40 protein-coding genes (1 of these 40 running past the window's edge) are annotated in these 43,609 nt (G+C 70.2%); 20 read left to right on the top strand and 20 right to left on the bottom strand.

What is annotated here, in order from left to right; all coding sequences use genetic code 11:
• Positions 1-27: 27 nt before the first annotated feature.
• Positions 28-1,626, bottom strand: a complete 1,599-nt coding sequence (locus QWY84_RS01200) for a GGDEF domain-containing protein (RefSeq protein WP_290200616.1) — start codon at positions 1,624-1,626, stop codon at positions 28-30.
• Positions 1,627-1,846: 220 nt separating this feature from the next.
• Between QWY84_RS01200 and QWY84_RS01195 the strand changes: the two genes are divergently transcribed.
• Positions 1,847-2,632: an FkbM family methyltransferase gene (locus QWY84_RS01195; protein ID WP_290200615.1), complete on the top strand. Its 786-nt coding sequence runs from the start codon at positions 1,847-1,849 to the stop codon at positions 2,630-2,632.
• A gap of 178 nt (positions 2,633-2,810) precedes the next feature.
• Here the strand turns inward: QWY84_RS01195 and ribA are convergent, their stop codons facing one another.
• Entirely contained in the window at positions 2,811-3,932 is a 1,122-nt protein-coding gene (gene ribA / locus QWY84_RS01190; RefSeq protein WP_290200614.1) for a GTP cyclohydrolase II RibA, read from the bottom strand.
• A gap of 109 nt (positions 3,933-4,041) precedes the next feature.
• Here ribA and QWY84_RS01185 point away from each other — a divergent pair, with 109 nt between their 5' ends.
• Complete coding sequence (locus QWY84_RS01185; protein ID WP_290200613.1) at positions 4,042-4,902, top strand: RibD family protein; 861 nt, start codon at positions 4,042-4,044, stop codon at positions 4,900-4,902.
• Here the strand turns inward: QWY84_RS01185 and QWY84_RS01180 are convergent.
• The 5 genes from QWY84_RS01180 to QWY84_RS01160 are packed head-to-tail and all read right to left on the bottom strand — an operon-like array spanning position 4,871 to position 9,025.
• A complete protein-coding gene (locus tag QWY84_RS01180) occupies positions 4,871-5,767 on the bottom strand; it encodes a lysylphosphatidylglycerol synthase transmembrane domain-containing protein (protein ID WP_290200611.1) in 897 nt (298 codons plus the stop codon). The genes QWY84_RS01185 and QWY84_RS01180 overlap by 32 nt on opposite strands.
• On the bottom strand, positions 5,764-6,564 hold the full coding sequence (locus QWY84_RS01175; protein WP_290200610.1) for a class I SAM-dependent methyltransferase: 801 nt from the start codon (positions 6,562-6,564) through the stop codon (positions 5,764-5,766). Before QWY84_RS01175 ends, QWY84_RS01180 begins: the two co-directional genes overlap by 4 nt.
• Complete coding sequence (locus QWY84_RS01170) at positions 6,561-7,613, bottom strand: glycosyltransferase family 4 protein (RefSeq protein ID WP_290200609.1); 1,053 nt, start codon at positions 7,611-7,613, stop codon at positions 6,561-6,563. Before QWY84_RS01170 ends, QWY84_RS01175 begins: the two co-directional genes overlap by 4 nt.
• A complete protein-coding gene (locus QWY84_RS01165) occupies positions 7,610-8,035 on the bottom strand; it encodes a 6-pyruvoyl trahydropterin synthase family protein (protein WP_290200607.1) in 426 nt (141 codons plus the stop codon). Before QWY84_RS01165 ends, QWY84_RS01170 begins: the two co-directional genes overlap by 4 nt.
• A 12-nt stretch (positions 8,036-8,047) precedes the next feature.
• Positions 8,048-9,025: a zinc-dependent alcohol dehydrogenase gene (locus tag QWY84_RS01160; protein ID WP_435372970.1), complete on the bottom strand. Its 978-nt coding sequence runs from the start codon at positions 9,023-9,025 to the stop codon at positions 8,048-8,050.
• A 71-nt stretch (positions 9,026-9,096) separates the two neighbouring features.
• Here QWY84_RS01160 and QWY84_RS01155 point away from each other — a divergent pair, with 71 nt between their 5' ends.
• The 4 genes from QWY84_RS01155 to QWY84_RS01140 all read left to right on the top strand — a co-directional run bounded on the left by QWY84_RS01155 (position 9,097) and on the right by QWY84_RS01140 (position 15,150).
• On the top strand, positions 9,097-9,924 hold the full coding sequence (locus QWY84_RS01155) for a CDP-alcohol phosphatidyltransferase family protein (protein WP_290200605.1): 828 nt from the start codon (positions 9,097-9,099) through the stop codon (positions 9,922-9,924).
• Entirely contained in the window at positions 9,921-10,319 is a 399-nt protein-coding gene (locus QWY84_RS01150) for a DUF4870 family protein (RefSeq protein ID WP_290200604.1), read from the top strand. The genes QWY84_RS01155 and QWY84_RS01150 overlap by 4 nt, the downstream gene beginning before the upstream one ends.
• A gap of 160 nt (positions 10,320-10,479) precedes the next feature.
• On the top strand, positions 10,480-12,780 hold the full coding sequence (locus QWY84_RS01145) for an NADP-dependent malic enzyme (RefSeq protein WP_290200603.1): 2,301 nt from the start codon (positions 10,480-10,482) through the stop codon (positions 12,778-12,780).
• Positions 12,781-12,834: 54 nt separating this feature from the next.
• Complete coding sequence (locus tag QWY84_RS01140) at positions 12,835-15,150, top strand: mechanosensitive ion channel domain-containing protein (protein ID WP_290200602.1); 2,316 nt, start codon at positions 12,835-12,837, stop codon at positions 15,148-15,150.
• Positions 15,151-15,203: 53 nt separating this feature from the next.
• On the opposite strand, the gene QWY84_RS01135 is transcribed toward QWY84_RS01140, so the two are convergent.
• The gene (locus QWY84_RS01135; protein WP_290200600.1) at positions 15,204-15,560 is read right to left on the bottom strand and encodes a DUF3634 family protein; all 357 of its coding nucleotides are present in this window, start codon (positions 15,558-15,560) and stop codon (positions 15,204-15,206) included.
• A gap of 11 nt (positions 15,561-15,571) precedes the next feature.
• Positions 15,572-16,279, bottom strand: a complete 708-nt coding sequence (locus QWY84_RS01130; protein WP_290200598.1) for a ComF family protein — start codon at positions 16,277-16,279, stop codon at positions 15,572-15,574.
• Between the two features lie 241 nt (positions 16,280-16,520).
• On the opposite strand from QWY84_RS01130, the gene bioC reads away from it, so the two are divergent.
• The 5 genes from bioC (at position 16,521) to QWY84_RS01105 (ending at position 22,118) form a co-directional block, all read left to right on the top strand.
• The gene (gene bioC, locus QWY84_RS01125) at positions 16,521-17,417 is read left to right on the top strand and encodes a malonyl-ACP O-methyltransferase BioC (RefSeq protein ID WP_290200596.1); all 897 of its coding nucleotides are present in this window, start codon (positions 16,521-16,523) and stop codon (positions 17,415-17,417) included.
• A gap of 199 nt (positions 17,418-17,616) precedes the next feature.
• A complete protein-coding gene (locus QWY84_RS01120) occupies positions 17,617-18,144 on the top strand; it encodes a DUF2244 domain-containing protein (RefSeq protein WP_290200595.1) in 528 nt (175 codons plus the stop codon).
• A gap of 46 nt (positions 18,145-18,190) precedes the next feature.
• Positions 18,191-19,414: a cytochrome c oxidase subunit II gene (gene coxB, locus QWY84_RS01115; RefSeq protein WP_290200594.1), complete on the top strand. Its 1,224-nt coding sequence runs from the start codon at positions 18,191-18,193 to the stop codon at positions 19,412-19,414.
• Between the two features lie 35 nt (positions 19,415-19,449).
• Positions 19,450-21,036 (top strand): cytochrome c oxidase subunit I, encoded by a 1,587-nt coding sequence (gene ctaD / locus QWY84_RS01110; protein ID WP_290200592.1) that lies wholly within the window; start codon positions 19,450-19,452, stop codon positions 21,034-21,036.
• A 221-nt stretch (positions 21,037-21,257) separates the two neighbouring features.
• A complete protein-coding gene (locus QWY84_RS01105) occupies positions 21,258-22,118 on the top strand; it encodes a cytochrome c oxidase subunit 3 (protein ID WP_290200590.1) in 861 nt (286 codons plus the stop codon).
• Positions 22,119-22,201: 83 nt separating this feature from the next.
• On the opposite strand, the gene QWY84_RS01100 is transcribed toward QWY84_RS01105, so the two are convergent.
• On the bottom strand, positions 22,202-22,420 hold the full coding sequence (locus tag QWY84_RS01100) for a twin transmembrane helix small protein (protein ID WP_290200589.1): 219 nt from the start codon (positions 22,418-22,420) through the stop codon (positions 22,202-22,204).
• A 106-nt stretch (positions 22,421-22,526) separates the two neighbouring features.
• Between QWY84_RS01100 and QWY84_RS01095 the strand changes: the two genes are divergently transcribed.
• The 4 genes from QWY84_RS01095 to cyoE are packed head-to-tail and all read left to right on the top strand — an operon-like array spanning position 22,527 to position 25,860.
• On the top strand, positions 22,527-23,273 hold the full coding sequence (locus QWY84_RS01095) for an SURF1 family protein (protein ID WP_290200588.1): 747 nt from the start codon (positions 22,527-22,529) through the stop codon (positions 23,271-23,273).
• The gene (locus tag QWY84_RS01090; protein WP_290200587.1) at positions 23,260-23,877 is read left to right on the top strand and encodes a redox-active disulfide-containing membrane protein; all 618 of its coding nucleotides are present in this window, start codon (positions 23,260-23,262) and stop codon (positions 23,875-23,877) included. The genes QWY84_RS01095 and QWY84_RS01090 overlap by 14 nt, the downstream gene beginning before the upstream one ends.
• A 4-nt stretch (positions 23,878-23,881) precedes the next feature.
• A complete protein-coding gene (locus QWY84_RS01085; RefSeq protein ID WP_290200585.1) occupies positions 23,882-24,931 on the top strand; it encodes a COX15/CtaA family protein in 1,050 nt (349 codons plus the stop codon).
• A gap of 29 nt (positions 24,932-24,960) precedes the next feature.
• On the top strand, positions 24,961-25,860 hold the full coding sequence (gene cyoE / locus QWY84_RS01080; RefSeq protein WP_435372978.1) for a heme o synthase: 900 nt from the start codon (positions 24,961-24,963) through the stop codon (positions 25,858-25,860).
• A 35-nt stretch (positions 25,861-25,895) separates the two neighbouring features.
• Here cyoE and QWY84_RS01075 read toward each other — a convergent pair whose 3' ends face one another.
• From QWY84_RS01075 to QWY84_RS01060, 4 genes are all read right to left on the bottom strand, one after another.
• Positions 25,896-26,576: a YiaD family glycine zipper/OmpA-like lipoprotein gene (locus QWY84_RS01075; protein WP_290200582.1), complete on the bottom strand. Its 681-nt coding sequence runs from the start codon at positions 26,574-26,576 to the stop codon at positions 25,896-25,898.
• Positions 26,577-26,623: 47 nt separating this feature from the next.
• Positions 26,624-27,844, bottom strand: coding sequence for a beta-ketoacyl-ACP synthase I (gene fabB / locus QWY84_RS01070; protein ID WP_290200581.1), 1,221 nt, complete (start codon positions 27,842-27,844; stop codon positions 26,624-26,626).
• A gap of 107 nt (positions 27,845-27,951) precedes the next feature.
• Positions 27,952-28,500: a bifunctional 3-hydroxydecanoyl-ACP dehydratase/trans-2-decenoyl-ACP isomerase gene (gene fabA / locus QWY84_RS01065; protein WP_290200580.1), complete on the bottom strand. Its 549-nt coding sequence runs from the start codon at positions 28,498-28,500 to the stop codon at positions 27,952-27,954.
• 237 nt (positions 28,501-28,737) lie between these two features.
• Positions 28,738-29,142 carry a DUF4168 domain-containing protein gene (locus QWY84_RS01060; protein ID WP_290200579.1) on the bottom strand — a complete coding sequence of 135 codons (405 nt, stop codon included), beginning with the start codon at positions 29,140-29,142 and terminating at the stop codon, positions 28,738-28,740.
• A 179-nt stretch (positions 29,143-29,321) separates the two neighbouring features.
• On the opposite strand from QWY84_RS01060, the gene QWY84_RS01055 reads away from it, so the two are divergent.
• Together QWY84_RS01055 and QWY84_RS01050 are read left to right on the top strand one after the other, a co-directional pair.
• The gene (locus QWY84_RS01055) at positions 29,322-30,899 is read left to right on the top strand and encodes a sensor histidine kinase (RefSeq protein WP_290200578.1); all 1,578 of its coding nucleotides are present in this window, start codon (positions 29,322-29,324) and stop codon (positions 30,897-30,899) included.
• Entirely contained in the window at positions 30,847-32,256 is a 1,410-nt protein-coding gene (locus QWY84_RS01050) for a sigma-54-dependent transcriptional regulator (protein WP_290200577.1), read from the top strand. Before QWY84_RS01055 ends, QWY84_RS01050 begins: the two co-directional genes overlap by 53 nt.
• On the opposite strand, the gene QWY84_RS01045 is transcribed toward QWY84_RS01050, so the two are convergent.
• On the bottom strand, positions 32,249-32,734 hold the full coding sequence (locus tag QWY84_RS01045; protein WP_290200575.1) for a YcgN family cysteine cluster protein: 486 nt from the start codon (positions 32,732-32,734) through the stop codon (positions 32,249-32,251). The two genes, QWY84_RS01050 and QWY84_RS01045, sit on opposite strands and share 8 nt — an antisense overlap.
• 21 nt (positions 32,735-32,755) lie before the next feature.
• Positions 32,756-33,229, bottom strand: a complete 474-nt coding sequence (locus QWY84_RS01040; protein ID WP_290200573.1) for a TspO/MBR family protein — start codon at positions 33,227-33,229, stop codon at positions 32,756-32,758.
• Between the two features lie 175 nt (positions 33,230-33,404).
• On the opposite strand from QWY84_RS01040, the gene QWY84_RS01035 reads away from it, so the two are divergent.
• Complete coding sequence (locus QWY84_RS01035; protein WP_290200571.1) at positions 33,405-34,985, top strand: peptide chain release factor 3; 1,581 nt, start codon at positions 33,405-33,407, stop codon at positions 34,983-34,985.
• Positions 34,986-35,449: 464 nt separating this feature from the next.
• On the opposite strand, the gene QWY84_RS01030 is transcribed toward QWY84_RS01035, so the two are convergent.
• On the bottom strand, positions 35,450-36,658 hold the full coding sequence (locus tag QWY84_RS01030) for a TraB/GumN family protein (protein ID WP_290200570.1): 1,209 nt from the start codon (positions 36,656-36,658) through the stop codon (positions 35,450-35,452).
• A gap of 109 nt (positions 36,659-36,767) precedes the next feature.
• Here QWY84_RS01030 and QWY84_RS01025 point away from each other — a divergent pair, with 109 nt between their 5' ends.
• A complete protein-coding gene (locus QWY84_RS01025; protein WP_290200569.1) occupies positions 36,768-37,535 on the top strand; it encodes a M90 family metallopeptidase in 768 nt (255 codons plus the stop codon).
• A gap of 38 nt (positions 37,536-37,573) precedes the next feature.
• Here the strand turns inward: QWY84_RS01025 and QWY84_RS01020 are convergent, their stop codons facing one another.
• Positions 37,574-38,152, bottom strand: coding sequence for an ATP-dependent zinc protease family protein (locus tag QWY84_RS01020; RefSeq protein WP_290200567.1), 579 nt, complete (start codon positions 38,150-38,152; stop codon positions 37,574-37,576).
• An 86-nt stretch (positions 38,153-38,238) separates the two neighbouring features.
• Between QWY84_RS01020 and QWY84_RS01015 the strand changes: the two genes are divergently transcribed.
• Positions 38,239-39,696 carry a DUF4139 domain-containing protein gene (locus QWY84_RS01015; RefSeq protein ID WP_290200565.1) on the top strand — a complete coding sequence of 486 codons (1,458 nt, stop codon included), beginning with the start codon at positions 38,239-38,241 and terminating at the stop codon, positions 39,694-39,696.
• A 37-nt stretch (positions 39,697-39,733) separates the two neighbouring features.
• On the opposite strand, the gene QWY84_RS01010 is transcribed toward QWY84_RS01015, so the two are convergent.
• Positions 39,734-41,863: a putative bifunctional diguanylate cyclase/phosphodiesterase gene (locus QWY84_RS01010; RefSeq protein ID WP_290200564.1), complete on the bottom strand. Its 2,130-nt coding sequence runs from the start codon at positions 41,861-41,863 to the stop codon at positions 39,734-39,736.
• 70 nt (positions 41,864-41,933) lie between these two features.
• Positions 41,934-43,609, bottom strand: partial view of an HDOD domain-containing protein gene (locus QWY84_RS01005; RefSeq protein ID WP_290200562.1) — the 3' portion only. It continues 475 nt past the right edge of the window; the window shows 1,676 of its 2,151 coding nt (coding positions 476-2,151); its start codon lies beyond the right edge, outside the window; its stop codon occupies positions 41,934-41,936.

Here is a 43,609-nt window from a genome sequence, read left to right as displayed (position 1 = left end):
CGGGGGCAACCCGGCGGGACCCCGCGACTACTCGGCCAGGACGATGCGGTTGCGGCCCTGCTCCTTTGCCCGGTACAGGGCGCTGTCCGCGGCCAGGGTGATCCGGTCGCGGGTTTCGTGGGCGGGGAAGGCGGCCACGCCGGCGCTGAAGGTCACGCGGAAGGGGCCATCGTGGCCGTCGTGATAGAGGCTGGCGAAGCTGCGGCGAATGCTCTCCAGGGCGCCGGCTGCGCTTTCGGCATCGGCGTCGGGCATGATGATGGCGAACTCCTCGCCGCCGTAGCGGCCGATGGCGTCGGAGCGGCGCAGCCGCTGCTGCAGCAGGCGCGCCAGACTGCGGAGCACGGCATCGCCGGCCGGGTGGCCGTGGCTGTCGTTGACCGCCTTGAAGTGGTCGATGTCCAGCATGACGAACGCCAGCGTACCGCCGCGGCGCCGGGTCCGGTTGACCTCGTTGTCCAGCTCTTCCTTGATGCGGGTATGGTTGAGCAGCCCGGTAAGGTTGTCCGTGACCATGAGGGAGCGCAGGGTCCGTGCCCGCTCGGCACGGATGGCCACCGAGCGGATCAGGTGGCCGGGCTCGATGGGCTTGACCAGGAAATCGTCGCCGCCGCGGCTCATGGCATCCAGCTGGCGGTCCACCTGGGTCTCCGATGACAGGAACACGATGGGGATGCTGGCGTAGCGCGGTACCTGCCGGACGACCCGGGCGAGCTCGTGGCCGTTGCACTGGGGCATGTACATGTCCATCAGGATCAGGTCCGTGGACTCCTCCTGCAGGGTATCGAGAACCCGCAGGGGATCGGCCACCGTACGCACGCGCATTCCGGCCTGCTCCAGGATGGAGGCGAAGTAGGTGGCCTGCGTCCGGCTGTCCTCGACCAGGAGGATGCTCAGCGGCTCCGGCGGCGTGGCCGGCGCGAACTGCTCCAGCTGGTCGATGAGGTCATGGGTGCTCACCGGCTTCACCAGGTAGACCTGGATGCCGGCCCGGGCGGCGTACAGCCGGTAGGTCATGCCGCCGGAGGAGCTCAGCGCCAGGACGGGCAGGTTGTCCCCGGCCGCCCGGCGCAGCGGGGCCGGGAGCTGGCCCAGTACCGAGTCGTTGGGCAAGTGATCGTGGTCGACAATGACGGCCAGGGGCACCACCCGCCGGACTTCGTCCAGCAGGCCCGCGTCGTCCGCCGCCAGGACGACGGTGTAGCCGAAGTGCTCCAGCTGGCGGATCAGCTCCTGGATGCCGTGGTCGCCGTCGTCCGCCAGCAGGCAGATGCGGCCGTGGGCGACCGGCGTGTGCTCCTCGGTTTCCGCCGCGCGCTCACGCTCCTCGTGGGCCCGGTCCAGGGCCTCGATGTAGTTGTTCACGGTGGACCGGAACTCGCGGGTAACCGTCTCCTCACCGCTGACTACGGGTTCGCACAGCAGCCCGACCATCACGGCCAGCTCGGCGATGCGCGGCTCGCCCGCCGCCCGGGCGGTATCCGCCAGCGCTGCCGCCCGTTCATGGACGCGGCCGATGCCGTCGCCGCTGTCGGCGACCTGGTCCCAGGCCCGGTGGAGCCCGGCAATATCGACGGCGCTCCCCGGCCGGCCCCCCGGCGGTGTTCCCCCTGATGTCCCTGTCATCACACGATCCTTGTTCCTGCCCTGCCGACCTGGTTCCCTGTAATCCGATCTCGCTGCCTCGCCGTCGCGCGCGCTACGCCGCCGGACCGACGACTTTGCCTCGATGCCCCAGAGGGCAGGCAAAATCCAACGAACCTGGGTTACAGGAAACCAGGATAATCGATCCCCTGAACGTCGCCCGTGATCCATGTCGCGGGGTGGAGCAAACGGGAGGCCCGCTGTGTCCAGCAAGGAAACACGTTCCGGGCTCCGGGGCGTCCCGGGCCTTCTGCGGTCGCTTCTGATCTACTGGCGCCCGGGGCGCCAGCAGGCCCTGCGGCGGATGTACCGACCGTGGATCCGGCCGGGTGCCCTGGTCCTGGACATCGGCGCCCATCTGGGGGACCGTACCATGGCTTTCGCGGGCCTGGGGGCGCGAGTGGTGGCGCTGGAGCCCCAGCCGCTGATCCGCCGGTGGCTGCAGCGCATCGCCGGCCGTCATCCGGCGGTCACCATCCGTCCGGAAGCCGTCGGCGCCGCCTCCGGGCAGGCCGTCCTGGCCGTAAGCCTATCCCATCCCTCCGTGTCGTCCATGAGCGCCCCCTGGCGATCGGCGGTGCACGCGGCCAACGCCGGTTTCGGGCGGGTGACGTGGCCCGGGACGGTCACCGTTCCCGTGGTCACTCTGGACCAGCTCATCCGGGAGTACGGCGAGCCGGCGTTCTGCAAGATCGACGTCGAGGGCTACGAGGCCCAGGTGCTTGCCGGGCTGAGCCGCCCGCTGGCGGCGCTGTCGTTCGAGTTCGTCGCCGGCGGCCTGGACATCGCCCGGTCCTGCGTGGCGCGTCTCGGGCAGCTCGGCGCGTACCGCTTCAACGTCATCATCGGCGAGGGCCGGCGGTATCGATGGCCGCACTGGCACGACGGCGCGGATATCGATGCCTGGCTCGCGGGCGGCGCGGACGGGGCGGCCTCGGGGGATATCTATGCGTTGCGCGCTGATGGGGCGGAGGCGGGTCGCGACTGACCCTGCGACGGCGGACGGCTCGCATGGCTGTGGGAGCGGCTTCAGCCGCGACTTCCCGCAGCGCCCCGGGCCCTGGATTCGGGGCTGAAGCCCCTCCCACGGTCGCGACCCCTGCGATCCCGCCCGCACCCACGCGGGCCCGGACGCCTCTTGCATTCGGACGCCCGCCCCCGGCGGATCACTCGTCCGGCAGCGCCCGGGCGAAGAGCTCGTCCAGCCAATGGCCGGAACGTTCCGCCTTGGTGTTGAGGTAGCGCACGTTGTGGGGGTTGAGCGAGCCGTGCAGGGGCTGGCGGTCCGCGACGGTGATGCCGCCTTCCTCCAGGGCGCCGATCTTGAGGGGGTTGTTGGTGAGCAGCGAGACGCGCTCGACGCCCACGTGCCGGAGCATGGCCACGGCCGCGTCGTAGTGGCGCTCGTCCGCGCCGAATCCCAGGGAGCAGTTCGCCTCCAGGGTGTCCATGCCGGCATCCTGGAGATTGTAGGCGCGCAGCTTGTTGGCGAGCCCGATGCCGCGGCCCTCCTGGGCCAGGTACAGCAGCACGCCGCCCCCGGCGGCATCGATGGTGCGCACGCTGTTGCGCAGCTGCTCGCCGCAGTCGCAGCGCAGGCTGCCGAACAGATCGCCCGTGAGGCAGGCCGAGTGCATCCGGATGGGCACCGGGTCGGGCCACTGCCCGCGTTCGCCGATGACGACCGCAACGTGCTCGTGCAGCCCGTTGGCCTCGCGGAACAGCAGGAACCGGGTGTTGTCGGCATCGGCCAGCGGGACGCGGGCATCGCTGACATGCACCGGATCGAGCCAGGGCGTGGTCGGAACCGTGAGCGCCTCGTCCGCGGTGACGTGAAGAATGGTGCCGTCGCTCTCCAGGCGATCGAGCCCGGTCGCGTCCGTGCCCCGGGCGCGGATGGTGATCACCGCGGGCAGCAGCTTCCCGGCGCGCGCCATGTGCGTGGCCGCATATTCGGCGCGGGCGGCGGGCACCGTTGTCGGGTGCAGCGAATGGTCCGCGGGGTCGCTGCACACGGCGGTGGCCAGCGCATGGATGTCCGCGGTGGCGGCGTCCTCGCGCAGCGCCAGGCGTACCGCCGGCGCGTCCCCGGGGTCGAGATCCAGGGTGCGTGCGCGGTTGGCCGTAATGACGAGCGCCGGGGCCCCGTTGCACATCCCGCGCAGGCGCGCCAGGCTTTCCTCCGTGAGGCTCTCCACGGCCAGCGTCAGCACGTCGCACTCGCCGTCGGTGATGCGTACCGGCTGCCCGCGGCGGAGATCGAAAATGGCACGTTCAGCCTGTTGCATATGTTCTGTCGAATCCTTGTACTGATGTGCTTCGATCCACCGCAGTGTACCGTAAGTTTGACAGCCGTTCCTCCGGACGCGATGCGGCCGGGGGGCAGGGAGACCGATCTTGGACCCGATTGACGCCGCCACTGCGTGGGACCTGATTCGCCGGTGCAAGGCCCGTTGCCCCGGCACGGACGACGACGTACTGCGCGCCGGCGGCGAGGACGCCATCCGGGTCCTGCCGGGTGGCCACTGGAAGCCCCTGCTGCCGGTGAATGCCGAGGCACACCATTTATTCGACCTCTACCTGCCGCTGGCGGTTCAACCTTGCTATGCCATCGCCCAGCTCGGCCAGAGCCTGGATGGCCACATCGCCACGGACTCCGGCCACTCGCGATTTGTCACCGGCGCCGAGGACATCCGTCATCTGCACCGGCTGCGCGCACTGGCGGATGCCGTGGTGGTCGGCCCCGGGACAATCGTCGCGGACAACCCGCGCCTGACGGTGCGGGAAGTCCCGGGGGACCAGCCGTTGCGCGTGGTCCTCGATCCGCGCAACCGGCTGGACACCGGCTTCCGGCTGTTCCGGGACGGCGCCGGGCCGACGCTGCTGATCCGCAGCCGCGCCGAGCCCGAGCCCGGCGGGGAGACGCAACGGGCCGTGCTCCCGGCGGGCGAGGACGGTTTCGCCCCGGGGGAGGTCCTCGCCCTCCTGCGGCGGCACGGCCGGCAGCGGGTGCTCATCGAGGGCGGCGGGCAGACGGTGTCGCGGTTCCTCGCCGCCGGCGTGCTGGATCGCCTGCACGTCACCGTGGCACCGGTGGTGATCGGCTCCGGGCGCCCCGGCCTGAGCCTGCCGCCCATCGCCACCATGGACCAGGCCATGCGGCCGGCGTGCCGGAACTTCCGCCTCGGCGACGACGTGCTGTTCGATTTCCTGCTTTCCGGGATCTTCACCGGTCGCCCCGCATCCGGCGGGGACTGAGGCACAGGGCCCCGGGCAGGTTGCCCAGCAGAACCAGCACGCCGTAGGCCACGGCGATGGCGGCGCCCTGGGCCGGGTCCAGCCCGGCCGCCGCCCACACCAGCGCCGCGGCACCCTCGCGCAAGCCCCAGCCGGCGACGGTGACCGGCACCAGCATGGCCAGGAGTACGACGGGAACCAGGGGCAGCAGCGTGGCCCCGGCAATGTCCGCGCCAATGACCCGGGCGGCCGCGTAGTAGACTGCGAGGTAGGTGGCGACGACCAGGGCCGAGCTCAGCAGCTGCACGGGCAGCGCCGCCCGGGCCACGAGGGCCTGCCGGACCGCCGGCAGGAAGCCGCCGGCGCCCGTGCCGGGCGGCTCGGGCAGCCACCTGGCGGCCACCAGCGCGCCCGCTGCCGTCGCTGCCGCCGCCGGCCAGGCGATGCCCGGAGGGACCAGGCCGCCCAGGGTCAGCAGCGCCGGGGCGGCGAGCAGCGCCATGACCGCTTGACCCGAGGCCCGCTCCAGCGCCACCGCGTAGACGGCGGCGGCCGCGGATCCCGAGCCGCGGGCGTGCCGCCAGGCCCGGGAGACGTCCCCGAGCACGCCGCCCGGGAGGACCTGATTGACGAAGCCGGCCAGCAAATACTCGCGCACGGCCGTCCCCCGGGGCAGGTCCACGCCCAGGCGGTGCGCGGTGAAACGCCAGCGCCACGCCGAGATGCCGTGCTGCACAAGCATGAGCAGCAGCGCTAGGGCGGTCCAGCCCGGGTGGAATGCATGCAGATGGCCCAGCAGGCGGTCGGTATCCACCACGGTCGCCACCGCCACCAGCAGGGCGATGCTCACGGACAGCCGCAGCAGCAGGCCGGTGCGGCGTGTCATGGCGGCCCGGGAGGCAGTGCCAGCAGGTCGACGTGGCCGACCCGCAGCGAGGGCGTGCCCGCCGCGACGGCGTCGCGGCGGCTGCGCGCCCAGGCCTTCAATCGCGGCGCCTGCTCCGGAGCCTGCTCGCGGGCGGCGTGCAGCCAGCCCTCCACCAGGGCGTGCTGGAGGGGGGCACGGGCCGGCGGCAGCGACCACGGGCTCGCCCGCAGCCAGGTGGTGAACCCGTGCGCGCGGAAGCAGGCCTCCGCCGCCGCTCCGGCCTCGGGTCCCAGGGCGGGGCCGAAGCCCTTGTCGCGACGCTGGTGGCAGTTGACGAGCTCGCGGACCATCTCGTCGTCCGGGATGCCGGGCTGCCAGTGGATGGTCCCGTCGTAGCTCAGCGCCAGGAGGACCGCGCTTGCCTGCTGCCGGCAGGCGCCGGCGAGCGCGTCCAGCCACGGTTGCGAGACCAGGTCCAGCAGGGCCGAGGCGGTCACCAGGTCGGCAGCGCGGGCGCCCGGTAGCGGGGTCGCTGCGAGATCCGCCGCCATGCACTGGACCTGCACGTCGGGTCCCGGCGCGCGAGCCCGGGAAAGCAGTTCCGCGTCATGGTCGACCAGGGTCCACGACTGCGGCCCCGGCAGGCGCGGCGCCAGGTAGCGCAGGTTGGCGCCGGTACCCGCGCCCAGGTCCGTGATCTGCAGTGGCCGCTCGCCCAGGTGCGCCCGCAGCGGGGTCAGCAGCGCCTCGGCCCGGGCGTCGCGATCGGCGGCCTCGCGCAGGGCGAGCCAGTCGGCGGCGAAACGGTCGCTCACGACAGCGCCTCCACGGCCCGGGCGAACTGCCCGGCGGCCCGGGGCCAGTCCGGAAGGCCCGCGGCGTGGCGCCGGGCCGCCTCGGCGGCCGCCGCGCGGGCGGCGGGATCCTGCAGCAGCTCGTCCAGTGCCCGGGCCAGCGCGCGGTGATCGCCGGGCGCGACCAGCCGGCCGGCGTCCGCCGGCACCGTCCGGGGGATGGCGCCGCCGGTGGTGCTGACCACGGGCAGCCCCCTGGCCAGGGCCTCGGTCAGGGCCATGCCGTAGCCCTCGTAGCGCGACGGCAGCACGAAGATCGATGCCCCGGCAAGCAGGGCATCCAGTGCCTCCGGCGGGCACTGTCCGGCGAGCGTGATGCGATCGCCCAGGCCGGTTGCCCGGATGCGTTCGCGGACGCCGGCGGCGAAGGCCGGATCGGCGTCGGTGCACCCGGCCAGGGTGCAGGTCCAGTGTCGCTGCGCCAGCGTCGCCAGGGCGGCGACCAGCACGTCCTGCCCCTTGCGGGGCGTGAGGCTGCCCACGCACAGCAGTGCCGGCGGTGCGCCCGGGCCCGGTCCGCGGGCGGGCGCGGCCGGTGCGGTTCCGGGCTCGGCGATGCGGATGCGCCCGGCCGGCAGGCCGAGCGCCTGCAGGCGCTCGGCGGTGAACGCGCTGGTGACGATGACCCCGCGGCAGGCGTGCAGGGCCCGCGGCTCCCGCTCAAGGAACCGCTGCCGGGTGGTCGCGTCCACGCCGGTCTCGTCGGCCAGCGGGTGGTGCACCAGTGCTAGCAGACGCAGCCGCCCCGCGTGGCGGATGGCCGTGTCCGGCTGGTCGCCCAGGGCGAGGCCGTCGACGACGGCGACGGCGCCGTCGGGGACCGCGCCCAGGGCGGCGTGCAGCGCGTCCCGGGCGACGGCATCGGCGTCCGGGAAGCGCCCCGGCAGCTCGTGGACGGGCACCACCGTGCCCGCCGCGCGCGCGGCCGCGATCATGCGCGCGTCGTAGAGCGTGCCCCCGGTGCACGCCTCCAGGGATCCGGGGACCAGGAAGTGCAACGCCTCCGTCACGCCGGTGCGCCCGGGGTGTCGTCGCCCAGCGCGGCCTCGTAGCAGGCCCAGGCGACGTGGGATTCGTGCAGGGTGACCGCCATGTGGGTAACGCCCCGGGCCTGCTCGCCCAGGCGGCCGTCGCGGATGGCCGCCGCCAGGCGCGCGAAGATCGTCCCGGCGAGAAACTCCGTGGTGGTGTTCTGGCCGGCCAGCGCCGGGTCGTCGTCCAGGTTGGCGTAGTTCAGCGGCGCGAGCGTGGCGCGGAGCTGCTCCGTGGCCCGGCCGATATCCACCACCAGGTTGTCGCGGTCCAGGTGCGGCCGCCGGAAGGTGACATCGACCAGATAGGTGGCCCCGTGCAGCCGCTGCGCGGGGCCGAACACCTCGCCGCGGAAGCTGTGGGCGATCATGATGTGCTCGCGAACGGTCAGGCTGTACATGGCTCGGTATCCTCAACGGTAGCGGATGCGGTGGCACAGGATGCCGTCGGGGGCAGCGGCGAGCGCGGGCATGCGTGCCGGCAGCTCGCCGAAGGTGCTCTCCCCCGAGATCAAGGCGTCCAGCGCCGGGTCCGCGAGCAGGCTCAGCGCCAGCCGCAGCCGCCGTGCGGTGTCCCAGCGGGGCTGGCGGTCCGGCGGGACCCGGCCCACCTGGCTGCTGCGCAGCTGCAGGCGCCGGGAGTGGAACGCCTCGCCCAGGGGCGCGGCGACAGGCTCGTCGCCGTACCAGCTCAGCTCCACCACCCGGGCCTCGACGCCGGCGCAGGCCAGCGCCGAGGCCAGGCCGGCGGCCGTGCCGCTGGCATGGAAGACCCGGTCCGCCGGCGCCTCCGGCGCTGCCGTCGCGAAGGCGACGCCCAGGCGGCGGGCGCTGTCCTCCCGGGCGGCGACCGGGTCCACCAGTGTCACCCGGGCCCCCGGAAGATCCCGGCACAGCCAGGCGATGAGGTGGCCGATGACACCCGCACCGATGACCGTGACGGTATCCCCGGGACCGGGGAGGCCGTCCCATACAGCGTTCAGGGCGGTCTCCATGCCGGCGGCGAGCACGGCGCGCTCCGGGGGAATACCGTCCGGCAGCGGGGTGACGGCATCGGCCGGCACCACGTAATAATCCTGGTGCGGATGCAGGCAGAACACGGTCCGGCCCGCCAGCCCGGGCGGCCCGTCCACGACTTCGCCGACGCTGATGTAGCCGTAGGCCACCGGTCCCGGGAAGTCTCCCTGCTGGAAGGGCGCGCGCATGGCCTCGCGCTGGCTGGCCGGTACGCGGCCGTGGAAGACCAGGCTCTCGGTGCCGCGGCTGACGCCGGAGTACAGCGCCCGGACCAGCACCTGGTCCGGGCCGGGGCGTTCCAGGGGCACGGAGACCAGGGCGCCGCGGCCCGGCTCCAGGATGCGGAACTGGCGTGCTGTCGTCGGGGGGCTCACCTCTGCCTCCACCTGCATGGGCGCATGGTAGGATTCCGGTATACCGTTCCTGTAGGGACCATATACCAGGCATGTACATCCACGGTAGCCGCTCTCGCCGGACCGCCTCCGGCGCGGTGCCCCATCGCGGGCACATGCTGTCGCTGGAGCTGCTCCTCGCCCTGGCTGCATCCGCGGGCCTCGCCGCCGCAGTGTACGCCGTGCTGCCCGTGCCGCCGAGGGTCCCCGTGGCGGTCATGATGCTGGCCCTGGCCGGCGCCGCCGGACTGTTTCTCCTGCGGGCGCAGCTGCCCGTCGGCGGCCTGGGCCCGGCCAGCCGGGTCACCCTGGGCCGCGGCGTCCTGGCGCTGCCGTTGCCGGCGCTGGCGCTCCACCCGGAGGCCCTGGCCGGATCCGGCGCTTGGTTGCCCCCGGTGCTTGCCGCGATGGTTCTGGTCCTCGACGGGGTCGACGGCTGGCTCGCCCGGCGCATCGGGTCGAGCAGCGCCTTCGGCGCGCGGTTCGACATGGAGCTGGACGCGCTGGTGCTCCTGGCGCTCGGCCTGCTGGTGTGGCGAACCGGCCTGACGGGGCCCTGGGTCCTCCTGATCGGTGCCATGCGCTACGCGTTCGTTGTCGCCGGCTGTTTGCTGCCGGTCCTGCGGGCGCCCTTGCCGCCATCGTTCCGCCGCAAGGCGGCGTGCGTGATCCCGGGCATCACCCTCACCGCAGTGCTCGTGCCCGGTGTCCCCGCAGGGGCGGCCCGCGGCGGCGTGGCGGCGGCGCTCCTGGTGCTCGCGGGCTCGTTCCTGGTGGATGTCGCCTGGCTGCTCCGTCACCGGCACCAAGGCTTGGCCGCTGACGCCCGGGCTGCAACAATGCTTCGCTCGCAGGCCAGGCGCAGGAGATCACGCCCATGAGCAGTACCGAGCCACAAGAGCCGGCGACGGACTCGCGCGCCGAAGCGCCGCAAGCGGGCGGCGGCAATCCGCGGCAGATGCCCATGGTGGTGTACATCCTGTACCTGGTGAGCTTTGTCACCGCGATCACCGCGCTGGTCGGCGTCGTGCTGGCCTACGTCAACCGCGGCGATGCCCCGGCCTGGGTGCAGAGCCATTACGCCTTCCAGATCCGGACGTTCTGGTGGAGCCTGCTGGCCGTGGTGGTCGGCTCGCTGCTGTCGGTCTTCGGCGTCGGGCTGCTGATCCTGTTCGCCTGGATGATCTGGATGATCGTCCGTTGCGCGGTGGGGCTGTCCCGGCTCAGCGAGAATCGACCCATCGATCATCCGGAAAGCCTCTGGACCGGACGTTGATGTCCCGCAGGCCCCGGGGCGTCACGAACAACCGAACCACGTGCGCCGCGCGGGCGGCGATTCCGGGGGCTGCCACGCCGGCGGCAAAGACGCGTACTCTTGACGGGGTGCCGGTGCCCCCGGCCCGCACACCGAGTCAGCCAGAACAGCGGGAGCGCCCATGAGCAAGGATTTCCAGGAACAGGCACTGCGATACCACCGGGAGCCGCGCCCCGGCAAGCTGGAGATCGCCCCGACCAAGCCGCTCGCCAACCAGAGGGATTTGTCCCTGGCGTACTCGCCTGGGGTGGGCGCGGCATGCCAGGCCATTCTAGCGGATCCGGACGAGGCGGCACGCGTGACCATCCGCGCCAACCTGGTGGCCGTGGTGACCAACGGCACGGCGGTGCTGGGCTTCGGCAACATCGGGCCGCTGGCGGCCAAGCCGGTGATGGAGGGCAAGGCCGTCCTGTTCAAGAAGTACGCCAATATCGACGTCTTCGACCTGGAGGTGGAGGAGAACGATCCGGAGGAGCTCGTCCGGACGGTGGCGCGCCTGGAGCCCACCTTCGGCGGCATCAACCTGGAGGACATCCGGGCGCCGGAGTGCTTCGTGGTCGAGGAGGCGCTGCGCGATCGCATGAACATCCCGGTGTTCCACGATGACCAGCACGGCACGGCGATCATTGTCGCCGCGGCGGTGACCAACGCGCTGCGGGTGGTGGGCAAGTCCTTCGAGGACCTGCGCATGGTGTGCTGCGGGGCGGGGGCGGCGGCGCTGGCCTGCCTGGACCTGCTGGTGAAGCTCGGGGTGCGGCGCGAGCACATCACGGTGACGGATATCGACGGCGTCGTGCATACCGGCCGCGAGAACGGCATGGACCGCTGGAAGGCGGCGTATGCCCGGGACACGGACGCGCGCACCCTGGACGAGGTCATCGACGGGGCGGACCTGTTCCTGGGGCTGTCGGCGCCCAACGTGCTCAAGCCGGACATGGTCCGGCGCATGGCCGATCATCCGGTGATCATGGCGCTGGCCAACCCGACCCCGGAGATCCTGCCGGAGACCGCCCGGGAGGTGCGTCCCGACGCCATCATCGCCACCGGCCGCTCGGACTACCCCAACCAGGTGAACAACGTCATCTGCTTTCCCTACATCTTCCGCGGCGCCCTGGACGTGGGCGCCTCGGATATCAACGACGCCATGAAGATGGCGGCGGTGGAAGCCATCGCCGACCTGGCCATGGACGAGCCCTCCGAGCTGGTGACCAAGGCCTACGGCGGCGCGGCGGCGCGCTTCGGCGCGGACTACCTGATTCCGAGCCCCTTCGACCCGCGGCTGCTGGTGCGCATCGCCCCGGCGGTGGCGCGGGCGGCCATGAACAGCGGTATCGCCGTCCGGCCCATCCAGGACTTCGGCGCCTACCGGCAGCAGCTCATCCAGTTCGTGTACAAGTCCGGGCTGCTCATGAAGCCGCTGTTCGAGCGGGCCCGCCACGGGCCCCGGCGGCTGGTCTACGCCGAGGGCGAGGACCGGCGCGTCCTCCAGGCCGTCCAGGAAGTGGTGGACGAGGGCCTGGCGACACCCATGCTGGTGGGGCGGCCGTCGGTCATCGAGGCGCGCATGAGCGAGCTGGGCCTGCGCCTGCGAGCGGGCCAGGATGTGACCATCGTCGACGTGGACAACGACCCCCGCTTCCGCGACTACCACACGGAGTACCAGCGGCTCATGGGGCGCCGGGGCGTGTCCCCGGACGAGGCCAAGGCCACGGTGCGCACCAACGCGACGGTGATCGCTTCGCTCATGGTGCGCAAGGGCGATGCCGACTGCATGATCTGCGGCTCCGTGGGCAAGTTCCAGCGGCACCTGGACGATGTCGATCACGTCATCGGCGTCGCTGACGGCGTGCACTCGCTGGCGACCATTACGGCGCTGATACTGCCCGCGGGCACATTTTTCATCTGCGACTCGCACGCCTCCATGGCACCGTCGGTAGAGGAGCTGGTGGAGATGACCGGCATGGCGGCGGAGCAGGTGAGCGCTTTCGGCATGGAGCCCAAGATCGCGCTGGTGTCGCGCTCCAACTTCGGCACCCAGGACTCCGACGCCTCCCTGCGCATGCGCGAGGCGGTGCGGCGCCTGCACCGGGAGCGGCCGGACCTCGAGGTGGACGGCGAGATGCACGCCGACGCGGCCCTGTCCCAGGAGATCCGCGACGCGGCGTATCCGGACTCGCGGCTGCAGGGAGCGGCCAACCTGTTCATCATGCCGGGCGCGGACGCCGGGCACATCGCCTACAGCCTGCTCAAGGTGCTGGGCGGCGGCGTGTCCGTGGGGCCGATTCTCATCGGCGCGCGGCAGCCCGCGCACGTGGTGACGCAGTCGATTACCGTGCGCGGGCTGGTGAACATGAGCGCGCTGACCGTCGCCCAGACGCAGGCGCACGAAGCGGCGCAGGAAGAGGCCGTTCAACAGGCTTGATCATCCGGGGGTGGCGGATCCCGCCACTCCGGTAACCGTATCGGGGGAGACGAGATGCTTTCGATGGTGTTGCGCCGGGGCCTTGTGCCCATGGTCTCGATCCTGGTGGCCCTGTGGCTGGTAACGATGCCGGCGGCCGCCCAGGACGCCGCTTCCGGGGATGAGCGCAGCGAGTCCTACGCCCGCCTGGCCGACATTCTCGAGGACGAGCAGGCCCGCGAGCGGCTGATCAGCGAGCTGCGCAGCCAGGCCGGCTCCGGCGATGCCGGGGCGGGGGAGCAGACCGCCGCGGATGGCGGTGAAGCCGCCGGTGAGGCGGCCTCGCTGCCGCGGCAGATCGCCGACTTCACCCAGGGACTGGCGGAAGGGTTCGTCTCCGAGTTCCGGGAGGCCGCGGGCGTGCTCGGGCGGCTGGGCTCGACCGGCGCCGGGGCGGACTTCTCCGGCTTCGGTGCCGCGGCCCTGGAGCTGGTTCTGGTCATCGCGGTGACCCTGGCCGCGTTCTTCCTGCTGCGGCGGCTGGCGCGGCCGCTGTTCGCGCGCACCAGCGCCTGGGCCATGGCGGGTTTCGGCGACGGCCTGGGGCTGATTCGCCGCGCGGTTGCTGTGGTTGCCGCCGCGCTGGCGGATCTGGTGGTGATCGTGCTCGCCTGGCTGGCCGGGTACGCCCTGGCGCTGTTCGTACTGGGCGATGCCGGGATGATGGATACGCGGCAGGCGCTTTTCCTCAATGCCTTCCTGCTCATCGAGGTGTTCAAGGCGGTGATCCGCATCGTGTTCGCCTCCCGGGACGAGGGCCTGCGCCTGCTGCCCATGGCAGGCGAGGAGGCGGCCTACTGGAATCTCTGGCTGGCGCGGCTCGCCGGCGTCATCGGCTACGGGCTCATGGTGGCCGTGCCCATCATCAACGCCGATCTTGCCCCCGAGCTGGGCCGGGTGGCGGCCATTGCGATCATGGCCGCGGCCTTCCTGTACGCGCTGGTCATCATCCTGCAGAACCGCCAGCGGGTGCGCGACAAGCTCGGCGCCCGGGCGGCGAGCGCCGCCACCGGGTTCGGCCGCTCCGCGCTCCAGCTCCTGGGGCGCGTCTGGCACCTCCTGGCCATTGCCTACTTCGCGGCGCTGACCGTCGCCACGCTGGTGCGGCCCGAGGACGCCCTGCCGTACATGGTGCAGGCCACGCTGCAGACCCTGGTGGCCATTGGCGGCGGGGTTTTCGTGTCGGTGCTGCTGAGCCAGGTGATCGGACGGCGTATCCATGTGCCCGAAGAGACGCGGCAGCGCTTCCCGTCCCTGGAGGAGCGGTTGAACGCGTTCGTGCCCACGGCCCTGAAGGTGGTGCGCGGCGTGATCCTGATCGGGGTCGTGAGCCTGGTGCTGGATGCCTGGTCCATCTTCGATCTCGGCGCCTGGCTTGCCTCGGATGCGGGGACCGCCACGCTGGCAACGGCCGTCACGGTGGCCCTGATCGTGGCGGCGGCGGCCGGGATCTGGATCGCCGTGGCCAGCTGGATCGAGCACCGGCTGACCCCGGAGGCCCGGGGGCGCGAGGCGGGTTCCCGGGAGCGGACGCTGCTGGCGATCTTCCGTAACGCCTTTGCCGTGATCCTGATGACCATGACGGCGATGATCGTGCTCTCGGAGATCGGCATCAACATCGGGCCGCTGATCGCCGGCGCCGGCGTGCTCGGCCTGGCCGTGGGGTTTGGTGCCCAGAAGCTCGTCCAGGACGTGATCACCGGCGTGTTCATCCAGCTGGAGAACGCCATCAACGTCGGCGATTTCGTCACCGCCGGCGGTTTGTCCGGCACCGTGGAAAAGCTCACCATCCGCTCCCTGGCGATGCGCGACCTCGCCGGCACCTACCACATGGTGCCGTTCTCCAGCGTGGATACGGTGTCCAACTACATGCGCGACTACGGCTACCACCTGGGGGACTACGGGGTTGCCTACCGGGAGGATACCGACGAGGTCATCGCCCGGCTGCAGGAGGCCTTCGACGAGCTGATGCAGGATCCGGATCAGAGCAAGGCCATCCTGGGCGGACTGGAAGTCTTCGGCGTCACCGCCCTGGGCGACAGCTCGGTGAGCGTGCGCGTGCGCATCAAGACCGTGCCCGGCATGCAGTGGGCCGTGGGCCGGGCGTACAACCGCCTGGTCAAGCGCCACCTGGATGCCGCCGGCATCGAGATCCCGTTCCCGCACATGACGCTGTACTTCGGCCAGGACAAGGATGGCGCCGCGCCGCCGGCCAACGTCCGCATGCTCGGCGGCGCCGCCGAGGCGCCGGCGCCCGATGCGGCAACCGCGCCGGACCCCTCGGAGGTGACGGGCACGCAACGCAAGCCGGGTTCGGACCCGGCCGAGTGACGGCCCGTGGGGCGCTCCGGCAGTCGCTGCCGGAGCCGGCCCCCATGCGGCGATTAGCCCTGTGCGCGCATGCCGCCCCCCGACGGGCCGCCCCCGGAGGGTGGCGGCGTCCAGACGTTGCGGAATGCCTGGTGACTTCTGGCCGGGATGTCGCGGGAAAACCGCAGCCCTACCCCGCTGCCGCTGCGCACGCCGGTGATGCGGCCCGACGTGATGCCGTGGCGGCGGGCGACGTCCTCGCAGGCGGCGGCAAAGCCGGTGGGCGGCTGCCCCCGGCGGATACTGGCGCGGCCGCCGGTGAGCTCGACGATGAAGACCACGCGCAGCCGCAGCAGCAACACGGCGGCGACAACGGCCAGCAGCAGGCCGGCGGTAACGGTGGCGAGCAAGGGGTCAGGTCCGGCGATCATCGGCGCCCACATTACCCGCGCAGGCTGGCCCGTGCCACCGTCCAGGCCACGACCTCGCGGGCGCCTGCGCGGAGCAGGACGCGGGCGGCCTCTTCCGTGGAGCTGCCGGTGGTGACGACATCGTCCACCAGGGCGACGCGCTTTCCGGCAACGGCCGGGGCGGCGCGGAACGCGCCCCGCATGTTGCGGCGGCGTTCGTCCCGGCCGAGGCCGGACTGCGGCGCCGTCTCCCGCACCCGTCGCAGGCACCGGTCTCCCAGCGGAATCCCCCGGTGCGCGGCGATGCCCCGTGCGATCTCCGTGGCCTGGTTGAAGCCGCGTTCCCGCAGCCGGCGGGGATGCAGCGGCATCGGGATCAGCACGTCCGCCGCGGCCCCTGTCCGCCCGATTTGCCGGGCCAGGATCGTACCGAGCACCCGGCCCGCCGGCAGCTGGCCGTGGTACTTCAGTCCCTGGATGAGCCCGTCCAGGGGTTCATCGTAGAGCCACGGCGCGAGCAGGGACCGGAACGGCGGCGGCCGGCGCTGGCAGCGCGCGCAGTCCGGCTGTCCGGGAGGTACCGGCAGGGCGCAGTGCCGGCAGGGGAAGCGGTTCCGGGGCAGGTCGCGATAGCAGCCCGCGCACAGGTCCAGCGTACCCAGGCCGGTCTGCCCGCAGCACAGGCAGCAGGCGGGCAGCAGCGCCTGGAGGCGGCGGATCGCTTTGGCAGCCTGCTCCATGGCTTCCGGCTTCACGGGTCCGTGTTCGCCGCCAACATCGCAGACACCGGGAGCCACCGCAATACCGGGGCACATCCCCGGAATGCCTGAAGGACCGAAGGCGATCCGTCGCGACCGGCAGCACGACGCGCTCCGGGTGCTGCGCCTCCCGCCGGCTTGTCCGCGCGCTGCGCGGCTGGCGGTGCCGCCGGGGTTGCGCACAGGGGTATCATGGTCGATACCGGGTCCCGGAGGTGTGCGCATGAGCGAACAGGAACCACGATTCGACCGCGGCGCGATCAGGCGTGCCTTCGATGCCGCGGCGGCGACCTACGACGACGCCGCGGTGCTCCAGCACGAGGTGGGGCAGCGCATGCTCGGCCGGCTGGATTTCATCCGCCTGGCGCCGGAGCGCGTGGTCGATGTCGGCGCGGGAACCGGCACGCTGACCGCGGCGCTGCGCCAGCGCTACCGCAAGGCCCGGGTCATGGCGCTGGACCTGTCGCCGGCCATGCTGCGCCGGGCCCGGGAGCACGGCAGCTGGTTGCGGCCGCTGCCGGTGGTCTGCGGCGACGCCCAGGCCCTGCCGCTGGCCGACCGCAGTGTCGACCTGCTGTTCTCCAATACCGCGTTCCAGTGGTGTGACGACCTGGATCGCCTGTTCGAGGAATGCCAGCGGGTCCTGCGCCCGGGCGGGTTGCTGATGTTCTCGACGTTCGGGCCCGATACCCTGCGGGAGCTGCGCGAGAGCTGGTCCGACGCCGATGACGCCCGCCACGTCAACCGCTTCGTGGACATGCACGACATCGGCGACGCGCTGATCTCCGCCCGTTTCGCCGACCCGGTCATGGACATGGAGTACTTCAACCTGACCTACGAATCGGTCGATTCCCTGATGCGCGATCTCAAGGCCGTCGGCGCCGGTACGCTGCGGGGCGGGCGCGCCCCGGGGCTCACCGGTCGTGGGCACCTGCGGCGCATGACCGCTGCCTATGAGCGCTACCGGGGCGTCGACGGCCGGCTGCCGGCGACCTGGGAGGTGGTCTACGGCCATGCCTGGGCCACGGACGAGCTGCCGCAGCACAAGGACGCCAGCGGTGCGGTCACGTTCTCCCTGGAGTCCTTCCGCAGCCGGCTGCGGAAGGACTCCTCCTCGTAATGATCCGCCCTGGGGCGTGCCGGGCACGGGCCCGGGTCGTCCCCGGTGGGCGCTGAACGGGCGCGACGGCGCCCCGGGCGCCGGTGCCGCCTTTTCTCCGGGGGGGAAGTTCTCTAGAATGCAAGGCCGATCCGGTGTCATGGCAGTCCGGTCCTGGCATGCCGGGGTCGCCCGTGGGGCCCTGGGGGTTTGTGCCGCCATGGCGATGACGCGAACCGAGACGGCGGCCGATACGCGGCTGTTTGATCTGCGCCCGAACGCCGGTGTCTACTGGCAGCAGACCCTGGTCATCTTCCTGATGTTTTCCGCGGTTTGCCTCGGTGTTGCGATCGCGTTCACGGTCGCGGGATTCTGGCCGATCCTGCCCTTCGCCGGTCTGGAGGTTGTGGCGCTGGGCGCGGCGCTGTATGTTTCAGCGCGCCGGGGGGATTACCGCGAGGTGATCCGGGTAGGCCCGGACCGGGTGCGCGTGGAGAAAGGGCGTCGCCAGCCCGAGCAGACCTGGGAGTTCCGGCGGGCCTGGTCCGCAGTGGAGCTTCAGCGGTCGCCGGTACAGTGGTATCCGGCCCGTCTCGTGATCCGGTCGGGTGCCGACCAGGTCGAGTGTGGCGCGTTTCTCAATGACGAGGAGCGCGAGAGCCTGGCCGCGGAGCTTACGGGCTGCATCGGCCCCATGGCCGGCGGTGACGGCAGACCGCCGCGCTCGGCCGCCCCGCGGGGCGAGTGACAGCAAACAGGCAAAGCCGCCAGTTCCATTTGGGAGAGCGCGTGGAATGATTTCGAAGATGCTGGTGAGAGCCCTGGCCGCCATCGGCCTGCTCGCGAGCGCGGCCCATGCGGCCGCCGAGCCCGGTGAGTCCGGCTGGCGCCAGCCCTGGGGCATGAATCTGCCCGAGGGGGTGACGAGCCTGAGCCAGGAAACCTACGACCTGCACATGCTCGTCTTCTACATCGTCTGCGCCATCGGCGCGTTCGTGTTCATCGGGATCTTCTATTCCGTCTGGAGGTTCCGCCGCTCCGCCGGTGCGCGGCCGGCCCAGTTCCACCACAACACCATGGTGGAGATCATCTGGACGGTCATCCCGTTCCTGATCCTGCTGGGCATTGCGATTCCCGCCACCCAGAGCATGATCACCATGAGGGACACCACCGACCACGAGATGACGGTCAAGGTGACCGGCTACCAGTGGCTGTGGGAGTACGAGTACATGGACGAGGGCATCAGCTTCTTCAGCCGGCTGGACGAGGACAGCCAGCGTGCGCGGCAGCGCAATCCCGAGGTGGCGCCGGAGGAGGTGGACCACTATCTGCTGGACGTGGATAACCCGCTGGTGGTGCCGGTGGATACGAAGATCCGCTTCCTGCTCACCTCCAACGATGTCATCCACTCCTGGTGGGTTCCGGAGCTCGGCTGGAAGCAGGACACGGTTCCCGGCTTCGTCAACGAGGCCTGGGCGACCATCGAGGAGCCCGGCGTCTACCGCGGCCAGTGTGCCGAGCTGTGCGGCCGGGACCATGGCTTCATGCCCGTGGTGGTGGTCGCCATGGAGCAGGACGACTACGAGGCCTGGGTCGATGAGCAGACCGGCGGCGAGGAGTCCGCGCAGGCCGCGTCCGGGGACGAATCAGGGAGTGAATCCGGGGGTGGTGAATCCGGAGAGCAGGCCGGCGGCGGCGAGCCGGAAGAACTGTCGCAAGACCAGCTGATGGCCCAGGGCGAGGAGGTCTTCGGCAATCAGTGCGCCGCCTGCCACCAGGCCGACGGCCAGGGCATGGGGAATTTCCCCGCGCTGGCCGGGAGCAGCGTCGTGACCGCCGAGGATCCGCAGGAGGTGCTGGATGTCGTCATGAACGGGGTGTCCGGCACCGCCATGCAGGCATTCGGCGATCGGCTCGACGACCGTGAGATCGCCGGCGTGGTTACCTATATTCGCAACGCCTGGGATAATGATACCGGCGATGTCGTACAGCCGGCGGCCGTCCAGGCGGCCCGCTGACTTCGTTCGGGATTCTGCAAGAGAAGGGTTCGGCCATGTCCTCTACGACGCATGACACGCATCACGAGCACGGGGATCACCACGCTCCCCCGTACGGCATCACCCGCTGGCTGTTTACCACCAACCACAAGGACCTGGGCGTTCTGTACATGTCGTTCGCCCTGCTCATGTTCTTCGTGGGCGGCGCCATGGCGATGGTGATCCGCGCGGAGCTGTTCCAGCCCGGGCTGAACGTGGTGGATCCGTACTTCTTCAACCAGATGACCACCATGCACGCGCTGGTGATGATCTTCGGGGCCGTGATGCCGGGCTTCACGGGTCTGGCCAACTGGCTGGTGCCCGTGCAGATCGGCGCCCCCGACATGGCCCTGCCGCGCGTCAACAACTGGGCGTTCTGGCTCCTGCCCGCGGGCTTCGTGCTCCTGCTGGCCACCCTGTTCATGCCCGGCGGCGGCCCGGCCGGCGGCTGGACCATGTACCCGCCGCTGGTGCTGCAGATGGGCGACGCCTTCCCGTTCCTGATCTTCGCGGTGCACATCCTGGGCATCTCCTCGATCATGGGATCGATCAACATCGTCGCCACCATCCTGAACATGCGCGCCCCGGGCATGACCCTGATGAAGATGCCGATGTTCGTGTGGACCTGGCTGATCACCGGCTTCCTGATCATCGCCGTGATGCCGGTGCTCGCCGGGGCGGTCACCATGCTGCTCACGGACCAGTACTTCGGCACCAGCTTCTTCAATACGGCCGGCGGCGGCGACCCGGTGATGTTCCAGCACGTCTTCTGGTTCTTCGGTCACCCGGAGGTCTACATCCTGATCCTGCCGGCGTTCGGGATCGTCTCCGCGATCATCCCGACGTTCGCGCGCAAGCCCCTGTTCGGCTACAGCTCCATGGTGTACGCCGTGGCGGCGATCGCCTTCCTGTCGTTCATCGTCTGGGCGCACCACATGTTCACGGTGGGCATGCCGCTGGCCGGGCAGCTGTTCTTCATGTTCGCCACCATGCTGATCGCGGTGCCCACGGGGGTGAAGATCTTCAACTGGATGGCGACCCTGTGGCGGGGCAGCATCACCTTCGAGACGCCCATGCTGTTCGCCCTTGCCTTCGTCATCCTGTTCACCATCGGCGGGCTCTCCGGGCTGATGCTGGCGCTGGCACCGGTGGACCTGCAGTACCACGACACCTATTTCGTGGTCGCCCACTTCCACTACGTGCTGGTGACCGGCGCCGTGTTCGCCATCATGGCGGCGGTGTACTACTGGCTGCCCAAGTGGACGGGCCACATGTACGACGAGAAGCTCGCCCAGTGGCACTTCTGGCTGTCGGTGATCTCGGTGAACGTGCTGTTCTTCCCCCAGCACTTCCTGGGCCTCGCCGGCATGCCGCGCCGTATTCCGGACTACGCCGTGCAGTTCACGGAGTTCAACATGATCTCCTCCATCGGCGGGTTCGTGTTCGGCTTCTCGCAGCTGCTGTTCCTGTGGCTGGTGATCAAGTGCGTGCGCGGCGGCGAGAAGGCCAGCGACCAGGTCTGGGAAGGGGCCCAGGGGCTGGAGTGGACGCTGCCCTCGCCGGCGCCGTACCACTCGTTCGAGACACCGCCGGTGGTGAAGTAACGGAGGCCGGGTGAGCGACGACGACGATCGCAGGCCGAGACGGCGGCGCGCCCTGATTACGGCCCTGCTCCTGGCCGCCGCCGCCTTCGGCTTTTACCTGAGCTTCATCCTGGTCCAGGTGCAGTTATGAGGGGCACGGCGGCCCGCCGCGGCCCGGCTCGCGGCCACAGCGATCGGCCCCGGCGCGCGGGCTGAATGCCGAGAAACGAGGATACACAACGATGAGCCAAGCAGAAGGCAGCTATTACGTCCCCCACGAAAGCCGATGGCCGGTCTACGGCGTGCCGGGCATGGTTCTCCTGGCCGCCGGTTTTGCCGTCTATCTCAATGGCGGCGACTGGGGCGTGCCCACCATGGTCCTGGGGGCCGTGATCACTCTCATGATGGTGGTCATGTGGTTCCGGGACGTGATCAACGAGAGCGTCTCCGGCAAGTACAACCACCAGGTGGATGTTTCCTTCCGCCAGGGGATGGCCTGGTTCATCTTCTCCGAGGTCATGTTCTTCGGTGCCTTCTTCGGGGCGCTGTTCTATGCCCGGGTGTTCATCGTCCCGTGGCTGAGCGGGGCGGACCCGGCCACCAGCCAGTACCTCTGGGATTCCGTGCTCCTTTCCTGGCCCACGGCCGGCCCCGGCATGCAGGATCTGCAGTACGAGGCCATGGGCCCGTGGATGCTGCCGGCGCTGAACACGCTGATCCTGCTGACATCCGGGGTCACCCTGACCTGGGCGCACCACGCCATCAAGGAGAATCACCGCAGCAAGGTGGTTCTGGGGCTATTGGCCACGGTGCTGCTGGGGGCGACCTTCAGCTTCATCCAGGGGTACGAGTACATTCACGCCTGGCACGATCTCAACCTGCAGCTGAGCACGGGGATCTACGGGTCGCTGTTCTACATGCTCACCGGGTTCCACGGCCTGCACGTGATCATCGGCGCCCTGACCCTGCTGGTGATCCTGCTGCGCGTCCTCAGGGGCCACTTCACGCCGGATGATCATTTCGGTTTCGAGGCCGCGGCCTGGTACTGGCACTTCGTCGACGTGGTGTGGCTGGGGTTGTTCGTGTTCGTCTACCTGATCTGAGCCCGCCCTGGACCTGCCCGGGTGCCATGCTGCGGCACCCGCGGCTTCACGCTCTGCGGGGAATTCGCCCGGTGCTGCCGTGTCTACGGCCGTAGCGGATCGTGCGGCTCGATGATGCCCGCGAAGATGAGCAGCAGCAGGATCAGGAACAGACCGACGGAGAGGCCGATTCGCCAGGTCAGGGCGCGTACGACCCGGCGCGAGTTGCTCCGGTCCCGCACCAGGAAGAAGGCGCCGGAGAACAGGCTGACCACGATGGCCAGCATGGCCAGGATCACGGCAATCTTGATGACCAGGGTCATGGCAAGGCGTCCGGAAGCTGCGGTCATAGGCGGGCGAAACGCCCTGGAACGGTGCCCATCATACCCGTCGTGGCGGTAAGCGCCCACCCGGAGACTAGGAGGATGCATGCGCATCGGGCGGTACCAGTTCTCACCGGGGCGCATCCCGACGCTGGCGACCGTGGTGCTGCTGCCCGTACTGATCGCGCTGGGGTTCTGGCAGCTGGACCGCGCGGAGCAGCGCCGCGCCCTGGAACAGGCCTACGAGAGCCGCGAGGAGCGTCCGACGGTGGACCTCAACCGGGAGCGAGCGCCGTCGGCGGACGGCCCCCCGCACAACGCCGTGGCGCAGGGGCGCTATGACGCGGACCGCCAGCTGCTGCTGGACAATCAGACATACCGGGGTGAGACGGGCTATCACGTGCTCACGCCGGTGCGCCTGAGGGGGCGGGATGCGGCGGTTCTCGTGGACCGCGGCTGGGTGCCGGCCGGCGACAGCCGCGCCGAGCTTCCGGAGGTGTCGGTGCCCGAGCATCCCGTCGAGGTGACGGGGTATCTGGATGACGGCCCGCCCACCGGCATCCGGCTGGGCGGCATGGCCGAAGGGGAGACGGGCTGGCCGCTGAGAATCCAGTATCTGGATTTCGATGCCCTGGAGGAGCGGCTCGGCTACCCGCTGGTGCCTTCGGTGCTGCGCCTCGATCCCGAAGCTCCGCACGGCTATACCCGCGACTGGGGGCCCGCCTTCCGCGAGGGCTACGGGCCCGAGAGAAACCAGGGCTACGCCCTCCAGTGGTTCGCCCTGGCGCTGGCCCTGGCGGTGATTTACGTAACGGTCAATACGCGACGGATGAGTCCTGATGACGCCCAATGATCACCGGACCCGGCGTGGCCGCCGGCTGCTGCTGTTGCTCGTGCTGCTGTTCCTGGTGCCGCCGGCCATTGCCTGGACGCTGTACTTCTCGGGCTGGCGTCCGGCCAGCACGTCCAATCACGGTGAGCTCCTGGATCCGCCGGTACGGCTGGAGGCGCCGGAGCTGGGCCGGGTCGCGGGGCCGGATCCCGGGACACCGGACCTGCGGGGCGAGTGGACGCTGCTCATGACGCTCAACGGCACCTGCCGGGAGGTCTGCATGGAGCGGCTGCGCCAGACCCGCCAGATCCGGCTCGCCCTGGCGGAGGACGCCCGCCGCCTGCAGCGCGTGCTCGTGGTCCCGGAGCACGGCACGCCGCCGACGCAGCGCCAGCTTCTGGGCCAGGAGGATCTGCACGTGGTGACCACGCGGTCACTGGAGTGGACGCGGACGCCCCGGGACGGGGAAGTGGTGTCCATCAGCCTCGTGGATACCCGTGGATTCCAGATGATGCGCTACGCGCAGCCGCTGAATCCGTCGGGCATGCTGGAGGATCTGCGGCATCTGCTGCGCCTGTCCAACAGCGAGCTGGAAACCCTCGACGGGTTGTCGCAGGGAGGCTGACGCCATGGGCAACCGGTTGTTCTTTCGCTTGTGCTTCACCGCCTCGGTGCTGACGCTGATCGTCGTGCTTCTCGGGGCCTGGGTGCGCCTGGAGGATGCCGGCCTCGGCTGTCCGGACTGGCCGGGATGCTACGGCATGCTCCTGGGCGTGCCGAATACCGAGGCCGCCGTGGAGGCCGCCAACGAGGCCTACCCCGAGCGGCCCGTGCATGCCGGCAAGGCCTGGAAGGAGATGGTTCACCGGTACGTGGCGGGCGGGCTGGGTCTGCTGGTTTTCACCATCGCGGCCACCGCCGTCCGCCGGCGGCGGCAACCGGACCAGCCCCTGGTGCTGCCGGTATTTCTCGCCGGACTGATCATCGCCCAGGCGGTGCTGGGGATGTGGACGGTCACCTGGCAGCTCAAGCCGCTGGTGGTGACGCTGCACCTGCTCGGCGGCATGGCGACCCTGGCGCTGCTGTGGTGGCTCAGCCTCCGTACCGGCCGGTTGTTGCCAGCCGCGGCGGAGTCGACGGCCCGGAGGATGCAGCCGTGGGTGCTCGTCGTCGTCGCCGTCGTGGCGGTCCAGATCGCGCTCGGCGGCTGGGTCAGCACCAACTACGCGGCCCTGGCCTGTACCGATTTCCCCCGCTGCGGCGGCAGCCTGTGGCCGGCGGATGCCGATTTCGCCGATGCCTTCGTGCTGTGGCAGGGGCTGGGCGTGGACTACGAGTTCGGGGTGCTGGACCACCCCGCCCGGGTGGCCGTGCAGTTCGTCCACCGCCTCGGTGCGGCGGTGACCGCCCTGGCCGTGATCGCCCTGGCCGTGGCCGTGTGGAGCCGCGTCCGCAGCGCGGTCCCGCGCCGGGCAACCGCCGTCGTGGTTGCCCTGCTTGTCGCGCAGTGGCTGCTGGGCATCACCAACGTCCTCGCCAGCCTGCCGCTGCCGGTCGCCGTGGCGCACAACGGCGGCGCCGCGTTACTGCTGTTGAGCCTCCTGACGCTTTACCATACATTGCGTCCGCATGATTCCGCGCGGGACGGCGGCCGGGCCGAACGAGGCATTCCTTCATGAAGTCGGCGACAACCGCAGGGCGTGAGCGCATGGCGCTGGAGAGCTACCGCTGGCAGGACTACTACCAGCTGTGCAAGCCCAAAGTGGTGGCACTGCTGGTGTTCACCGCCATTGTCGGCATGGTGCTGGCGGCCCCGCCGGCCGAGGTGCCCTGGGACGCGTTGATCTTCGGCAGTCTCGGCATCGCGCTGAGCAGCGGCTCGGCGGCCGCCGTCAACCAGATCGTCGACGAGAAGGCCGATGCCGCCATGGCCCGTACCCGGGGCCGCCCGCTGCCCCAGGGGACCCTGCCGGCCGGCCGGGCCGTGCTGTTCGCCGGCGCGCTGGGCGTGGTCGGGCTGGGCATGCTCTACTGGCTGGTGAATCCGCTCACCGCGTTGCTGACGTTTCTCTCGCTGATGGGCTACGCGTTCATCTACACGCTGTTCCTCAAGCGGGCGACGCCGCAGAACATCGTCATCGGCGGCGCCGCGGGCGCCGCGCCGCCCGTGCTCGGCTGGACGGCCGTGACCGCCAGCGTCGACCCCCACGCCCTGCTGCTGTTCCTGATCATCTTCATCTGGACGCCGCCCCACTTCTGGGCATTGGCCATTCACCGCAGGGAGGAATACGCCCGGGTGGATATTCCCATGCTCCCGGTCACCCACGGCGTGCGCTTTACCGAGGTCCAGATCCTGCTGTACACGCTGCTGCTGGTGGGGGCGAGCCTGCTGCCCTTCGCGACCCGGATGAGCGGGCTGCTGTACCTGGCGGGGGTCGTGATCCTGAACGCGGGCTATCTCTACTACGCCTTCGCGCTGCTGTATTCGGAGGACGACCGGCTGCCCATGCGCTCGTTCGGCTATTCCATCACGTACCTGATGGGCCTGTTCGGGCTGCTTCTGGCCGATCATTACCTGCCGCTGCTTCTGCGCCTGCTGCCGTCCTGAGGGGAGGGCGCGCAGGCGCCGCCGCAGCGTTGCCTCTACTCCTCGGTGAGCGGCACCAGCGTCAGCTCCACGCGGCGGTTCGCCTGGCGCCCCTGTTCCGTGCTGTTGTCGGCGATCGGGTACTCTTCCCCGAACCCGGCGGTGGCAATGCGCCGTGAGCGAACCCCCTGGCTTTCCAGGTAGCGCGCCACGCTCTCCGCGCGCCGCTCCGACAGGCGCTGGTTGTACGCCGTGCTGCCGGTGCTGTCCGTGTGCCCGGCGACCTCGATGAGTGTCTTCTCGTACTCCTCCAGCACCAGGGTCACGCTGTTGAGCACCTCGTAGAAATCCGCCCGCAGATCCGCGCTGTCGAAGCCGAACGTGATATTGCCCGGCATGTTCAGAATGAGTTCGTTCCCCTGGCGCGTGACGCTGACTCCGGTGCCGCGGAGCTGCTCCCGGAGCTCCCGCTCCTGGCGGTCCATGTAGGCGCCCACGGCCCCGCCGGACAACCCGCCGATGCCGGCCCCGATCAGGGCCCGCTTGCGGCGCTCGCGGCTATCGTCGCCGGTGGCAATGCCGATGGCCGCGCCGGCGATCGCCCCGATGGCGGCGCCGGTGGTCGCCCGTGCGGTCCGCTCCTCGCCGGTGTACGGGTCCGTGGTGGTGCACCCGGCGATACTGATGGCCAGCAGCGGCACGGCCGCGGCGACGAGGGGGCGGAGGCGTTGCTTCATGGTGTGGTCTCTCCGGATGTCTGCAAGAGGGGCTGCCTCGCTCGGCGTCATTCGTCCTGCCAGCGCCGCAGCACCAGCGAGGCATTGGTGCCGCCGAAGCCGAAGCTGTTCGACATGACCGCATTGAGCCCGGCATGGTCCCGGCGCTCGCGGACGACCGGCATGTCGCCCACTTCCGGGTCCAGGTTCTCGATGTTGGCCGAGGCGGTGATGAAGTCGCCCTGGAGCATCAGCAGGCTGTAGATGGCTTCGTGCACGCCGGCGGCACCGAGCGAGTGACCGGTCAGGGACTTGGTGGAGCTGACCGCGGGGGGCGCGGCGCCGAAGACGTTGCGTATGGCGTTGAGCTCGGTGATATCGCCGGCCGGCGTGCTGGTGCCGTGGGCGTTGATGTAGTCCACCGGGCCCTGATGGGTCGCCAGCGCCTGCTGCATGCAGCGCTCGGCCCCTTCCCCGGAGGGAGCGACCATGTCGTAGCCGTCCGAGGTGGCGCCGTAGCCGGTGATCTCGGCGTAGATGGTCGCGCCGCGGGCCCGTGCGTGCTCCAGCTCCTCGATGACCAGCATGCCGCCGCCGCCGGCGATGACGAAGCCGTCGCGATCGGCATCGTAGGCGCGGGAAGCGGTGGCCGGCGTGTCGTTACGACGCGAGGACAGCGCACCCATGGCGTCGAACAGCATGGTCATGGTCCAGTGCTCTTCCTCGCCGCCGCCGGCGAAGACGATGTCCTGCTTGCCGAGCTGAATCTGCTCCATGGCACTGCCGATGCAGTGTGCGCTGGTGGAGCAGGCCGAGGTGATGGAGTAGTTGATGCCCTGGATGCGGAAGGGTGTGGCCAGGCAGGCGGAGACGGTGCTGCCCATGACCTTGGGCACCATGTACGGCCCCACCCGCTTGACGCCCCGCTCGCGCAGGATATCGGCCGCCTTCACCAGGTTCTCGGTGGACGCGCCCCCGGATCCGGCGATCAGGCCGGTGCGGGGGCTGGAGACCTCGCCGGGTTCCAGGCCCGCGTCGTCGATGGCCTGCTGCATGGCGACGTACGCGTAGCCGGCGGCATCGCCCATGAATCGCCGCGGCTTGCGGTCGACGTGCTCTTCCAGGTCCAGATCCACGACCCCGGCGATGCGGCTACGCAGCCCCATCTCCTCGTAGCTCTCGCGGTAACGGATCCCCGAGCGTCCGTGCCGCAGGCTCTCCGTTACCTCGGCCTTGCTGTTGCCCAGGCACGAGACAACGCCGAGTCCGGTCACAACCACGCGTTTCATACAGGTTCGCTCCTCACGCAGCGCGAACATGGCTTCGGGCATGCACCACGGCCGGCCCGGGACGACGCGGCCGCGCAGTGCATGTCACGCCCGGGCCGCGTTCGCCGTCAACCGCCCTGTTCCATGGATTCGGGGGACTGGAACAGGCCGACGCGAAGGTCCGAGGCATTATAAATCGCCCGGCCGTCGACGAGCATCTCCGCATCGGCGATTCCCATGGTCAGCTTGCGCATGATGACCCGCTTCATGTCGATCCGGTAGGTCACCAGCTTGGCGCTGGGCAGGACCTGGCCGAAGAACTTGACCTCCCCGGCCCCCAGGGCCCGGCCGCGGCCCTGGCCGCCCTTCCAGCCCAGGAAGAAGCCGACCAGCTGCCACATCGCGTCCAGGCCGAGGCAGCCCGGCATCACCGGATCATTCTCGAAATGGCATGCAAAGAACCAGAGGTCCGGGTGGATGTCCAGCTCTGCATGGATCTGGCCCTTACCGTACGCACCTCCCGTGTCGTCAATGTGTACGATCCGGTCGAGCATCAGCATGTTCGGCTTCGGCAGTTGCGGGTTGCCCGGCCCGAACAGCCTGCCCTCGGCGCACTCGATCAGCCTCTCGTAGTCGAAGCTCGAGTCGTTCTTGAGATAATGCGGATTGGTGGCCATTGGTTCCTCGGGCCGTGCCTGCGCTGTCGCCAGCGGGGCACGGCGTTCGTGAATACGGGCAAAGTGTAAGGGATACGTCGCCGGGGATCGAGTAGTGATCGGTTGCCGGCGCCGGACAAAAAAAACCCCGTGCGGACACGGGGCAAGCGTGGAGGGCAATCACGTAAGGCATGGTTCAGCGTCTGCCCGGCGGCAGGGCCGCGGCGCCGACGGCTGTCGTGGGGCCCGGGCCCGGGCCTACTGGCGTTCCTCGATCATGCCGACGACCTCTTCGCGCAGCTCCGGGTCGCGCTCCAGCGCCGCGGCCACCGCCGAGTACTCCTGGACCTCCAGGCCGTTGGCCTCGATGGCCGCGACCATCTTGTCGTTGGCCTCCTGCTGGAGCTGCTGGGCGTCCTCGGTGGCTTCCGTGTCCTGCAGCCGCTCCGAGTACTCGCGGTGGACCTCGCCGACTTCCACGTAGGCATCCGCGAACTGCTCCAGGGTCTCGTCGTCGAAATCCTGCTGTTGCCGTGTTTCCGCCGGGGCCTGCTCCTGCTGCGCGCTCTGACCGCCCGGGTCGTCCTGCGCGTGCAGCAGGGGGGACAGAAGCAGCCCGGACAGCAGCGGAACCATGACGCGAAGGGCGTTGCGCTGTTTCATCGGAGTCTCCTCGAACGGTGCGTGATGGATGATGGCCCGGGTGATGCATCCCCTGTGCCACCCGAGGGAAGGCGTGGTCGATCCGGGCGCGCTCCCCGGTCCGGGGCGGCGTCAGTCGGTGCTCCGGGCACGGGTCGGCGCGTGTGGCAGGAGAACCGTGTGACATGTAGTGTGTATTTATGGCACATGCGCCAGAATCTCCCGTAGCCCTGCGACAGCTGCGCTCTGCCTGGAGCGGTGGCTACAGCCTCCGCTGGGCGCTGATCCTGCGCGTTCTCGTGCCCCTGCTCCTGGCCATGGGGCTGATCACCGTCGTCGGCCTGCGCACCCTGGAGTCCGCCCTGGAGACACGGATGAAGGAGGACGTGGAGCTGATCGCCCGCGCCGTCCGCCTGCCCATCAGCGACAGCCTGGAGCGCGGCGAGTACGCCAGCGTCCGCCAGGCGCTGGAGTCGGTGTTCCGCATCGGGCGGGTCTACGGCGCCTCGGTGTACGACGACAACGGCGACCTGGTCGCGGCCGTGGGGGCATTCAACCCGTCGCCGCGGAGCCGGGCCCTGGCGGAGCGGGCATCCCAGGGCGAGCGGGGAGGCAGCTACGAGCGGATCCAGGGCCGCGAGGTCTACTCCTACTTCGAGCCGCTGACCGATGCCGGCGGCGACAGCAGCGGTCTCCTCCAGGTGACCCGCCGCGGCAGCGACTTCCGCAACGACATCGCCCGGCTGCGGCTGCAGGCGACGGTCTTCATGGGGGTGGCCGGCGGCGTGATTACGCTGCTCCTGCTGGTGGGTCACCGGGGAGCCATCGGCAAGTACCTTTCAGCCCTCGCCGGCAGCATGGCCCGGATCGAGGCCGGGGACCGCCAGCATCGCGCGGCGACCGAGGGTCCCAAGGAGGTCCGGTCGCTGAGCTCCGCCTTCAATACCATGCTGAACAGCATGCAGGCGGCGGAGGCCGAGATCGCGCGGCGCCGCTCGGACCAGGCGCGGCTCGAGGACGAGCTGCGGCACGCGGAGAAGCTGGCGGCCATCGGTCGCCTGGCGGCGGGGGTGGCCCACGAGCTGGGTACGCCGCTGAGCGTGATCGACGGCAAGGCCCAGCGTGCGCTCCGGCACGCGGATCAGGACTCCCGCCAGGAGCAGGCGCTGGAGCGGATTCGCGGCGAGGTCGCGCGCATGGAGCACATCGTCCGGCAGCTGCTCGAGTTCGGGCGCTCCGCGAACCGGCAGTTCCGCTGGACGCGCGTGGGCGACCTGGTGCGCGCGGCGGTGGCGTCACTGGAGGACGTCATTCGCGAGCACGGCGTCACGGTGGTGCCGGCGGACCGGGCGCCGGAGGCGGAGCTGCACGTGGATCCGGTCCGTATCGAGCAGGTGCTGGTGAACCTGGTGCGCAATGCCATCCAGGCCGGCGCCCAGTGTGTCCGCCTGCGCTGGGATGCCGACGAGGAACGGGTGTGCCTGTGCGTGGACGACGACGGACCCGGTGTCGCCGACGACAACCGCGAGCGCCTGTTCGAGCCGTTCTACACCACGCGATCGGTGGGTGAGGGCACCGGTCTCGGTCTTGCGGTGGTCCACGGCATCGTCACCGAGCACGGCGGCACCATTGCGGTGGACGACAGTCCCGAAGGCGGGGCGCGCTTCCGGGTGATCCTGCCTCGTCAGGCCGACGGGGCGGATGCGACACGACAGCGGAGTGATCATGGTGGACAAGACGACGACCAGGGCGGAGGCGGTCCTGCTGGTCGAGGATGACGCCGGCCTGCGCGAGCTGCTCCAGGAAGAGCTTGAGGAGGCCGGCATGGCCGTGGAGCCTGCGGACTCGGCGGAGAAGGCGCTGCGTGCCCTGCAGCAGGCCAGTCCGGACCTGGTGATCAGCGACCTGCGGTTGCCGGGCATGGACGGCATGGCCCTGCTCCAGGAGGTGCGCAACCTGCACGCCCGGCCGGCGTTTCTCATCATCACGGCCTTCGGCACCATCTCCCAGGCGGTGGAGGCGCTGAAGCGCGGCGCCGACGAGTTCCTCACCAAGCCGCTGGACCTGGAGCACTTCATGCTTGCCGTCCAGCGCCTGATGGAGACGCGCCGGCTGCGGGGCGAGGTCCAGCGCTTCCGCCAGCTCATGGAGCAGGACAGCTTCCACGGCATGGTCGGGCGCGGCCGCGCCATGCAGGTGATGTTCGACCAGATCCGCCAGCTGGCGCGCGCCGCCGGCCCGGTGCTGGTCGCCGGCGAGAGCGGAACCGGCAAGGAGCTCGTGGCGCGGGCCATCCATGCCGAGAGCAGCCGCGCCCGTGCGCCGTTCCAGGCCGTGAACTGCGCCGGCGTGCCCGCGGAGCTGCTGGAGAGCGAGTTCTTCGGGCACGAGGCGGGCGCGTTCACCGGCGCATCCCGGGCGCACAAGGGCCTGTTCGACCAGGCCAACGGCGGCACGCTGTTCCTGGACGAAATGGGCGAGATGCCCATGGCCCTGCAGGCGAAGCTGCTGCGCGTGCTCCAGGACGGCGTGATCCGGCCGGTGGGCGGGAACCGGGAACACCAGGTGGACGTGCGTATCGTCGCCGCCACCAATCGCCGGCTGGAGGAGCTCATCGAATCCGGCGACTTCCGCGAGGACCTGTTCTACCGGCTGGAGACGTTCACGCTGCGGGTGCCGCCCCTGCGCGAGCGCGAGGACGACATGGAGCTGCTGGCGGCGCGCTTCCTGGAGCGCTTCGCCGTGCAGATGGATCGCGACGTGCGCGGGTTCACGCCGGCGGCCATGCAGTGCCTCAAGCAGTACGGCTTCCCGGGCAATGTCCGCGAGCTGGAGAATGCCATCGAGCGGGCCGTGACCTTCTGTCACGACGAGCAGGTGGATGTCGAGCACCTGCCCGCGCGCATGCACCTGGAGCAGCGCCCGCGGATCCAGGCCGCCGGGGCCGACCAGGTCATGGGCGAGTTCCTGGACGGACCCGTCCTGCCGACGCTGGACGAGCTGGAGCGGCGCTACATCCGCTATGTCCTGGACCAGGTCGGGGGCAACAAGCGCCGGGCCGCGGCCCTGCTCAACGTCAGCCGCCGGACGGTGTACCGCCGCCTGGACGAGGACAGCGACCAGCGGATCAACTGATCCCGTGCCCGGGTGCGTCGGGGTCGTCGTGCACCCAGTCCGCCAGGTGGTCTTCCAGGGTCTCCGGGTCCACGGCCTGCTCCGGCACCACCCGCCCGCGCACCGACACCCCGGCCTCGTGCACCGTCTCCCGGGAGCCGCTGACCAGGTGATGCCACCAGGCCAGGCCCCGGCCCTCGGCGACGCGCCGGTAGGCGCAGCTGGGCGGCAACCAGGGCGCCGTGCGGGCGATCTCGGCGGTCATCTGCAGGCAGTCGGGTACCTCGCGGTGACGCCGCGGGTAGTCGGTGCACAGGCAGGCGTGGCAGTCCAGCAGCCGGCAGGCGACGCCGGTGGCGAACACCTCGCCGCTGTCCTCGTCCTCGAGCTTGTGGGTGCAGCAGCGCCCGCAGCCGTCGCACAGCGACTCCCACTCGGCGTCGGTCATCTCTTCCAGCGACTTGTGCTCCCAGAAGGGCGCTGCCGGATCCGTTGCCATGGCTTCTCCTCCCCGCCGTGGTCAGGCGTTCAGCACGATGATGGCGCCGTTGAGCGCCACGGCATAGCTGACCCAGATCAGGTAGGGCACCAGCAGCAGCCCGGCGACCATGCGGATGCGCAGGAATGCGATGATCGTCGCGGCGAGCACGACCCACAGCAGGAGGATGTCCACCAACGCTGCGAACAGGGCGTGCTCGCCGAAGAACAGCCACGACCACAGGCCGTTGAGCGCGAGCTGGCCCAGGAACAGCGCCAGGGCCACGGTGGCCCCGGGGTCCCGCCGCCGGTGCTCCCAGATCATCCACGCCGCCACGCCCATGAGCGTGTACAGCAGGGTCCACACGGGACCGAAAAGCCAGTCCGGCGGGGTCCATGCCGGCTTGGCCAGCCCGGCGTACCAGGTGCCCGGGTCGGTGACCAGGGCGTTGCCGGTGGCGACGACAAAGCACAGGGACAGCCAGGCCAGCAGGGCGATGAGCGACATGCGATTCATGGGGTGGGGGCGGCCTCCGGATCAGGGTCGGACGATGCCTGGTGTCGTTTCCCGGGCGTGCATTCCGCGGGACACGACAGGCGCCGCGGCGTTATAATCCCGCGCCTTCGGCGGTGTGCGGGCCGAGCGGTGCCCGTGCGCGGAGCGACACTATGGTAACCCCCGGATGGAGCGCATGAGCAAGCTTCCCGATGCGGTGGCGGAGCGCCGCACTTTCGCGATCATCTCCCACCCCGACGCGGGCAAGACGACAGTGACCGAGAAGCTGCTGCTCTACGGCGGTGCCATCCAGATCGCGGGCACGGTCAAGGGCCGCAAGGCCGCGGCCCATGCCACCTCCGACTGGATGCAGATGGAGCAGGAGCGCGGCATTTCCGTGACCTCGTCGGTGATGCAGTTCCCCTACCGCGACGGCATCATCAACCTGCTGGACACGCCCGGACACGCGGATTTCTCCGAGGATACCTATCGCGTGCTCACGGCGGTGGATTCGGCGCTCATGGTCATCGACGCGGCCAAGGGCGTGGAGGAGCGGACCATCAAGCTCATGGACGTCTGCCGGCTGCGCACGACGCCCATCATGACCTTCGTCAACAAGCTCGACCGCGAGGGGCGCGACCCCATGGAGCTGCTGGACGAGGTCGAGGAAGTGCTCAACATCCGCTGTGCGCCCATTACCTGGCCCATCGGCATGGGCAAGGGCTTCAAGGGGGTCTACCACCTGTACAACGAGGCGGTGCACTTGTTCACGCCCACCCACGGCGGCCGGGTGCAGCAGGGCGAGATCATCCAGGGGCTCGATAACCCGCGGCTGGACGAGCTCTTCGGCAGCGATGCGGATGAGCTGCGCGAGGAGATCGAGCTCATCCGCGGCGCCAGCAACGCGTTCGACAAGGAGGCGTACCTGCGCGGCGAGCTCACGCCGGTGTTCTTCGGCTCGGCGATCAACAACTTCGGCATCCAGGAGCTGCTCGAGGATTTCGTGACCCATGCGCCGGAGCCGCAGCCCCGGGAGGCGCGGGAGCGCACCGTCGATCCCCGCGAGGAAAAGCTCACCGGCTTCGTGTTCAAGATCCAGGCGAACATGGATCCCAATCACCGCGACCGGGTGGCGTTCATGCGGGTGTGCTCAGGGCGCTTCCAGCGGGGCATGAAGCTCCGCCACGTGCGCCTGGGCAAGGACGTGAAGATCCCCAACGCCATCACCTTCATGGCCGCCGACCGGGACCAGGCGGAGGACGCCTACCCCGGCGACATCATCGGGCTGCACAACCACGGCACCATCCAGATCGGCGACACCTTCACCCAGGGGGAGACGCTGAAGTTCACCGGCATCCCCAACTTCGCCCCGGAGCTGTTCCGCCGCGTGGTGCTCAAGGACCCCATGCGCATGAAGGCGCTGCAGAAGGGCATCGAGCAGCTCTGCGAGGAGGGCGCCTCGCAGCTGTTCCGGCCGCTGCACAGCAACGATCTCATCGTCGGCGCGGTGGGCGTGCTCCAGTTCGACGTGGTGGCGCACCGGCTCAGGTCGGAGTACGGCGTCGACGCCCTGTTCGAGCCGGTGAACGTGAACACGGCGCGCTGGGTGAGCTGCGACGACCCGAAGAAGCTGGAGGAGTTCCGCCGCAAGGCCGGGGACAACCTGGCCGAGGACGTCGCCGGCAACCTGACCTACCTGGCTCCCACGAAGGTCAACCTGGACCTCACCCAGGAGCGCTGGCCGGATATCGAGTTCCATGCGACGCGGGAGCATTAGCAAGTTTGCAGTTGGCAGTGTTCCGTTTGCAGTGAGCGTAGGCGGCCCGCTCCTGCGCGTGCCGAGGTTCGGCCTTCGGGGATCCATCAGCGTTTGGCGGTGCCTGTCGGTGGTTGGCGGGGGTACGTTGGGGTGGGCGACTCGCGCAGCGCCGGAGCGCAGGCCGTCCGGCCCGAAGGGTGGCGGCAGGGATGCCGCCACCGGCTGTCAGCACACGGATGTGCTGTCAGCCGGCCAGGCCGGAGCGGAGGATAGGCCCCTGCTTCCACTGAAGCAGGGGCCGTAAGCGGAGCTCCGGAGCCCACCCCAACGTACCCCCGCCAACCACCGACCCGGCCGCAAGCCTTACAGGGTGATCAAACTATCCGGCCTACCGGGGCTACCTACACGGACGTGTGTACGGCGTGTCCGTGACCGGAGGCCCCGCTCCCGCGCCCCGGACTGGCCGCGCGACGGGCTGTGGTCTACAGCGAGATCAGCTGCTCGAAGATGCGGAAGCCGGCGATGTAGGTGCCCGCGGCCGAGCCCAGGGTGGCGAACAGGAACACCAGCAGGGTGCGGGCGACGCGGTTGCGCCACCAGCCGCGCATGGAGGTGACGTCGCTGCGCAGGCTGGCGAAGTGGCCGACGTTGGGCTTGCGCATGGTCATCTCGATGGCGGCTGCCACGAAGCCGGCGCCGATGGTGGGATTCAGGGAGGTCAGCGGCGCCGCGAAGAAGGTGCCGATGATGGTCAGCGGGTGGGCCCAGGCCAGGGTCGTCGCAGCCGCCGAGAGCACGCCGTTGATCAGGAACCACTCGCCGACCAGTTGCGCCCCGAGCTGGGGATTGCGGCTGAAGCCGATGACGAAGCCGGACAGGATCAGCGCCACGATGATCCACGGGATCGCCCGGGTCCAGCGGGCGCCCCGGGGAACGGTGTCCAGCGCCCGGCGCGCTTCCGTGGGGTTGGATGCGTCATCGCGCTGCAGATGGCCCGTCAGCCCCTTGAGATGCCCGGCGCCGATGACCACCAGGATATTGCGGTACTGGCCCTGGGCGTTCTCCTCGCGCAGGCGCAGCGCCATGTAGGCATCGCGTTCCGCGATGAGCGGCTCATAGAGCCGCTCGGAGCGCTGGGCGAACTCGGCGAACGTGGACTCCAGCACGTCGCCTTCCTTGAGCCGCTCGATGTCCTCGGGGCTGATGTCCTGGCGCGTGACCAGGCTGGCCAGGAGACCGGAGATCAGGCCGAAGCGCTGCCACCAGGGGATGTTGCGGTAGACGCGGCGCAGGGTCGTGCCGATCTCGCGGTCGATGAGCAGCACCGGTAGGCCGGCGGCGCGCGCCTCCTGGACGGCGGCCTGCATCTCCGCGCCCGGCTGGATGCCGGCCTGGTCCGCGACACGCTGCTGGTAGGCGCCCAGTGCCAGGCTGGCGGCCACCATGCCGGCCTTGCCCTCGCGGAAGACCTGGAAGAGGTCCATCTGCGCCATGCGGTCGGGCTGCATCAGGCTCTGATAGCGGGTCGCGCAGAGCTCCACGGCAACGGCGTCGAATTCGCCGGAGCGGATCAGCTCGGTGACCTCGTCGGCGCTGGCGCGGGAGACATGGGCCGTGCCCAGGAGCGTGTACCGGCTGTCACCCGACTGGATTTCCCGGCGCGGGCCGCCGGACTGGGCTGCTGCAGACATGATGGCCCCGTTGGCATCGTGGAGCGGCGATTATCCATGATCCGGTCATGGCAACCAAGGGAGACGCCGCGGGGCGACAGGCAGGCCGCCGGGCGGTAGGCTTGCAGGCATGCTGGATCGAATCCGCCGCTGGCGGAGCCGCCGCGTGCTTCGCCGTGCCGCCATCAACACTGCCGTCTGGGACGAGCTCATGACCGGCCTGCCCGTGTGCGCCGGGCTGGATGCCGACGAGCGCGCGCGGCTGCACCGGACCGCGTCGCTGTTCCTGCACGACAAGCGCCTGGAGCCGCTGGCCGGCGTGGTGCTGGACGAATCCCGACGGGCGGCCCTGGCGGCGCTCGCGTGCCTGCCGGTGCTGAACCTCGGCCTGGCCGCCTACCGCGGCTGGCGCACGGTGCTGATCTATCCGGAGGAGTTCCTGGCCCGGCATGCGTATACCGACGATGCCGGCCTGGCCCACGAGGAAGTCGCGCCGCTGGCGGGCGAGGCCTGGGACGGCGGGCCCGTGGTCCTGTCCTGGGAGGACGTGGAGCGTTCCCTCGAGCTGGACGGCTACAACGTGGTGATCCACGAGTTCTGCCACAAGCTGGACATGAGCAACGGCGAGGCCAACGGCCTGCCGCCGCTGCCGGCCGAGATGCCCCTGGCGGCGTGGACGCAGGCGTTCACCGAGGCCTATGATCGCATGTGCGCAGACGTGGAGGCGGGCCGCGAGACGCTGCTGGATCCCTATGCCGCCGAGGCCCCGGGCGAGTTCTTCGCCGTGGCGTGCGAATCCTTCTTCGAGCGTCCCCGGGCCCTGCGCGCCGCCATGCCCGCCGTCTACGACCAGCTGCGGCAGTACTTCCGCCAGGACCCCGGCCGCCGGCTGGCATGACCCCGTGATCCGGCCGCCAGGCAAGCGGGGACGCCTCATCAGCCGTCATCGTCCTCATCGCCGTCATCTTCGGCATCATCGTCGTCTTCGGAGTCGTCGTCCTCCTCGCGATCGTCGCCATCGTCGCAGGCCGGATCCCGCGTGAACTCGTCGCCCGGGTCGACAAGAATCTCCCCCGCCATGAAGTTGCGGCCCACGAGCATGCGCGTGCTGAGCTCCTCCCGGTCAGCCAGGTTGATCTCCTTCGTTCGTTCCACCGTGCCGACGCACAGGGCCAGCTCGACCACGTAGCGTTCGGTCACCCCCGAGGCGCTGCGGATGCGGATGGTGCGCTCCACCGGTCGCTCGAAGGTGTGCTCGTTGCCGTCGTCGTCGGCCACCTCGAAGCGCACCCAGTCCTCGCCGTCCTTCTCGAACGGTTCCGGATCGGGGGCGTGCAGCGAGGAGGTCTCCGCCCCGGTGTCCAGCTTGGCTTCCAGGGTCATGTCGGCATCGACGAGCTTGACCCGTTCGGTCCAGCCGAAGATGCTTTTGCCGTGGACGGTGCCGCCGGCGACAATGGTGGCGACGAGGCCGAGGCCGAGGGCGAAGAGGCGGAGCCATGGGGGCCGGGGCATGATGGTTCCTTGTGATGGCGGTGGGTGATGGTCCGCTGAAGTTTTGCAAGCGGGTGTGATCAGGTCAACGAGCAGGGAGGACGGCCGTGCGAACACTGATGCTGTACGGCGTGGGGCTGACATTTCTGGGTCTCGCCATGGCGGCGGGGCAGGCCGAGCCGCGGGGCGTTCCCGCCGAGCTCCGCTCCGGGGCGCTACAGGGCGAGGAGCTGACCGACGGGGACCGCTCCGTTTCCGGCGCCGGCGACCGTGAGCGCCTGGTTCTCACCCTGCACCAGGGCGGCCTCGCGCAGGTATTCGAACGCCGCCAGGTGGGATTGCGGGCACAGCGGCAGCTCCTGCGCCTCCAGGGCGTACCGGCCGAGATGCAGACGCGGACGCTGACCGTCTCGGGGGAGGGAGAGCCCATGGTGCACGGCGTGCGCCTGCGCAACCGCCTGGTGTCGCCGGACCGGCTCCTGGATGCCTACCGGGGCCGGGAGGTGCGCCTGGTCCGCGAGCGGTCCGATGGCACGCGGGCGCAGCGGCGGGGGCGGCTGCTCGGGGTTGCCGACGGGCAGGTGGCGGTCGCCGGGGACGATGGCGTGGAGCTGCTCGCCCGGGACGGTCCCTGGCGGGTCGTGGTCCCGGGTGTGCCGGATTCCCTGGTCACCGTGCCCGCCCTGGACCTGGAGCTGACCTCGGAGCTGCCCGGCCGCCAGTGGCTGGCCATGAGCTATCTGACACCGGGGCTCGGCTGGCAGGCAGGGTACGTGCTCACCCTCGACATAGATGCCGAGCACATGGGGCTGCAAGGCTGGGCGGAGCTGAGCAATGACACGGCAACGGCTTTCCGGGATGCGGACATCCGCCTGGTCGCCGGGGCCTCGGTGCCGGGGCTGCAACGCTCCGCCGACCACGCCATGCATACCATGGAGCGGGCTGTCAGTGAGCCGGAAGCGGTCGCCGAGCAATATCGCTTCCGGCTGCAGGAGCCGGTGTCGCTGGAGCCGGGGGATCAGCACCAGGTCCGCCTGCTTGCCGCCGCCGACCACGCCGTGGAGCGTACGTACCGGCTGCAGGGCCAGGTCACGTTCGGACAGCAGACGCGGGCCGGCGAGCCGCCGGTCACCACCCACCTGCATTTCGACAACACCGGACCGGGGCTGGGGCGCCCCCTTCCGGCCGGTCCGGTGCGGGTCTATCAGCGTGACGACGACGGCGAGCCGGTGCTCATGGGGGAGGATCGAATGCCGGCCACCCCGTCGGGCGAGGCGGTGGCGCTGACCACCGGAGCCGCCTTCGATCTTGTCGCCGAGCGCCGCCAGACCGGCTATCGGCGCCTGGACGACGATACCGAGGAGCAGCGCTGGCGCATCCGCATACGCAACGCCGGCGACCGTGATCGCACCGTGCGCGTCGAGGAGGCGTTTCCCGGCGACTGGACCATCCTGGAGGCGTCCCGGGAATTCGAGCGCCCGGATGCGCGGCACGCGCGCTGGACGCTGACCGTGCCCGCGGAGGAGGAGGTGACCCTGGCGTACCGGGTCGAGATCCGGCGGTGAGGGGAACGGCTGCCGGCGCCGTGCCCCATGGGACGTGTTAGCACGACAGCGCCGCCGCGCGCATCGACTGGCCGCCGTCCCAGCTGCCGAGCAGCGCGGCCATGTCCGCCGCGGCCAGCGGCCGGCTGAACAGGAACCCCTGCATGGCGCGGCAGTGCATGTTCTGTAGCGTCTGCAGCTGCTCGCGGGTCTCGACGCCCTCGGCAACCACGCTCAGGCCCAGCCCGCGGGCCATGCTGATGATGGTGCGCACCAGGGTGCCTTCATCGGCCGTCGTGTGGATCCCGTGAATGAAGGACTGGTCGATCTTCAGGGAGTGAATGGGCAGCCGCTGCAGGTAGCTCAGGGACGAGTAGCCGGTGCCGAAATCGTCGATGGCGAAACGGATCCCCCGCCCGCTGAGCTCGCGCAGCTTGTCCACCACGGCGTCGACGTTGCGCAGGAGCAGGTGCTCGGTAATCTCGAACTCCAGCCGCTCCGGCGGAAAGCCCGTCTCGTGGAGTACGGCCAGTACACCCTCGACGAAATCCGGCTGCTCCACCTGCAGACTGGAGAGGTTTATCGCAAGCCGCGGCGGCGCCTCGGGACTGCCCCAGCGCAGGCACTCGCGACAGGCCTCGCGCAGGAGCCACAGGCTGATGGGCACGATCAGGCCGGTCTGCTCCGCCACCGGGATGAAGTCCATGGGCGTGATCATACCCCGCTCGGGATGCCGCCAGCGCAGCAGGGCCTCCACCGCGACGATGCTGCCGTCGTCCGTGTCCACCTGGGGCTGGTACACCACCTGGAGCTCCTGGTTGCCCAGCGCCCGCCGCAGGCCGGTTTCCATGCTCAGGTAGTGGTCCATGCGGTTGCCCATGCCGGCATCGTAGAAGGCGTAGTGGGCTGCTTCGTGACTCTTGGCGTGGTACATGGCGGTATCGGCGTGCTTGACCAGGCTCTCCATGGTCTCGCCGTGTTCCGGGTAGACGGCGATGCCGATGCTCACCCCGAGATAGACTTCCTGGTCGTCCAGCTCGAACGGCGTCTCCAGGGCCCCGACACACTTCTGCGCCACCCGCGCAGCGGAGTCCTCGCGTTCCAGCTTGGGCAGCAGCACGGTGAACTCGTCACCGCCCATGCGCGCCAGCGTGTCGCCCTCGCGCAGGCATTCCCGGAGACGGCGGGCGACCTGCTCGAGAATCCGGTCGCCGAAGGAATGGCCGAGGCTGTCGTTGACCATCTTGAACCGGTCCAGGTCCAGGAACAGCACTGCCGCCCGGTTCTGGGAGCGCCGCGCCTGGGCCAGGGACTGGCGCAGGCGGTCCTGGAACAGCGCGCGGTTGGGCAGGCCCGTGAGCATGTCATGGTAGGCCTGGTGGCGGATGATGGCCTCGGCGTGCTTGCGTTCGGTGACGTCCCGGGCGACGCCGTACGTGCCGAGGAAGCCGCCCTCCGGGTCCCCCCCGCCGTCGCCGTACATGCCCGTGGCGTTGAGGTCGACGTGCACCGGGTCGCCGCCGCCGGAGCGCTGCAGCCGCAGCTCCAGGCCGCGGGTGGCGCGATCCCCGGTGCGGCGCTCGTTGAAGCAGTAGCGGGCGAGCGCCCGGTCCGCGCGCACGATGATCTGGCTGAAATGCCGGCCGAGCAGCATCTCGGGCTGATATCCCAGCAGATGACGGACGGTGTTGTTCACGAAGGTGAAACGGCCCTCGTTGTCCAGCACGTAGATGAGGTCCGGGGAGTTGTCGACGATGAACTGGTAGAGCCGCTCGGAACGGCGCAGCCGGCTGCTCATCTCGCGGTTGGTGCGGGACAGTCGCCGTCGCTCGACGGTGTTCTGTACCGTGAGAAGCAGCTCGTCGGGCCCGCAGGGCTTGCGCAGGAAATCCGCAGCGCCGTGGCGCAGCGCCTGGATGGGCGCGCTGGCGGAGGGGTCGGCGGTGAACACGACGATGTCGACGTCGCTGTCGCGGAGCTCGCGCACGAGAACGAGACCGTCGCCGTCGGGGAACTGCGGGTCCACCAGCACGACCCCGTAACCACCGGATTGCAGCGCCGTTCGCGCCTCGGCCAGCGTTGCCGCGGTGTCCAGGGGAAGTGAGCGGGCGGCGGCCAGCGCTTCCAGGCTGGCGAGCATGCGCGGGTGCGGATCCACCGCGAGAATCCGTTCATCCGTTCCGTTCATGGCTACTATCCCACCCAAATCCATCGCCACATGCCCGGTGCGGGCCACACCCGGCCCGGTCCGCCATTATTCACTCGGTGTGTGTCACGCCTGAGTCATCCGGAAAGGACGCAGGTACGAGCACCTGGATACGGGTTCCCTCGCCCGGCACCTGCCGGTGGGTCAGCCAGCCGCCCATGTCCCGCAACAGGGCGTTGGCCACGTTGAGGCGCTCCCCTTCGGCGCCGTCCGTCCGTGCGGCTCGTTCTCCGACCAGTTGTTCCCGCACGGAATCGGGAAACCCGGATCCGTTGTCTTCAACGACAATCTCAATGTAGCGCTGTCCGGCCGTTTCCACAAAACCCGACGTGCGCAGCGTGACCAGGGACGCGCCGTTGATGTGGCCTCCCACGGCGCGCAGCAGGTTCAGAAGCACCTGCTGCAGCGCCGGCGGTGCGCTCGCGGCCGACTGGTCGAGTACCGGGTCGAGCGCCAGCGCCGGGGTGAGGCCCGCCGGTAACGCGCCGCTGCGCGCGGCCAGTTGTGCCACCCGGCGGACCTGCTCGTTGACCGATGCCCATGCGGGCTCCCCGGAGTCGGGGTTGTCCTCCGCCAGCAGCCGCGCCAGGCGCTGGGCCTCCTCGCCCACGGCCAGCAGGCTGGTGCGTGCGGGATGATCCGCCTCCAGCTGCTGCTCCAGTGCTGCGAGATAGTTCTGCATGATGGCCAGCGGCGTACCCGCTTCCTGGCGGAGCTCGTCGTGCTCGAGGGCCGTGGCGGCCAGGCTCTCGCGGAGCTGATCATCCTGCCGGCGCCGCCATCGCTCGGCCGCCAGAAGGGCGCGCCCGGCCTCCCGGGCGAAAGCCAGCAGCAGCGGGGACTCGTCCAGCAATGCGGAGACCTGGTCGTGGCGGATGCCGAGCACCAGCACGCCGACCGGGGTCCGATCCGCGCGCATGGGCATGCACAACAGGCCGTCGCCGGGCAGCTGGGCGCACAGCTGCCGGTCGATGACGCTCAGGCCGGATTCCACCTCGGGGTCGAGGGTGTGTAGCGGGTGGTCGTCCAGCAGGCACCGGGCGAGGAGGCTCCGCTCGCGCGCCAGGGGCACGCGGAACTCGGCCAGGCGCGGGTCGTGCCCGGTGGGCGGGTCGACGCGCAGGAACCCGCCGTCGGTTTCGCGCTGCAGGCACAGTACGTGGGGGATGCCGAACAGCAGCATGACGCACCGGGCGATGCCGTCGACGGGCTGGTCGCTGAACAGGTGGCGGCGTACGTCGCCGATCAGCGTGGCCTGGCGCAGCCCCTGCCCGACGGCGCTGTCGCGGCCGGTTGCCTGGGTGGGAAGCGGCGCCGGCTCGCCGTGCTCGGCTAGCGCGGACTGGATTCGCTCGCGGTCGCTGCGGCCCTGGTGGCTGATGCAGTAGAGCGCCGTGGGCCCCAGGTCGAACAGGCGGCCGGCGACGTAGCGGGCAACCGCGTCCGGTTCCGTGCTGGTGCCGATCAGGGCCCGGGCGACGGCCACCGTCCGGACCAGGCCGTGGGCGTCGGCCAGGGTATCGGCTTCTTCCTGGTGGTAGCGCACGGCGTCCACCAGCAGCGGCGGCAGGCCCCAGCGCTGGAGCAGGTCCCCGCCCAGGGCGAGATGATCCACGCCCAGGCGCTCGCGCTCCAGGGAAGGCAGGTAGCGATCGTCGGCGCGGGCCTCGTCGAGGATCGCGCTGTAGTCTTCCTTGAGCTGGTAGGACAGGGCCAGCTGGCCGATGT

This window comes from Aquisalimonas lutea, from assembly GCF_030409225.1.
GTDB classification, from domain to species: Bacteria; Pseudomonadota; Gammaproteobacteria; order Nitrococcales; family Aquisalimonadaceae; genus Aquisalimonas; species Aquisalimonas lutea.
The sequence above is the reverse complement of the archived record's forward strand: the minus strand, read 5'-3'. Positions and strand labels throughout refer to the sequence as shown.

Coding starts and splice junctions, on each gene's coding strand:
- QWY84_RS01045 (WP_290200575.1), bottom strand. CDS start 32,734: ATGGCAACGGATCCGGCAGCGCCCTTCTGGGAGCACAAGTCGCTGGAA.
- QWY84_RS01105 (WP_290200590.1), top strand. CDS start 21,258: ATGAGCCAAGCAGAAGGCAGCTATTACGTCCCCCACGAAAGCCGATGG.
- QWY84_RS01010 (WP_290200564.1), bottom strand. CDS start 41,863: ATGAACGGAACGGATGAACGGATTCTCGCGGTGGATCCGCACCCGCGC.
- QWY84_RS01040 (WP_290200573.1), bottom strand. CDS start 33,229: ATGAATCGCATGTCGCTCATCGCCCTGCTGGCCTGGCTGTCCCTGTGC.
- QWY84_RS01135 (WP_290200600.1), bottom strand. CDS start 15,560: ATGATCGCCGGACCTGACCCCTTGCTCGCCACCGTTACCGCCGGCCTG.
- ribA (WP_290200614.1), bottom strand. CDS start 3,932: ATGCAACAGGCTGAACGTGCCATTTTCGATCTCCGCCGCGGGCAGCCG.
- QWY84_RS01130 (WP_290200598.1), bottom strand. CDS start 16,279: ATGGAGCAGGCTGCCAAAGCGATCCGCCGCCTCCAGGCGCTGCTGCCC.
- QWY84_RS01090 (WP_290200587.1), top strand. CDS start 23,260: ATGACGCCCAATGATCACCGGACCCGGCGTGGCCGCCGGCTGCTGCTG.
- QWY84_RS01055 (WP_290200578.1), top strand. CDS start 29,322: ATGGCACATGCGCCAGAATCTCCCGTAGCCCTGCGACAGCTGCGCTCT.
- QWY84_RS01050 (WP_290200577.1), top strand. CDS start 30,847: ATGGTGGACAAGACGACGACCAGGGCGGAGGCGGTCCTGCTGGTCGAG.
- QWY84_RS01145 (WP_290200603.1), top strand. CDS start 10,480: ATGAGCAAGGATTTCCAGGAACAGGCACTGCGATACCACCGGGAGCCG.
- fabA (WP_290200580.1), bottom strand. CDS start 28,500: ATGGCCACCAATCCGCATTATCTCAAGAACGACTCGAGCTTCGACTAC.
- QWY84_RS01165 (WP_290200607.1), bottom strand. CDS start 8,035: ATGTACAGCCTGACCGTTCGCGAGCACATCATGATCGCCCACAGCTTC.
- cyoE (WP_435372978.1), top strand. CDS start 24,961: ATGGCGCTGGAGAGCTACCGCTGGCAGGACTACTACCAGCTGTGCAAG.
- bioC (WP_290200596.1), top strand. CDS start 16,521: ATGAGCGAACAGGAACCACGATTCGACCGCGGCGCGATCAGGCGTGCC.
- coxB (WP_290200594.1), top strand. CDS start 18,191: ATGATTTCGAAGATGCTGGTGAGAGCCCTGGCCGCCATCGGCCTGCTC.
- QWY84_RS01100 (WP_290200589.1), bottom strand. CDS start 22,420: ATGACCCTGGTCATCAAGATTGCCGTGATCCTGGCCATGCTGGCCATC.
- QWY84_RS01180 (WP_290200611.1), bottom strand. CDS start 5,767: ATGACACGCCGCACCGGCCTGCTGCTGCGGCTGTCCGTGAGCATCGCC.
- QWY84_RS01035 (WP_290200571.1), top strand. CDS start 33,405: ATGAGCAAGCTTCCCGATGCGGTGGCGGAGCGCCGCACTTTCGCGATC.
- fabB (WP_290200581.1), bottom strand. CDS start 27,844: ATGAAACGCGTGGTTGTGACCGGACTCGGCGTTGTCTCGTGCCTGGGC.
- QWY84_RS01120 (WP_290200595.1), top strand. CDS start 17,617: ATGGCGATGACGCGAACCGAGACGGCGGCCGATACGCGGCTGTTTGAT.
- QWY84_RS01060 (WP_290200579.1), bottom strand. CDS start 29,142: ATGAAACAGCGCAACGCCCTTCGCGTCATGGTTCCGCTGCTGTCCGGG.
- QWY84_RS01085 (WP_290200585.1), top strand. CDS start 23,882: ATGGGCAACCGGTTGTTCTTTCGCTTGTGCTTCACCGCCTCGGTGCTG.
- ctaD (WP_290200592.1), top strand. CDS start 19,450: ATGTCCTCTACGACGCATGACACGCATCACGAGCACGGGGATCACCAC.
- QWY84_RS01025 (WP_290200569.1), top strand. CDS start 36,768: ATGCTGGATCGAATCCGCCGCTGGCGGAGCCGCCGCGTGCTTCGCCGT.
- QWY84_RS01095 (WP_290200588.1), top strand. CDS start 22,527: ATGCGCATCGGGCGGTACCAGTTCTCACCGGGGCGCATCCCGACGCTG.
- QWY84_RS01200 (WP_290200616.1), bottom strand. CDS start 1,626: ATGACAGGGACATCAGGGGGAACACCGCCGGGGGGCCGGCCGGGGAGC.
- QWY84_RS01150 (WP_290200604.1), top strand. CDS start 9,921: ATGAGCAGTACCGAGCCACAAGAGCCGGCGACGGACTCGCGCGCCGAA.
- QWY84_RS01020 (WP_290200567.1), bottom strand. CDS start 38,152: ATGCCCCGGCCCCCATGGCTCCGCCTCTTCGCCCTCGGCCTCGGCCTC.
- QWY84_RS01155 (WP_290200605.1), top strand. CDS start 9,097: ATGTACATCCACGGTAGCCGCTCTCGCCGGACCGCCTCCGGCGCGGTG.
- QWY84_RS01140 (WP_290200602.1), top strand. CDS start 12,835: ATGCTTTCGATGGTGTTGCGCCGGGGCCTTGTGCCCATGGTCTCGATC.
- QWY84_RS01030 (WP_290200570.1), bottom strand. CDS start 36,658: ATGTCTGCAGCAGCCCAGTCCGGCGGCCCGCGCCGGGAAATCCAGTCG.
- QWY84_RS01075 (WP_290200582.1), bottom strand. CDS start 26,576: ATGAAGCAACGCCTCCGCCCCCTCGTCGCCGCGGCCGTGCCGCTGCTG.